The following is a 57671-nucleotide window of genomic DNA, read 5'->3' as shown; positions in this document are numbered from 1 at the left end:
ACGCCGCAGGATGAACAGGATTTGCCCAAGCAATGGCGCAACTTCGTCACCGAGCATCAACTGGACGGTGTCGTGTGTATCGCAGCCGCCCTGCGTCGTGGCGTGTTGAACGAAGAAGAAGCCGGGCGCTATCAGCGTCAAGCGGTGGCGGTGGGCGCGCCGTGGGAATTGTCTGGCCTGGGCCAGCTGCATGATGCGGTGCAGGACGCCGACCGACTGATCTGTTTCGGAGGCGCGTGAAATGGCTAAATCCTTGCTGATTATCAGCCGTCAGGCGCCCTGGTCCGGGCCGAGTGCGCGGGAAGCGCTGGACATCGTGCTGGCCGGCGGTGCCTTTGATCTGCCGATCGGCCTGCTGTTTCTCGATGACGGGGTGTTCCAGCTCGCCGCGAAACAGGACGCCAAGGCCCTCCAGCAGAAAGACCTGAGCGCCAACCTGCAAGCCTTGCCGATGTTCGGTGTCGACGAGCTGTTTGTCTGTGGCGACAGCGTTGCGGAACGGGGTCTGAACCCGGCCGGCTTGTCGCTGGAAGAAGCGCAGGTGCTGGCCGCCCACGAAATCACCGCACTTATTGACCGTTACGACCAGGTGATCACCCTCTGATGTCGACTTTGCATGTGTTGTCTCATTCCCCGTTCGGCGACGATCGCCTGACCAGTTGCTTGTGCTTGATGGGCACTGACGATGCGCTGCTGCTGACTGGCGACGCGGTTTATGCGTTGCAACCCGGCACCGCGCCGTTCAATTCGCTGAATGCCCGCCCTCTGAAACTGTTCGTACTGGCCGAAGACGCCCAGGCTCGTGCGCTGGAGATTCCTGACACGGCCAAGGCCATCGATTACCCGGCCTTCGTCGAGCTGTCGATTCACTACGACAAGGTCAACAGTTGGCTATGAAATCCCTGACGGTCGGCGCACGCGCCATCGAGTTGGACAAGGACGGCTTCCTGGTCGAACTGAGCGACTGGTCCTGCGAAGTGGCCAGCGCCCTCGCAGCCGCCGAAGACATCGAGTTGAGCCCCGAACACTGGGAAATCCTCGAACTGCTGCGCAGCTTCTACGCCGAATTCCAGCTGTCGCCGGCCACCCGTCCGCTGATCAGGTACACAGCAATGAAGCTGGGCCCGGACAAGGGCAACAGCCTGCACCTGAACCGACTGTTCAAAGGCACCCCTGCCAAACTCGCCGCGAAACTGGCGGGCCTGCCCAAACCGACGAATTGCTTATGACCGACTACCCAGCGCTGACCCTCGAAACACCCGCCGAACATCCGTTCGCCCAGTTCGTGCGCATTCTCGGCAAGGGCAAACGCGGCGCCCGCGACTTGACCCGTGAAGAAGCCCGCGAAGCCATGGGCATGGTACTCGACCATAAGGTCGAGGACACCCAGCTCGGCGCGTTCCTGATGCTGTTGCGGCACAAGGAAGAAAGCGCTGAGGAAATGGCGGGGTTTACCGAAGCGTTGCGTGAACGGTTGAATCCGCCGGCACTGGCCGTCGATCTGGACTGGCCGACGTATGCCGGCAAGAAACGCCATCTGCCTTGGTACCTGTTGGCCGCCAAGTGTCTGGCGCAGAACGGTGTGCGGATTTTCATGCATGGCGGCGGCGCACACACGGCCGGTCGGCTGTACAGCGAGCAACTGCTGGATGAGTTGAAGATTCCGTTGTGCCGTGACTGGCAGCAGGTCGGCCACGCACTGGATAACGGCGGTCTGGCCTTCATGCCGCTGGTGGATTGGGCACCGCAGCTGCAACGAATGATCGACCTGCGCAACACCTTGGGTCTGCGCTCGCCGATCCATTCCCTGACGCGGATTCTCAACCCGTTGAGTGCCCGCTGTGGCCTGCAAAGCATTTTCCACCCCGGTTACCAGGCGGTGCATCGCGATGCCAGCGGTTTACTCGGCGATACAGCGATCGTGGTGAAAGGCGACGGCGGCGAAATCGAGATCAACCCGGACGCCGACAGTCACTTGTACGGCACCTCTGGCGGCGAAAGCTGGGACGAGGAATGGCCGCAGTTGTCGGCACAACGCCACGTCAAACCGGCCACCCTCGATCCCGAGCATCTCAAAGCCGTGTGGCGTGGCGACGTGGTCGACAGCTATCCGCAAATGGCGCTGATCTCGACCATGGCCCTGGCCTTGCGCGGCCTGGGTCAAACCCGCGACCACGCCTTCGAAACTGCCCAACAGTATTGGGATGCGCGGGACAAATCGATTTAACCGATCATAAGCGCCCAACCTTTGCGCTTTTTTATCGAACCTATGCGAATAGACTCCTCTCCAACGCTTATTGGTTGAGGAGTCTTGAACATGGGTTTGTTAGTTGAAGGTCGCTGGCATGACCAGTGGTACGAAAGCGGCAAGGACGGTACGTTCCAGCGTGAACAAGCGCAGCGTCGCAACTGGCTGACCGCCGACGGCAAACCTGGCCCGAGCGGTGTCGGTGGCTTTGCGGCCGAGGCCGGTCGTTATCACCTCTACGTGTCCCTCGCCTGTCCATGGGCTCACCGCACGCTGATCCTGCGCAAACTCAAAGGCCTCGAAAGCCTCATCGACGTCTCGGTGGTCAGTTGGTTGATGCTGGAAAACGGCTGGACCTTCGACCAGAACCTCGGATCGACCGGGGACAAGCTCGATCATTTCAATTTCATGCATCAGCGCTACACCGCCGATACCGCCGACTACACCGGCCGCGTCACCGTGCCGGTGCTTTGGGACAAACAGCAGAATCGCATCGTCAACAATGAATCGGCGGAGATCATCCGCATGTTCAATGGCGCCTTCGATGATTTGACGGGTAATGACCTGGATTTCTACCCGGCGCCGTTGCGGGGCGAGATCGACGCGCTGAACGAACGGATTTATCCGGCGGTGAACAATGGCGTGTATCGCGCAGGGTTTGCTACGGCGCAGAAGGCTTATGAAGAGGCGTTCGATGATGTGTTTAACGAACTGGATCGCCTGGAACAGCTGTTGGGCACCAATCGCTACCTGACCGGCGAATACCTGACTGAAGCTGATATTCGGCTGTTCACCACGTTGATTCGCTTTGACGCGGTGTATCACGGGCACTTCAAGTGCAACCTGCGGCGGATTGCCGATTATCCGAATCTGTCGAACTGGCTACGAGAGATTTATCAGTGGCCGGGGATTGCCGAGACGGTGGATTTCGAGCACATCAAGAATCACTACTACGGCAGCCACAAGACCATCAATCCGACGGGGATCGTGCCTAAAGGGCCGGCGCAGGCATTCACAGCGCCGCATGATCGCGAGCGGTTGAGTGGGAAAGGGGTTTGGCGTAGGGCCTGACAGATGATCGTTCCCACGCTCCGCGTGGGAATGCCGCCAGGGACGCTCCGCGTTCCGCTTCGGATGTGACGCAGAGCGTCACGGGATGCATTCCCACGCAGAGCGTGGGAACGATCAGTTAGGGGTGTTCAGACTTGCGCCTGCGCGCCCTCGAACCACGCCAGTTTCTCGCGTAATTGCACCACTTCCCCAACGATCACCAGCGTCGGCGCATGCACTTCATGCTCCGCCACCAGACTTGGCAAATCGGCCAAGGTGCCAGTAAACACCCGCTGATTGACCGTGGTGCCCTGCTGGATCAACGCCGCTGGCGTATCCGCCGCGCGACCATGCTTGATCAACTGCTCGCAGATGATCGGCAAACCCACCAACCCCATGTAAAACACCAGGGTTTGCGCCGGCGCGACCAGGTCGGCCCAGGGCAAATCGGTGGAGCCGTCCTTCAGGTGCCCGGTGACAAAACGCACAGACTGCGCGTAATCACGGTGAGTCAGCGGAATCCCGGCATACGCCGCGCAACCGCTGGCCGCGGTGATACCCGGCACCACCTGGAACGGAATGCCATGGGCCGCCAGTTCTTCGATCTCTTCACCGCCGCGACCGAAGATGAACGGATCACCGCCCTTCAATCGCACGACCCGCTTGCCTTGCTTGGCCAAATCCACCAATTGCTGGTTGATCTGATCCTGAGGCACGGCGTGATCGGCACGACGCTTGCCGACGTAAACCCGCTCGGCATCGCGACGGCACAAATCCAGAATCGCCGGCGCCACCAGGCGGTCATACAGCACCACATCGGCTTGCTGCATCAGACGCAAGGCACGGAAGGTCAGCAGGTCGGGATCACCCGGGCCGGCGCCCACCAAATAGACTTCGCCCGTTGCATTCGGTGCTTCACCGGCAATTTTCGCCAGCATCAAGCGCTCGGCTTCGGCGCCCTGCCCGGCCAGTTGTCGGTCGGCAATCGGGCCCTGGAACACATCTTCCCAGAACGCCCGACGCTGCTGCACATCCGGGAACAGGTGTTTGACCTGGCTGCGAAAACGCGCGGCCAGGCCGGCCAATTGACCGTAGGTGGAAGGAATCCAGGTTTCCAGTTTGGCGCGGATCAACCGCGCCAGCACCGGCGCGTCGCCGCCGCTGGAGACCGCTACGATCAAAGGAGAACGGTCGACGATCGCCGGGAAGATCACGCTGCACAAGGCTGGCGCGTCCACCACATTGACCGGCACGCAACGCCGATGGGCATCGGCGGAGACTTGCGCGTTCAGCGGTTCGTCGTCGGTGGCGGCGATGATCAGCCCGCAACCGTCCAGGTCCGACTCAACGTAGCCTCGCACCAGACACTCGCCACCGCTGCCGGCAACCAGTTCGCGCAATTGCGGTTCGATTTCAGGTGCGACCACCCGCAGCAGCGCACCGGCTTCGGCCAGCAGGCGGGATTTGCGCAAGGCAATCTCCCCCCCGCCGACGACCAAGACACGACTGCCGCGAAGGTTATGGAACAGCGGCAGATAGTCCATTTAGCCGATGACCTCAAGGCCACCCATGTACGGTTTCAGCACGTCCGGCACACGGATCGAACCGTCGGCCTGCTGGTAGTTTTCCAGCACCGCCACCAGCGTACGACCGACCGCCAGGCCGGAACCGTTCAGGGTGTGAACCAGTTCAGGCTTGCCGGTTTCCGGGTTGCGGAAACGCGCTTGCATACGGCGGGCCTGGAAATCACCGCAGTTGGAGCACGACGAAATCTCGCGGTATTTGTCCTGGCTCGGGATCCACACTTCCAGGTCGTAAGTCTTGACCGCGCTGAAGCCCATGTCGCCGGTGCACAGCGCAATAGTGCGATAAGGCAGTTCGAGCAATTGCAGGACTTTTTCGGCGTTGGCCGTCAGGCCTTCCAGCGCTTCCATCGAGGTCGACGGCTCAACGATCTGGACCATTTCAACTTTGTCGAACTGGTGCTGACGGATCATCCCGCGCGTATCGCGACCCGACGCACCGGCTTCACTGCGAAAGCATGGCGTGTGGGCGACGAACTTGATCGGCAGCAGTTTCGAATCGACGATTTCACCAGCGACGATGTTGGTCAGCGACACTTCGGCGGTCGGAATCAGGTACAGATCGGCTTCGCCTTCGCGAGCAATCTTGAACAGGTCTTCTTCGAACTTCGGCAGCTGACCCGTGCCTTGCAACGCCGGCGCTTGAACCAGATAAGGCGTGTAGGCCTCTTCGTAACCGTGTTCGCTGGTGTGCAGGTTGATCATGAACTGCGCCAGGGCGCGGTGCATGCGAGCAATCGGGCCGCGCAACAGAGCGAAACGGGCGCCGGACAGCTTGGCGGCGGTTTCGAAGTCCAGCCAGCCAAATTTCTCGCCCAGGGCGACATGGTCCTGAACCGGGAAATCGAACGCGGTCGGGGTTCCCCAGCGGCGCACTTCGACGTTACCGTCTTCGTCATCACCGATCGGCACGGATTCATGCGGCAGGTTCGGGATGCCGAGCAGGATCGAATCCAGATCGGTCTGGATCGCGTCCAGCTCGACTTTACCGGCGCTCAATTCGTTCGCCATGCGCTCGACGTCGGCCATCAGCGGCGCGATGTCTTCGCCGCGCTGCTTGGCCTGGCCGATGGATTTGGAGCGCGCATTACGGTCAGCCTGCAGTGCTTCGGTGCGGGTCTGGACGGTCTTGCGCTGTTCTTCCAGCGCTTCGATGCGCGCAACATCCAGCGTGTAGCCACGGGATGCCAGGCGGTCCGCTACGTCCTGAAGGTTGCTACGTAACAGTTTGGAATCGAGCATGTCGGTCTCTCGTTATCAAAGTTTGGTCAAGGACAGGCCAGCCCAGGTAGCGAGCAGTCCGCCGAATACGCTGATGGCAGCATAGACAAAAGCCAGCGGTATTTGCCCGGTTTCCAGCAGACGCACCGTATCCAGTGAAAAAGATGAAAAAGTCGTCAGCCCCCCGAGGAAGCCGACCATCAACCCGGCGCGCACCTCAAACGGCACCTCCGGGCGTATTAAAAACAGACCGTATAGAACGCCGATCAGCAAACAGCCGACGATATTAACGGCCAGCGTCGCGGTATAGAAGTGCCGCGGCCAATTAGCGTTGATCCAGTTACCCGTGGCAAAGCGCAAAAGCGTTCCGGCGATACCACCCACAGAAACGGCAACGATCAATGGAATCACTATTTTCTCCGCTGCCGGGGGCTTAGACGGTCAAGTTGCGCGAGGTGATTGAGCTTCTCGCCGATCTTCAGCTCCAGGCCACGCGGCACCGGCTGATAGAACGGTTGTGGCTCGAGTTCTTCCGGGAAATAGTCTTCGCCAGCGGCGTAAGCGTCCGGCTCATCGTGGGCGTAACGGTATTCGTCGCCATAACCCAGTTGCTTCATCAGCTTGGTCGGCGCGTTGCGCAGGTGCAGCGGCACTTCCAGCGAACCGTGTTCGGTGGCGCTGCGCATGGCAGCTTTGAAACCCATGTACACCGCGTTGCTTTTCGGCGCGCAAGCCAGATAGGTGATGGCCTGGGCGACCGCCAACTCGCCTTCGGGACTGCCGAGGCGCTCCTGCACTTCCCACGCCGCCAGACACAGGCTCAGGGCGCGGGGATCGGCGTTGCCGATGTCTTCGCTGGCCATGCGCACCACGCGCCGGGCCAGGTACAGCGGATCGCAACCGCCGTCGATCATTCGGGCGAACCAGTACAGTGCACCGTCGGGATTGGAGCCGCGCACGGATTTATGCAGCGCGGAAATCTGGTCGTAAAACGCTTCGCCGCCCTTGTCGAAACGTCGACGGGTATCACCGAGCAGGCTTTGCAGCAGGTCGACGCCGATCTCGCTGTTGTCTTCAGCCAGGTCCGAGGCGTTTTCCAGCAGGTTGAGCAGACGCCGGCCATCGCCATCGGCGGCCGACAGCAGCATCTGGAAGCCTTCATCGCTGAGGGTCAGTTGCCGCTTGCCCAGGCCACGCTCTTCAGTCAGCGCGCGATGCACCAGTTTGCGCAGGGCCGCTTCGTCGAGGCTTTTGAGCACGTAGACGCGGGCTCGGGAGAGCAGCGCGTTGTTGAGTTCGAAGGAGGGATTTTCAGTGGTTGCGCCAATGAAAATCAGCGTACCGTCTTCAACGTACGGCAGGAACGCGTCCTGCTGAGACTTGTTGAAGCGATGCACTTCGTCGACGAACAGGATGGTCCGCCGGCCGTACTGCCCGGCCTGCTGCTTGGCGATTTCCACCGCCTGACGGATTTCCTTCACGCCGGCCAGTACCGCCGAAACCGTTTCGAAGTGCGCATCCGAGACTTCCGCCAGCAGCCGCGCCAGCGTGGTCTTGCCCACACCCGGCGGGCCCCAGAAAATCATCGAGTGCAAGGCACCCTGCTCCAGCGCTTCGCGCAAAGGCTTGCCGCGAGCGAGCAGGTGTTCCTGACCGACGTACTCGTCCAGATTGGCCGCACGCAAACGAGCGGCCAAGGGCTGAGCTATCGGGGCACTGCGAAACAGGTCCATCACTTAGCGTTGAAACCTCGGGTTAATACAACTCTCTTAAGCCTGCTGGAAACCTGTGGCGAGGGGATTTATCCCCGCTCGGCTGCACAGCAGTCGCGAAACCATTGCATGCGGTATTCCTGATACACCGCACTAGCAGGTTTTGGGGCCGCTTCGCGACCCAACGGGGATAAATCCCCTCGCCACAAAAGCTCGCTCCCACAGGTTTTGCGTCTTACTCTTGAATCACGTCCGCCCCTTTAGGGATGTCGAACTTGAACTTGGACGCCGGAATCGGCTCGTTGGCTTTCACGCCGGTGAACAGGATGTTGGTGCGCTGACCGACGCTGTCGATCATCTGCATGTCATTGACCAGGCCATTGCGGAACGACAGGCGCAGGCTGTCGAACAGGGTGTCCTTGGTTTTCGGCTTCAAGGTGAAGTCGATCACGCCACCGGCTTCCTTGGCGCTGATGTCGAAGCTCTGGCTGATCTTGGACACGTCACCGGACAGCAGCAACGCCGGGGTCTGGGTCAGGCGCTGATCGAGGTTCTTGATGGTGGCCTGCTCAAGGTCCGGATCCCACAACGTTACCTTCTTGCCGTCGGAGACCATCGTTTGTTCAGCCGGCGCATTGGTGTGCCAGTAAAACAAGCCAGGACGCTGCAAGGACATTTCACCCGCGGTTTCCTGCAATTGGGTGCCGCTGCCGTCGAGGGTCAACTGGGAGAAACGCGCGGTCAGGGTCTGGGATTTTTCCAGCAATTGGGTCAGACGCGCCACGTCCTTGTCATCGGCGTGGGCCGAGAGCGTGGTCAAAGCCAAAACCGGCAGCAACAGCATGCGGATAAGACGCATGGGAGTCCTCATAACATTCGTGGGGGTGCGATGGCGCGTCATTACGCCACCGCGTTTCAATCAATTCAGTCGCGTACCGGGCCCGGAGCCAGGACTTCACGCGAACCGTTGGTGTTCATGGACGTCACGACCCCGGCCATCTCCATGGCTTCGATCATGCGCGCGGCGCGGTTGTAGCCGATTTTCAGCTTGCGTTGAACCGCAGAGATGGACGCTCGACGGCTTTCCAGTACGAACTGCACCGCTTCGTCGTAGAGCGCGTCGGATTCACTGTCGTCGTCGCCACTGCTGCCGCCTTCAAAGCCACTTCCCGGCTCTTCGACACCGGCGAGAATCTCGTCGTTGTATTCCGGTGCGCCGCGCAGTTTCCAGGCCTCAACCACCCGGTGAACCTCGTCATCGGAGACAAAAGCACCGTGAACACGGATCGGCAGGCTGGTGCCCGGCGGCATGTAGAGCATGTCACCGTGGCCCAACAGTTGTTCGGCGCCGCCCTGGTCGATGATGGTGCGCGAATCGATCTTGCTCGACACCTGGAACGCCATACGGGTCGGAATGTTGGCCTTGATCAGACCGGTGATCACGTCAACCGACGGACGCTGGGTCGCGAGGATCAAGTGGATACCGGCGGCACGGGCCTTCTGGGCGATACGGGCGATCAGTTCTTCAACCTTCTTACCGACGATCATCATCATGTCGGCGAATTCGTCCACCACCACGACAATAGTCGGCAGCTTGGTCAGCAGCGGTGCTTCGTCGTGAATGCTTTCGCGCTTGTACAACGGATCGGTCAATGGCGTACCGGCGTCCTGGGCTTCCTTGACCTTGGCGTTGAAGCCCGACAGGTTACGCACGCCCATCTTCGCCATCAGCTTGTAGCGACGTTCCATCTCGGCCACGCTCCAGCGCAGGGCGTTGGCGGCGTCCTTCATGTCGGTCACGACCGGGCACAACAGGTGCGGAATGCCTTCGTAGATCGACAGCTCAAGCATTTTCGGGTCGATCATGATCAGCTTGGCGTCTTCCGGGCCGGACTTGAACAGGATCGACAGGATCATCGCGTTCACGCCCACCGATTTACCGGAACCGGTCGTACCGGCTACCAGCAAGTGAGGCATTTTCGCCAGGTCGGTGATGACCGGCTTGCCGCCGATGTCGTGGCCCAGAGCCAAAGTAACCGGCGACTTGAAGTTGTCGTACTCGGGGGTCGACAGCACTTCGGAGAAGCGCACGATCTGGCGGTCTTCGTTAGGAATCTCGATACCGACGGTGGTCTTGCCCGGAATCACTTCCACCACGCGCACGCTGGTCACGGCCAGGGAACGTGCCAGGTCTTTCGCCAGGTTGGAGATGCGGCTGACCTTGACGCCGGCCGCTGGCTGGATTTCATAACGGGTAATCACCGGGCCTGGGTGAATCGAATCCACCGACACTTCGACGCCGAATTCCTTGAGCTTGATTTCCAGCAAATGGCCGACCGCCGCCAGGGATTCAGGCGAGTAATTGAGTTGTTTCTTTTCTGCCGGGTCGAGAATCGAGATCGGCGGCAAGGTGCCTTCGACGGCGCTGTCGACGAACAACGGCGCCTGTTTCTCTTTTTCCACCCGTTTGCTGGGCGCCGCTGGCTTGGGCGGCGCAGGGGCAATCACCGGCGGCACCTGCTTCTCGCGGTCCGACATGTGTTTGCTCAGGGCCTGCTCACGTTCGATCAGGCGTTCCTTGACCTTGGCTTGCTCCCGCTTGTCCGTGACGGTCGGCGCGACCACGTTATGCACGCGATCATCGACTTCACGCAACTGCGCAACCAGTTGTTTACGCTCGACACGGGCCGCCCACCAGCGATTGGCTGCGCCCTGGAACAATTCGAACAGGTCGAGGGTGATTTTGCCGGTGAGGTCCATCACTTTGAACCACGAGAGGTCGGTGAACACCGTCAGGCCAAACAGGAACAGCGCGATGAACACCAGCGTACTGCCCTGGATGTTCAGGGCATTCCTGGCCAGATCACCGAGGCTTTCGCCCAAAGCGCCGCCAGCGCCGGCCGGCAGACCGGTCGCGGCGTGGAAATGGATATGGGCCAGGGCCGCGCCCGACAGCACCAGAAACACCAGGCCGATCAGGCGCCAGGAAAACAGCCAGCCGCTCCACTCCCACTGCTCGTGGCGTTGACGGAAGATTTGATAGGCCTTGATCGCCAGCAACAACGGGAAGATATAGGCGAAGTAACCCAACACCATGAACAGGATATCGGCGCTGTAGGAGCCGACCGGCCCGCCGAAGTTCTGCACATCGTCGATCTTGCTGTTATGGCTCCAGCCCGGATCGTCCTTGCCGTAGGTCAACAAGGCCATCATCAGGAACAGGCACAAGCCCCCGATGGCGATCAATGCACCTTCCTTGAGCCGGTAGTGCAATTGCTGGCGCCAGAGCGGAACGACTGTTTTTGGTGCTGCGGTGGATTTCTTCAAAACGCTTCTTTTCCTGCGCCTATGGCGCGTCCATCTGTTGAATGACTATAAAAAACTGCCCAATCCAGGCAGGCAAAAAAGTTAACAGGCGCAACTGGGACTACTTTTAACACTACACCCCGGTTTTTATAAACACGGCGCGCAACGCTTATTTTATTACAAACGCTGTTACAGGCAGGCATTGTACGGGTTTGTTCGTTCGATGCCATGCTTGAAACCCAAGGTGTAGCATAGCCAACAGCACATGACGCGCGTTTCAATTTGAGCATGCATTCTCTTTTGTGACAAAGGCTTATGAGGTGTTTTTATGAGCGAAGCGAAGCATTCCCGCCTGATCATTCTGGGTTCCGGCCCCGCCGGTTACAGCGCTGCCGTTTATGCCGCCCGCGCCAACCTCAACCCCGTTGTGATTACCGGCATACAGGCAGGTGGCCAGCTCACCACCACCGTCGAAGTCGACAACTGGCCCGGTGATGTCGAAGGCCTCACCGGCCCGGTGCTGATGGAACGCATGCAACAACACGCAGAGCGTTTTCATACAGAGATCGTCTACGACCACATCCACACTGCCAAGTTGCAAGAGCGCCCGTTCGAACTCATCGGCGACAGCGGTACTTACACCTGTGATGCGCTGATTATCGCCACCGGCGCCTCGGCGCAATACCTGGGGCTGCCATCGGAAGAGACATTTGCCGGCAAAGGCGTGTCGGCCTGCGCGACGTGCGACGGTTTCTTCTACCGCAATCAGGTGGTCGCCGTCGTTGGCGGCGGCAACACGGCAGTTGAAGAAGCGCTGTACCTGTCAAACATCGCCAAGGAAGTTCACCTGATTCACCGCCGCGACAAGTTGCGCTCGGAGAAAATACTTCAGGACAAACTCTTCGAAAAAGCCGCCAAAGGCAATATCCGCCTGCACTGGAACCAGAATCTGGATGAAGTGCTGGGTGATGCCAGCGGTGTGACCGGCGCTCGCCTGCGGGACAGCCACACTGACGAAACCAGTGAATTGCCGCTGACCGGCGTGTTCATCGCTATTGGCCACAAGCCCAACACCGACCTGTTCGAAGGCCAGCTGAAAATGCGTAACGGCTACCTGCTGGTCAAGGGCGGCAGCGAAGGCGATGCTACCAGCACCGAAATCCCGGGCGTATTTGCCGCCGGGGACGTGGCCGATCACGTTTATCGCCAGGCCGTCACGTCTGCCGGGGCCGGTTGCATGGCCGCGCTGGACGCCGAGAAGTATCTCGACGACATTCCAGTCATTTGACGGCACACTTCACGGTGGGCCCACCCGCCCACCATCGCCCTCCCCTTCTGCAAGCCCGGATGCCATGCTGACTTGGTTACAACGCAACACCCTGACCTTCCCGCCCCTGGAAAAAGCCATGCGCGATCCCAACGGGCTGTTGGCTGCGGGCGGGGATCTGTCCGCCGATCGTCTGATTCAGGCCTATCGCCACGGCTGTTTTCCGTGGTTCTCGGAAGGCCAGCCGATTCTCTGGTGGTCGCCGGATCCGCGCACCGTACTGTTTCCCGACGAACTGCATGTCTCGCGCAGCCTGAACAAATTGCTGCGCCAGCAACGCTATCAAGTGACCTTTGATCAGGATTTTGCCGCGGTCATCCGCGCTTGCGCCGCGCCTCGGGATTACGCCGACGGCACCTGGATCACAGAAGCCATGCAGAACGCCTACCTCGAGCTGCACAGGCGTGGCTACGCCCATTCGGTGGAAGTCTGGGACCAAGGTGAACTGGTCGGCGGGCTCTACGGCCTGGCGATGGGTCAGCTGTTTTTCGGCGAGTCCATGTTCAGCCGCGCCGACAACGCCTCGAAATATGGCTTTGCCACGCTGGTCCGACATCTGAAAGACTCAGGCTTTGTGCTGATCGACTGCCAGATGCCGACCGACCATCTGCACAGCCTCGGCGCCCGAGCGATTCCCCGCCGCGAGTTTGCCGACTACCTTGCGCAGCATCTGGACCAACCCAGCCGCGCAACCTGGGTTTGCTGAGCGACTTTTGCGCGCGTGGCTTACACTTAATTCAAAGCTTATCCCGAGGGTTGATCATGACCGAGTTGGCGCGTTTGAAGTTTTATGCCACTCAGCCCCACTCTTGCAGTTATCTGCCCGAGGAGCAGGCCACGACCTTGTTCCTCGACCCTAGTCAGCCCATGGATGTGCATGTCTATGCAGACCTGTCTGAAATGGGTTTCCGTCGTAGCGGCGATCATCTTTACCGGCCTCATTGCCAGAATTGCAATGCGTGCGTACCGGCGCGTATCCCTGTGGCGCAATTTTCGCCCAACCGCCAGCAGAAACGCATCTTCAAACGCAACGTCGACCTGCAGGTGCGCCCTGCCAGGCCGCAATTCAGCGAAGAGTATTTCGACCTTTATCAGCGGTATATCGAACAGCGTCACGCCGATGGCGATATGTACCCGCCGAGTCGCGATCAGTTTGCGACGTTCCTGGTACGTGACCTGCCGTTTTCCCGATTCTACGAATTCCGCCTCGAAGGGCGACTGGTGGCGGTGGCCGTCACCGACTTGCTGCCGAACGGTCTGTCGGCCGTTTACACCTTCTACGAGCCCGCTGAAGAACGCCGCAGCCTGGGGCGCTATGCGATCCTCTGGCAAATCGCCGAGGCTCAGCGTCTGGGGCTGGAGGCCGTCTATCTGGGCTATTGGATCAAAAACTGCAAAAAGATGAGTTACAAGACTCAATATCGCCCTATCGAACTGCTGATTAATCAGCGCTGGGTCATCCTGAACTAGAGCAAGCCGTAAACCCCTTGGCTTAAACCCCATTTTTCGGGCACAATGCACGCCGCTTTTGCCTGGCGCAGTTGCACCGGGCCATTCATTGGACACCGAGGGCTTTACTGCATGTCGAAAGAAGACAGCTTCGAAATGGAAGGCACTGTCGTCGACACCCTGCCCAACACCATGTTTCGTGTGGAGTTGGAAAATGGGCACGTCGTAACCGCGCATATCTCCGGCAAGATGCGCAAGAATTACATCCGTATTCTTACCGGCGACAAAGTGCGCGTCGAGCTGACGCCCTATGACTTGAGCAAAGGGCGCATCACTTACCGCGCTCGCTAATCAAGTCAATACAAAACGCCCGGTTTATGCCGGGCGTTTTTGTTTGCGGATTTTGATGCCCCCTCCAATCCCACAGGGGTTTGAGGCACATCCAGCAGACAGCAAAAAGGCGCCTTTCGGCGCCTTTCGCTTTCTTGCGATAACTGTCAGGCCATTTCAGCTGTGGTCTCGAAGTCGAAGGTCAGCTCGCCGTCCTTGAGATCGATGTGAACCACACCACCATGGTCGGCCAGTTCGCCAAAGAGGATTTCTTCCGCCAGCGGACGCTTGATCTTGTCCTGAATCAAACGCGCCATTGGTCGAGCACCCATCGCCGAGTCGTAGCCGCCTGCTGCCAGCCAACTGCGCGCCGCATCCGTCACTTCCAGCTGCACGCGCTTGTCTTCCAGCTGCGCCTGAAGCTCGGTAAGGAACTTGTCCACCACGCTTTTGATGACCTCATGGCTGAGGCGACCAAACTGGATAATGGTGTCCAGACGGTTGCGGAACTCTGGCGTGAAGCTCTTCTTGATCACTTCCATCGCATCGGACGAGTGGTCCTGATGGGTGAAACCGATCGAAGCACGAGCTGCCGTTTCGGCACCGGCGTTGGTCGTCATGATGACGATCACGTTACGGAAGTCCGCCTTGCGCCCGTTGTTATCGGTCAGCGTACCGTGGTCCATGACCTGCAGCAGCAGGTTGAAGACTTCCGGATGCGCCTTCTCGATCTCATCGAGCAACAGCACGCAGTGAGGCTGCTTGGTGATGGCTTCGGTCAGCAGGCCGCCCTGATCGAACCCGACATAGCCTGGAGGCGCACCGATCAGACGCGAAACGGTGTGGCGCTCCATGTACTCGGACATGTCGAAACGAACCAGTTCGATGCCCAACGCCTTGGCCAGCTGACGCGCCGCTTCGGTTTTACCGACACCGGTAGGCCCTGCGAACAGGAACGAACCGACTGGCTTGTCAGGCGACTTGAGGCCGGCACGGGACAGCTTGATCGCGGTCGACAGCGAGTCGATTGCGGCATCCTGACCAAATACTGTCAGCTTCAGGTCACGCTCAAGGTTACGCAGCAGCTCTTTGTCGGAGCTGGTGACGTGCTTAGGCGGAATCCGCGCAATTTTCGCGACGATGTCCTCGACTTGAGGTACTTCGATGCGTTTCACGCGTTTCTCGATCGGTTGCAGACGCTGATAGGCGCCCGCCTCGTCGATGACGTCGATGGCCTTGTCCGGCATGTGCCGGTCATTGATGTAACGCGAGGCCAGTTCAGCAGCGGCGCGCAGGGCTTCATCGCTGTATTCGATGTTGTGGTGCGCTTCGAAACGACCTTTCAGGCCGCGCAGGATGCCAATGGTGTCTTCCACCGAAGGTTCCGACACGTCGACCTTCTGGAAGCGCCGGGCCAAAGCACGGTCCTTCTCGAAAATCCCGCGGAATTCCTGGAACGTGGTCGAACCGATGCAACGGATATCACCCGACGACAGCAGCGGCTTGAGCAGGTTCGAGGCATCCATGACCCCACCGGACGCGGCACCCGCACCAATGATGGTGTGGATTTCGTCGATGAACAGGATCGCCTGCGGACGTTTTTTCAGCTCATTGAGCAACGCCTTGAAGCGTTTCTCGAAATCGCCGCGGTATTTGGTCCCGGCCAGCAAGGCCCCCAGATCGAGGGAATACACCACGCTGTTGGCCAGCAGGTCTGGTACCTGGTTGTCGACAATGCGCTTGGCCAGGCCTTCGGCAATCGCGGTTTTACCCACGCCCGCCTCGCCCACCAGCAACGGATTGTTTTTGCGACGACGCGCCAGGATCTGCGCGACGCGCTCGACCTCCAGCTCACGGCCTACCAATGGATCGATTCGACCCTGGCGCGCGAGTTCGTTGAGGTTGCTGGCATAAGCATCCAGAGGATTGCCTGAAGAAGAAGACTCACCGCCCTCGTCGTCCTGCATATCTTGCTCACCTTCAGAGTGATCGCCATGCCCCGGCACTTTGGAAATGCCGTGTGCGATGTAGTTGACGACATCGATGCGCGCAACGCTCTGCTGTTTCAGCAGGAACACTGCCTGACTCTCTTGCTCACTGAAGATCGCGACCAGTACGTTGGCGCCAGTCACTTCGCGTTTGCCCGAGCTCTGTACGTGAAAGACAGCACGTTGCAGAACACGCTGGAAGCCCAGGGTTGGCTGGGTCTCACGATCCTCGTCATGAACGGGGATCAATGGCGTGGTGGAGTCGATGAACTCCTGCAGGTCGTGCTTGAGTTTGTCGAGGTTTGCGCCGCAGGCACGCAAAACGGTGGCGGCAGCCTCATTGTCCAATAGGGCCAGCAGGAGGTGCTCGACGGTCATGAATTCATGACGCTTCGAACGGGCCTCCTTGAAGGCAAGATTGAGGGTGACTTCGAGCTCGCGGTTTAACATAGCTTCACCTCATACCCAAGTGGTCGGCGATTAACCGTCCTTCTCGATTTCACAGAGTAGCGGATGCTGGCTTTCCCTGGCGTACTGGTTGACCTGCATGGCCTTAGTCTCGGCGATGTCACGGGTAAACACTCCACATACTGCCCGTCCTTCTGTGTGGACGGCCAGCATGACCTTGGTCGCCAGCTCGCGATTCAGGTTAAAAAACACCTCGAGCACTTCGACGACGAAATCCATCGGTGTGTAGTCATCATTGAACAAAACCACCTTGTACATCGGCGGCGCCTGTAAAGCAGGCTTTGCCTCCTGAACAGCAATGCCTGCGGAATCGTCGTCGTGTGAATCAGGGTGATCCTGATTGAATGTTAGTCGAATCTGGCTGATTGCATGCATGGAAAGAAAGGTTCGTCAGTTGTGCAAATACAGTGGTGGGGGCGGCTATGGACGATTTCAACTCCGACTGCCCGGTCACCTTGACTATCGGGAAAACGGTGTTACAACCAATAGAGCCCACAGTGGGTAAAAAAGGTCCGCGGAGTCAATCTTATTTCCAGGAAATGACTGCGGATGAACTGGATGATACTCCAGTGATGGAGTCTGTTGCAGAGGGATATGGGTATGTCAGTCGGCAAGGTGAAATGGTTCAACAATGCCAAGGGGTTCGGTTTCATTAACACCGATGCCAGAGAAGGTCGTGACGAAGACGGTCATCTTATTGATTTCTTTGCGCACTACTCGGCCATTGAGATGAACGGGTACAAAACTCTCAAGGCTGGGCAAGCTGTAAATTTCGAGATTGTTCAGGGCCCCAAAGGGCTGCATGCCGTGAAGATTATGTCCGTCACGACCGAGAACGAGCAGGCCGCCCCTGCCATCCAGCAAGAAACTGTATCGAGTTAATACAACCCGTCATCCAGTCATAAAAAAAACCGCCAGAAGGCGGTTTTTTTTATACCTATTCGCTTACATATGCGAAATCAGCGCATCACCAAACGCGGACGAAGACAGCAGTTTCGCGCCTTCCATCAAACGGTGGAAGTCATAGGTCACGGTCTTGGCGGAAATCGCGCCGTTGGTGCCCTTGATGATCAGATCAGCTGCTTCGGTCCAGCCCATGTGACGCAGCATCATCTCTGCGGACAGGATCAGGGAACCCGGGTTGACCTGGTCCTTGCCAGCGTACTTCGGCGCAGTACCGTGGGTCGCTTCGAACATCGCAATGGTGTCAGACAGGTTGGCACCCGGTGCGATACCGATACCGCCCACTTCCGCCGCCAGGGCATCGGAGAGGTAGTCGCCGTTCAGGTTCAGGGTCGCAATCACATCGTATTCGGCCGGGCGCAGCAGGATCTGCTGGAGCATGGCGTCGGCGATGGCATCTTTGACGATAACGTTCTTGCCGGTTTTCGGGTTTTTGAACTGCATCCACGGACCGCCGTCGAGCAGGGTCGCGCCGAATTCTTCAGCTGCCACTTCGTAGGCCCATTCCTTGAAGGCACCTTCGGTGAACTTCATGATGTTGCCTTTGTGCACGATGGTCAGCGAGTCGCGGTCGTTGTCGACCACATACTGCAGCGCTTTTCGCGCCAGACGCTTGGTGCCTTGCAGGGAAACCGGCTTGATGCCGATACCGCAGTTTTCGTCGAAACGGATCTTGGTGACGCCCATTTCATCTTTAAGGAACTTGATGACTTTGGTCGCTTCCGGCGAACCGGCTTTCCACTCGATACCCGCGTAGATGTCTTCCGAGTTCTCACGGAAGATCGTCATGTCGACGTCGCCTGGCTTCTTGACCGGGCTAGGCACGCCTTCGAACCAGCGCACAGGGCGCAGGCAGACATACAGGTCGAGTTGTTGACGCAGGGCCACGTTCAGGGAACGGATGCCGCCACCGACCGGGGTGGTCAGAGGGCCCTTGATGGAAACCACGTAATCTTTAACTGCGTCCAGGGTTTCCTGGGGTAGCCAGGTGTCCTGATCGTAAACCTGAGTCGCTTTCTCCCCGGCATAGACTTCCATCCAGGAAATTTTGCGCTCGCCGCCGTAAGCCTTCTTAACAGCAGCATCGACAACCTTGATCATGACCGGGCTGATATCAACGCCAATACCGTCACCTTCGATGAAGGGGATGATCGGGTTGTTAGGAACATTGAGAGAATGGTCCGCGTTGACGGTGATTTTGTCGCCGACTGCTGGAACCTGAATCTTCTTGTATCCCATGCTGAACTCCATTGTTTGGATTGAACATCTGGCTTCGTTCGAGCGTACCCCAGTTAAATCGGCACGCAAACCCTCTGTTCCAACCATCTGCCGCAAAGCTGCACAGTTCGCGGCGTACAAGCCTGAAAGCAAAGGGAAAAGCGCCAAACTCAAGCACGGTGCAAGACTCTACGCCCCACTCGCCCCTGCGACCTTTAGACCAATGGACGACAATCGTTGCATATGAACCATCGGCAGATTGCCAGCTTCCTATGTATAATGCCGCCCGCTGACCACAGAGTCACGACGGCCGATCTCTCTACTACGAGACTTTGAGCCCGAAAAAGCAGGGCTGTTACCGCAGTCCACCCGCTTGACGCTCGACTGATGCACCCAACATCACCGCGAAGAAATCTCGACATTCGGCTCATGGATGACTTTGAACGAACGCGCTTACCCGGCGCCCCTCGAGTTTTTCTGCGCACGCTTTAGCAAAGAAGAGAGAGTTAATCCGAATATGCCCACCCGCTCGAAGATCATCTATACCTTCACCGACGAAGCTCCCGCCCTCGCCACCTATTCACTGTTGCCTATCGTAGAGGCCTTCACCGCCTCCGCTGATATCGCCGTGGAAACCCGCGATATCTCTCTTGCAGGGCGCATCCTGGCCAGCTTCCCCGAGCAACTGGGTGACAAAGCCGTAGCCGACCACCTCGCCGAACTGGGCGACCTGGCCGTTACGCCTGAAGCCAACATCATCAAGTTGCCGAACATCAGCGCCTCGGTTCCGCAACTGCAAGCCGCGATCAAGGAACTGCAAGCCCAGGGCTTCGCACTGCCTGACTACCCGGAAACCGTGACCAGCGACGCCGACAAGCTCGCCAAGTCGCGTTACGACAAGATCAAGGGCAGCGCCGTAAACCCGGTTCTGCGCGAAGGCAACTCCGATCGTCGTGCACCGCTGTCGGTCAAGAATTACGCTCGCAAGCACCCGCACAAAATGGGCGCCTGGGCTGCGGACTCCAAGTCCCACGTCGCGCACATGAGCACCGGCGATTTCTACGGCAGCGAGAAAGCTGCCCTGATCGACGCCGCTGACGCCGTCAAAATCGAACTGATCGCTCAAGACGGCACCACCACCGTCCTGAAAGAAAAAACCACCGTGCAAGCCGGTGAGATCCTCGATTGCGCGGTACTGAGCAAAAACGCGCTGCGCAGTTTCATCGCCGCCGAGATCGAAGACGCCAAAGCCAAAGGCGTGCTGCTGTCGGTTCACCTCAAAGCCACCATGATGAAGGTCTCCGACCCGATCATGTTTGGCCAGATCGTTGCCGAGTTCTATAAAGACGCACTGGCCAAGCACGCTGACGTGCTGGCGCAGATCGGCTTCAACCTGAACAACGGCATCGGCGACCTGTACGCTCGCATCAAAGCCCTGCCGGCCGAGCAACAAGCGCAGATCGAAGCGGACATTCAGGCGGTCTACGCCGCTCGTCCGTCGTTGGCCATGGTCAACTCCGACAAAGGCATCACCAACCTGCACGTGCCGAGCGACGTGATCGTCGACGCCTCGATGCCGGCGATGATCCGTGACTCCGGCAAAATGTGGGGCACTGACGGTCAACTGCACGACACCAAGGCTGTGATTCCGGATCGCTGCTACGCCACCATCTACCAGGCGGTGATCGAAGACTGCAAGCTGCACGGCGCTTTCGATCCGACCACCATGGGCAGCGTGCCAAACGTTGGCCTGATGGCGAAAAAAGCCGAAGAGTACGGCTCGCACGACAAGACTTTCCAGATCAAGGCCAACGGCGTGGTTCGGGTTTCCGATGGCGCTGGCCGCACCCTGCTGGAGCAGTCGGTTGAAGCCGGCGACATCTTCCGCATGTGCCAGACCAAAGACGCGCCGATCCAGGACTGGGTCAAACTGGCCGTCAACCGTGCTCGCGCAAGCGCCACTCCAGCGATCTTCTGGCTGGACCCGATGCGCGCCCACGACGGCGTAGTGATCGAGAAAGTTCAGGCTTACCTGAAGGATCACGACACTTCCGGCCTGGACATTCGCATCATGTCGCCAGTCGACGCGATGGCCTTCACCCTGGGCCGTACCCGCGAAGGCAAGGACACCATCTCGGTGACCGGCAACGTACTACGCGACTACCTGACTGACCTGTTCCCGATCATGGAACTGGGCACCAGCGCCAAGATGCTGTCGATCGTTCCGCTGATGAACGGCGGTGGCCTGTTCGAAACCGGCGCCGGCGGTTCGGCACCGAAGCACGTTCAGCAGCTTTTGGAAGAAAACTTCCTGCGCTGGGATTCCCTGGGTGAGTTCCTGGCCCTGGCCGCCTCCCTTGAGCACCTGGGTGTTACCTACAACAACCCTAAAGCGCTGGTGTTGGCCAAGACCCTGGATCAGGCCACCGGCCAGTTCCTGGACAACAACAAGTCGCCATCGCGCAAAGTCGGCAACATCGACAACCGCGGCAGCCACTTCTACCTGGCGCTGTACTGGGCTCAAGCCCTGGCTGCCCAGACCGAAGACACTGCACTGCAAGCGCAGTTCGGCGAACTGGCCAAGACCCTGAGCGAGAACGAAGCAACCATCGTTGCCGAGCTCAACGCCGTTCAGGGCAAGCCAGTGGACATCGGCGGTTACTACCACGCCAATGCCGAGCTGATCAGCAAGGCCATGCGCCCGAGCAACACCTTCAACGCCGCGATCGCTGCGCTGGTTTAAGGTTGTAAGGGAACACCACAAACCCCGGCCTCGTGCCGGGGTTTGTGTTTTTGAAGACAACGCAAAACCTGTGGGAGCTGGCCTGTCAGCGATAGCGATTTATCATCCAACATTGATGGTGACTGACTCACCGCAATCGCTGGCGGGCCAGCTCCCACAGTAATAGTGTTGCAACTATTGAAATTTGAGGAATCCTCATGGAGTGGAACCCCCACATCACCGTCGCGACCATCGTCGAAGACAACGGCCGCTTCCTGATGGTCGAAGAATCCAAAGGCGGACGAACGGTGCTCAACCAGCCCGCCGGCCATCTGGACCCGGACGAAACCCTGATCGAAGCCGCCGTGCGTGAAACCCTCGAAGAAACCGGCTGGGACGTCGAGCCGACTGGCGTGGTGGGTATTTACCTCTACACCGCTCCGAGCAACGGCGTGACCTATCAGCGGGTCTGCTTCACCGCAAAACCGCTCAAACATCACCCCGACTATCAGCTGGATGACGGCATCGTCGGCGCAATGTGGCTGACGCGTGACGAACTCATGGCACAGCGCGCAAACTGGCGCAGTGAGCTGATCATCCGCTGTATTGATGATTATCTGGACGGCAAACTCTTCGGCCTCGAACTGATCCGCCCTTCTCTTTAGCCTTGCGGGCTTCGGCCTGTTAGAATCGCGTCCTTTTTAAAGACACTCATTGAATCCCTATGCGTGATCCAGCCCCTTCTGACACACAAAAGAAGCGCGTCATTGTCGGCATGTCCGGCGGCGTGGACTCTTCCGTTTCCGCTCTCCTGCTGATCGAGCAGGGTTATGAGGTGGAAGGCCTGTTCATGAAGAACTGGGAAGAAGACGATGGAACGGAATACTGTACCGCCATGGATGACCTGGCGGACGCTCAGGCCGTGTGCGACAAGATTGGCATCAAGCTGCACACCGCCAACTTCGCCGCCGAGTACTGGGACAACGTGTTCGAGCACTTCCTGGCCGAATACAAGGCCGGTCGCACGCCGAACCCGGACATCCTGTGCAACCGCGAGATCAAGTTCAAGGCATTCCTGGACTACGCCATGATGCTCGGTGCCGACCTGATCGCCACCGGTCACTACGTGCGACGCCGCGACATCGATGGCCGTACCGAGCTGCTCAAGGGTCTGGACCCGAACAAGGATCAGAGCTACTTCCTGCACGCCGTCGGCGGTGAACAGATCGCCAAGACCCTGTTCCCGGTCGGCGAGCTGGAAAAACCCGAAGTGCGCGCGATTGCCGAGAAACACGAACTCGCCACCGCGAAGAAAAAGGACTCCACCGGAATCTGCTTTATCGGTGAGCGCCGCTTCAGCGACTTCCTCAAGCAATACCTGCCGGCCCAACCAGGCGAGATCAAGACCACCGAAGGTGAAGTTATCGGCCGTCATCACGGCTTGATGTATCACACCATCGGCCAGCGTCAGGGCCTGGGCATTGGTGGCTTGAAAGACGCCAGTGACGAGCCGTGGTACGTGCTGATCAAGGACCTGGAACACAACGAGCTGATCGTTGGCCAGGGCAATGACCATCCGTATCTGTTCTCCCGCGCCCTGCTCGCTTCAGACATCTATTGGGTCAACCCGATCGACTTGAGCGAACCGCGCCGGCTGACAGCTAAAGTCCGCTATCGCCAAAGCGACCAGCCCTGCACGCTGGAAAAAACCGCCAACGGCTACCGCGCGACCTTCGATGACCCGCAACGCGCGGTCACCCCAGGCCAGTCCGTGGTGTTCTACGACGGTGAAATCTGCCTCGGCGGCGGCGTGATCGAAGTCGCGGAGCCGTGGACCAGCAAAGGCACTCCTCAAGGCGAGCAGCAATGAGCCCGACTCAGGAGCAACTGACGGCACTGGGCGGCGTGTTCCTCGCCGCCGTGCTGGTCGACAAGATCGCCAAGACCGGCCAGACCGCCGAAGCCGGCCTGACGTGCATGCTCGGTAGCCTGCTGATTCGCGACCCCAAGGACACCCTGGAAGTGTACGGCGGCGACGACATCAATCTGCGTGAAGGTTACCGCGCATTGATCGGCGCCCTGGAACGCGACCCAAGCACCCTTCAGCGCGAGCCGCTGCGTTATGCGCTGGCAATGCTCGGCCTGGAGCGTCAACTGGCCAAGCGCAACGACATGCTCGACGTGATCGGCAAGCGTTTGCCGCAGATTCAATCCCAGGTCGAGCACTTCGGCCCGGCGCACGAAAACGTCATTGCAGCGTGCGGCGCCCTGTATCAGGACACCCTGAGCACCTTGCGCCAACGCATTCAGGTCCACGGCGACATGCGCAACCTGCAGCAACCGAGCAACGCTTCGAAAATCCGCGCCCTGTTGCTGGCCGGGATTCGATCGGCGCGCCTGTGGCGGCAGTTGGGCGGTCATCGCTGGCAGCTGGTGATCAGCCGTCGCAAGTTGCTCAAAGAGCTTTACCCGCTGATGCGCAGCAGCTGAACCGCGCCCGCAAGACCCTTGGTAATTTGTAACGCGTAAGACGCTGGTCAGTTGGCAACGGACCGGCGGATTTTTTCATGTATGATACGCGCCCCATTTCGTTGCCCGACTGTCCGAGAACACCCCATGCAGCTTTCTTCGCTCACTGCGGTTTCCCCTGTTGACGGCCGCTACGCCGGCAAAACCCAGGCCCTGCGCCCAATTTTCAGCGAATACGGCCTGATCCGTGCTCGCGTTCTGGTTGAAGTGCGCTGGCTCCAGCGCCTGGCCGCTCACCCAGGCATCAGCGAAGTGCCGGCGTTCTCCGCCGAAGCCAACGCTGTGCTGAACACCCTGGCGGAAAACTTCGCTCTGGAGCACGCCGAGCGTGTCAAAGAGATCGAGCGCACCACCAACCACGACGTCAAAGCCATTGAGTACCTGCTCAAAGAGCAAGCGGCCAAGCTGCCTGAACTGGCTGCTGTCAGCGAATTCATCCACTTTGCCTGCACCAGCGAGGACATCAACAACCTGTCCCACGCCCTGATGCTGCGCGAAGGCCGTGATGACGTGATGCTGCCGCTGATGCGCCAGACCGCAGAAGCCATCCGCGAACTGGCGATCCGTTTCGCTGACGTACCAATGCTGTCGCGCACCCACGGTCAACCGGCTTCGCCGACCACCCTGGGCAAAGAGCTGGCGAACGTGGTTTACCGTCTGGAGCGTCAAATCGCTCAGGTCGCGGCCGTTCCACTGCTGGGCAAGATCAACGGCGCTGTCGGCAACTACAACGCTCACCTGTCGGCCTACCCTGAGATCGACTGGGAAGAGAACGCCCGTGCCTTCATCGAAGACGAGCTGCGCCTGGGCTTCAACCCGTACACCACGCAGATCGAACCGCACGACTACATTGCCGAACTGTTCGACGCGATCGCGCGCTTCAACACCATCCTGATCGACTTCGACCGCGACATCTGGGGCTACATCTCCCTGGGTTATTTCAAACAGCGCACCATCGCTGGCGAAATCGGCTCGTCGACCATGCCGCACAAGGTCAACCCGATCGACTTCGAAAACTCCGAAGGCAACCTGGGTATCGCCAACGCACTGTTCCAGCACCTGGCGAGCAAGCTGCCGATCTCCCGCTGGCAGCGTGACCTGACCGACTCCACCGTATTGCGCAACCTCGGTGTCGGCTTCGCCCACAGCGTGATCGCGTACGAAGCCAGCCTCAAGGGCATCAGCAAACTCGAGCTCAACGCTCAGAAGATTGCTGCCGACCTGGACGCGTGCTGGGAAGTATTGGCCGAGCCAATCCAGACCGTGATGCGTCGCTACAACATCGAAAACCCGTACGAAAAACTGAAAGAGTTGACCCGTGGCAAGGGCATCAGCCCTGAAGCACTGCAAACTTTCATCGACGGTCTGGACATGCCAGCCGCCGCCAAGGCCGAGCTGAAATTGCTCACCCCGGCGAACTACATCGGTAACGCTGTAGAGCAAGCCAAACGCATCTGATCGACCGCTTTACCCTTTTGAGACGCCCGGCAGCGCCGGGCGTTTTTATTCCCGTCTGAAAAGTGCTTTTTTTCAATAGGTTACACATGAATCCTGATATTCCTCTTCAACTTCTGGGTGGCATCACGGCGCGCGAATTCCTGCGTGACTACTGGCAGAAAAAACCGCTGCTGATCCGCCAGGCGATCCCTGACTTCGAAAGCCCGATCGACCCGGACGAACTGGCCGGCCTGGCGCTGGAAGAAGAAGTTGAATCGCGCCTGGTGATCGAACACGGCGAGCGTCCTTGGGAAATGCGTCGCGGCCCGTTCGCCGAAGACGAATTCAGCAAGTTGCCGGAAACCGAGTGGACCCTGCTGGTTCAAGCGGTCGACCAATTCGTGCCAGAAGTCAGCGAGTTGCTGGAAAACTTTCGCTTCCTGCCGAGCTGGCGCGTCGACGACGTGATGATCAGCTTCGCCGCCCCGGGTGGCAGCGTCGGTCCGCATTTCGATAACTACGATGTGTTCCTGCTGCAAGGTCACGGCAAGCGCAACTGGAAGATCGGCCAGATGTGCGACTCCGAGTGCAAGCTGCTGCCACACGCGGACCTGCGCATCCTCGCCGACTTCGAAGCCACCGATGAGTGGGTTCTGGAGCCGGGCGACATGCTCTACCTGCCGCCGCGTCTGGCCCATTGCGGCGTAGCGGTGGATGACTGCATGACCTACTCGGTCGGCTTCCGCGCCCCGAGCGCCTCTGAAGTGCTGACTCACTTCACCGACTTCCTCAGCCAGTTCCTGACCGATGAAGAGCGCTACACCGATGCCGACGCCCTGCCGGCGGTCGATCCACACCAGATTCAGCACGACGCCCTTGATCGCCTGAAAGCTTTGCTGGCCGAGCACATGAGCGACGAGCGCCTGCTGCTGACCTGGTTCGGCCAGTACATGACCGAGCCGCGCTACCCGGAACTGATCGTCGGCCCGGAAGAAGTCGAAGAAGAAGACTTTCTCGCCAGCCTGGAACAAGGCGCTGTGCTGATCCGCAACCCGAGCGCGCGCATGGCCTGGTCCGAAGTCGATGACGACCTGCTGCTGTTCGCCAGCGGCCAGAGCCGTTACCTGCCGGGCAAACTGCGCGAGCTGCTGAAGTTGATCTGCGCTGCCGACGCCCTGCACACCGATAACCTCGGCGACTGGCTGAGCGACGAAGACGGCCGCGGCCTGCTGTGCGAGCTGGTCAAGCAAGGCAGCTTGGGGTTTGCTGATGAATAAAATCCACGTTCGTGTCGCAGACTGGCAGAAGGACATCGCCGAGATCCGGCGCATTCGTGAGACGGTGTTCATCGCCGAGCAATCCGTTCCGCCTGAGCTGGAATGGGACGCTGATGACGCAACGGCGGTGCATTTCCTGGCCTTCGAAGGCGACTTTCCGATTGGCACCGCCCGCCTGCTGCCCGACGGCCACGTCGGCCGGGTGTCGGTGCTGAAAGACTGGCGCGGCTTGAAAGTCGGCGATGCGCTGATGCAAGCGGTGATCGGTGAAGCCGAGAAGCGCGGGCTGAAGCAGCAGATGCTGAGCGCGCAGGTACAAGCCACGGCGTTCTATGAGCGCCTGGGCTTCAGCCTGGTCAGTGAGGAATTCCTGGAAGCAGGCATTCCGCATGTGGACATGGTGCGTCACTCCGTTTGAGACCCTGTGGTGAGGGGATTTATCCCCGTTCGGCTGCGAAGCAGCCGTCAAACCATTGCATGCGGAAAACCTGATACACCGTGGTTATTTTGGGGCCGCTTCGCGACCCAACGGGGATAAATCCCCTCGCCACAGAGAACACCACAAAACGCCCCGTCATTCTCGGATGCCGGGGCGTTTTGCTGTCTACGATTCAACTTGCCCCACGCCGGGCCGACAAACTGGCAATATCAACACTTCAAGATGTCGGAGATAACGGAAATGGCCCTACGCACCCTGCTCACCACGCTGCTGCTGACCTGCAGTTTTTCGGTCATGGCCGCCACCGAGATCGTGCCTTTGAACTACCACACCAGTGCCGACATGCTGCCGATGGCCCAGGATTTCATCGGCAAGGAAGGCCAGGTCAGTGCCTATGGCAACCAACTGATCGTCAATGCCGATCAGCGCAAGATCGACGAACTTAAAGCCCTGATTGCGCAACTCGACACCCAACCCAAGCGCCTGCTGATCACTGTCGACACCAACGAAAACAACTTCCAGGGCGATCAGGGTTACTCGGTAAATGGCGCCAAACCGAGCCAGACTCGCATCATCAATCGCAGTACCGACAGCCGTGACGGCGGGATTCAGCAGATCCAGGCCAGCGAAGGGGCGCCGGCACTGATCCAGGTCGGCCAGAGCGTTCCGCTCACCAGCACACAGACCGATTCCTACGGCGATCTGCGAAGCCAGACCGAATACCGCAACGTCACCCAGGGTTTCTACGTCACCGCCAGCGTTACCGGCGACATCGTTCACCTCGCAATCAGCACCAATCGTGACCGTATGAGCCAGGAACGTCCCGATGTAGTGAATGTGCAAAGTACCGACACAACTGTCACGGGACGACTGGGTGAATGGATCACCCTGGCCGGCGTAAACCGCCAGACTCAGGCCGACAAACAGGGTCAGACCCGCAGCTACTCGACTCAGGGCCGAGATGACATGACCCTGCGGGTGAAAGTCGATACTTTGGACTAAACCACCGAAAACTGACTGATTAGTCGTATTAGACCAAAGATGTAGTGCCATAAAAAAAGCACTACAAAACGTTTGACGATACAAAAAAGCAAAGGCATGATGGCCTCGCTCCCGCTAATCAGGGGCCCTGGCAAGGGCCTTCGAAGCGCCGTTCGCACCTACCCCGCGAGCCGCTTCGTGTCTGTACCGCCCACAAGGTGTGTTTGACGAGGTTGCCGACTGGAACGAAGTTGTCCCGAGGGACGGAAGCGTAATTAGGTAACCCGGCTCCACACTGAAGTTCGTACCAAGGCCCACGACGCCCGAATGCGCTCGACAGTTCGCCCTTACCTGCTCACTTCCCCTCGAGCCCATCGTTCATCCCGTCGCCACCCCCGCCGAATCCGACTTGACCACCTAAGCTTCTGGTCAGCGAGCAGCCCCTTACGCCCCAATGCGTATTTGGCAAGAGCAGGAATTTTCCACCCAGACCTATGCGACGAGGTTTATCTCCATGGCACTGACACGCGAACAGCAAATTGCAGCCCTCGAAAAAGATTGGGCTGAAAACCCACGCTGGAAAGGCGTGACACGCGCTTACTCCGCTGCTGACGTCGTCCGCCTGCGTGGCTCGGTTCAACCTGAGCACACCTTTGCAAAATTGGGCGCCGAGAAGCTTTGGAACCTGGTAACCCAGGGCGCCAAACCGTCCTTCCGTCCTGAGAAAGATTTCGTCAACTGCATGGGCGCCCTGACCGGCGGCCAGGCTGTACAACAAGTTAAAGCCGGTATCCAGGCGATCTACCTGTCGGGCTGGCAAGTCGCTGCGGACAACAACTCCGCCGAATCGATGTACCCGGATCAGTCGCTGTACCCGGTGGATTCGGTTCCAACCGTGGTCAAGCGCATCAACAACTCGTTCCGTCGTGCTGACCAGATCCAGTGGAAAGCCGGTAAAGGCCCGGGCGACGAAGGCTACATCGACTACTTCGCTCCAATCGTGGCGGACGCTGAAGCCGGTTTCGGCGGCGTACTGAACGCTTACGAGCTGATGAAGAGCATGATCGAAGCAGGCGCCGCCGGCGTTCACTTCGAAGACCAACTGGCTTCCGTGAAAAAATGCGGCCACATGGGCGGCAAGGTACTGGTTCCTACCCAGGAAGCTGTACAGAAGCTGACCGCTGCCCGTCTGGCGGCTGACGTTGCCGGTACTCCGACCATCATTCTGGCCCGTACCGACGCTAACGCGGCTGACCTGCTGACTTCCGATTGCGACCCATACGACCAGCCGTTCGTGACTGGCGAACGTACTCAGGAAGGCTTCTACAAAGTGCGCGCCGGTCTCGACCAGGCCATCGCTCGCGGCCTGGCTTACGCTCCGTACGCCGACCTGATCTGGTGCGAAACCGCCAAGCCGGATCTGGACGAGGCTCGTCGCTTCGCTGAAGCGATCAAAAAGGAATACCCGGACCAACTGCTGTCGTACAACTGCTCGCCTTCCTTCAACTGGAAGAAAAACCTGGACGACGCGACCATCGCCAAGTTCCAGCGCGAATTGTCTGCCATGGGTTACAAGCACCAGTTCATCACCCTGGCCGGCATTCACAACATGTGGCACAGCATGTTCAACCTGGCGCACGACTACGCCCGTAACGACATGACTGCCTACGTGAAGCTGCAAGAGCAAGAGTTCGCTGACGCTGCCAAGGGTTACACCTTCGTGGCTCACCAGCAGGAAGTGGGCACCGGCTACTTCGACGACATGACCACTGTGATTCAAGGTGGCACGTCTTCGGTAACCGCGCTGACCGGTTCGACTGAAGAAGAACAGTTCCACTGATCCGATTTGCCTGAGCAAACGGCCGTTGCGGACCGAATAGAAAGCTAACTGCAACGCCGCACATCTGACGCCCCGACTGGTTCGGGGCGTTTTTTTGCGCGTGATTTAACCAACAACGCAAAACCTTGTGGGAGCGGGCTTGCTCGCGAAAGCGGTCCAACATTCAGCATCTACGACGACCCAGGGTGACACCTCCTCGGCAACCGTGCTTTGTTTCCTGTGCGCCAGCTCGAAAGTTCAGACGATGAAGTTCACCAGGCGGTTGGGCACCACAATCATCCTGCCCGCCCCTTTCAAGTGGTTGCGCAACTCTGCGTCGGATGACGCCCGGTACCGAATGGCGTCATGCTCGGCATCAGCCTCGATCATAATGTGCCCGCGCAACTTGCCATTTATCTGCACCATCATTTTTACTTCGTCCTGTTCCAAGGCTTCGCTGTCCGGCATGGGCCACGAACTGTCGTAAATATCGCCTTCGAACCCACCCCCCGTCCAAAGGACCTGAGTGATGTGCGGCGTCACAGGGTGCAGAACCTGCAACAGGATCGCCATGCCTTCGCGGGCCACTTGTGGGCCGGCACCCCTGCCCCCCTCCAGCACCTTGAGCATCTTCATCGCACCCGAAACGACCGTGTTGTATTGCAGCCGTTCGTAATCGTTGTTGATCTGCTGCAGCAAACGATGCATCTCAAAGCGCACGCGTTTCGATTCAGCAATGTCTCCAACCCGATCATCTGCACAGCGCCGAGCCTGATCGTCGTGGAAGAAGCTCCAGAGCCGGCGCAGAAAGCGATAGGCACCTTCAACGCCGCTATCGCTCCAGATCGTGCTCTGATCAGGAGGACCTGCAAAGATTGTGAAAAGTCGGGCGGTGTCAGCGCCGAACTTGTTAATGATGTCTTTCGGCTCGACGACGTTATTCTTCGACTTGGACATTTTTTCCACGCCACCGATGATGACGGGTAAACCGTCCTCAAGCGCCGTAGCCCTCAGAGGACGGCTTTTTTCGTCATACTCGACCACAACTTGCGCGGGGTAAAACCACTGCAGGCTACCGTCATCGGCTTTTCGGTAATAGCTTTCACGCAATAGCATGCCTTGGGTAAACAGGTTCTTGAACGGCTCGCTGAAATCCACCAGCCCTTCGTCACGCATTGCTCGTGTCCAGAACCTCGCATAGAGCAAATGCAACACCGCATGCTCGATACCACCGATGTATTGATCGATTGGCAACCAGTAACGACTGCCGGGACCCACCATCGAGGTATCGCTATCAGGATCGCAATAACGCATGAAATACCAGCTCGAATCGACGAAGGTATCCATGGTGTCTGTTTCCCTCTGCGCTGCCGCTCCGCAGCGTGGGCAATCCACATCGCGAAACGACTTATGCGCCAGCAACGGGTTGCCGCTGCCATCCGGCACGCAATCAGTAGGCAATACGACCGGCAAGTCCGAATAAGGCACCGGCACGTCACCACATTGCTCACACTGGATGACAGGAATCGGCGTCCCCCAGTAACGCTGCCGTGAGATCCCCCAGTCGCGCAGGCGCCAAGTGGTAGTCTTCTCACCCATTCGGCTTTCAACCAGCGCAGCGGTAATCGCCTGGGTCGCCTCTGTAACAGTGAGGCCATCGTAGACACCAGAGTTGATGAGATGCCCCTCTCGACAAGTGTAATTGTCGGACCAGAACGTCGGGTCGAATACGTGATCGCTCCGGGCAATGACTTGGCGGACGGCCAAGCCATATTGATTGGCAAATTCGAAGTCGCGCTCATCGTGCGCAGGCACCCCCATCAGGGCTCCGTCACCATACTCGCCAAGCACATAATTGGTTATCCACAGCTCGACAGGCTCACCGGTTAACGGATGCTCCACATGCAAGCCACAGGGGACGCCAAACTTGCTCTGGCTGCTGGATGGGCCGGAATTCGCCGTTTGTCGACAGGTGTGCACCTGCGGCTCCAGCCCAGGGTTGAGCTCCAGGGCATGTTTGGCCAGTGCATGTTCAGGGGATACGGCACAGAAGGTTACCCCCATGAGCGTATCGATACGGGTGGTAAATACCCAGAGCTTGCCTTCGTCGATCACTTGTCCGGCAGCGTCCTGGATTCGGTGGGCAAAAGCCAAACGTACCCCTGCGACCTTCCCTATCCAGTTCCGCTGCATGGCGCGGACCCTGTCCGGCCAACCATCCAGAGTGTCGATTGCCGAGAGCAATTCCTCGGCATACTGGGTTATACGCAGGTAGTAACCTGGAATCTGCCGCCTCTCGACGAGAGCCCCCGAACGCCAACCTCGACCGTCGATTACCTGTTCATTGGCCAGCACCGTTTGATCGACAGGGTCCCAATTGACTATCTGGGTCTTCTTGTAGGCCACACCCTTTTCCAGCAATTTGAGGAAAAACCACTGACTCCACTTGTAGTATTCAGGGTCGCAAGTGGCAATCTCCCGGGACCAGTCGAAGGCAAGCCCCAAAGGCAGCATTTGCGACTTCATGTCCGCGATATTCAATAGTGTCCACTGCGCTGGCGAAACACCCGACTTCATAGCTGCGTTCTCCGCGGGCAAGCCAAAGGCATCCCACCCCATAGGCATCAGGACATTGAATCCTTTCATGCGCATATGGCGAGCCAGCATGTCGTTGATCGTATAGTTGCGAACATGCCCCATGTGCAACTTTCCCGATGGATAGGGAAGCATCGAGCAGGCATAGAATTTAGGCCGGCAAGCATCTTCAACCGCCCTGAATACATCATTTTCAAGCCATTGGGCCTGAGCCGTACTTTCAACAGAGGCCGCGTCATACTGTGCTCGCATAGAAGTTCCTTAACTGTGCTGGAGCTGAGCGACAAGACTCGATCAACCCACAATTCCCTTGTTAGTTCCTGTCCCGCGATGTGACGCGGGGCAATGCAATTGTCCTGTGGCCGACCCAAAAACAGATGCCTCCAAATACGATGCCCAGCCCCCCATAGAGGCTCCAGCTCAACTGAAAACCAACACCAGCGATCAGCAAGGCTCCCAGCCCCACGGACACCATCCTCGCCCCCGCCAGCACGACCGGAACAAGAGAAAAGAGCGTAGGTTGCGTTTGCAATGGCGTTTTTTGCGAGATAAGCGCGGTGACGTAGGTAACGCTGAGAATCTCACCCAGCGTCCAGAAGAAAACAAACAACAGAATCAGTACCGTATGTTCGAACAAGGCATAGGCGCCAAAACCGACACTGTAGAAAATAGCGGCAAAAGCCAAATTGGTGAGCGGCTCGAAACGCGACGTCAACGCAATCAGTGACTGCGTCAACAGGATCACCAGCAGCGCATTGACGATTCCTACCGCACCGAACAGGCTGGCAGCCTTCCCCGCCGTTACCACATCAAGCCACAAAGGCAGATGGTACTGACGCTGCGCATCCAGCACCGCCAACGCAAAGAACATGACACCCGCGACAATTACGATATGCGGTATACCAGCCATTATGCCAATTGAAGTTTCCCTTGTTGCAGGCGTGCTGCCGTGGCTTTCCGGCAGTGACAGACAGGCACTTGAAAACAGGCACAACACACTGGTGACCAGCGCAAAAAGCATTAGATAGACGCTATCGAGAGCCAGTAAATATCCGCCAATGACAAACAGCAGAGCCCCTCCCAGATTGCTGGCCAGATGCAAATAGCCAAAAGAGGCGACGCGGTTACTATCGTTAGCCGTCAAGGACGTCAAGATACTGAACACAGGTGTGACCAGCCCCGCGCAGAACATGAACAGCAAAACCATGGCAATGGATGCGACCGGCGCGCTGAACAAAATCCCGCACAGCAAGCATACAAATGAACAAAAAGAAGAGCAGACCAGCAGAGTCCTGAACGTATAGCGTCCGACCAACACTCCTCCCAACAAGTTACCCACCAGGAAAAACGCCGACATCAGTGTAATCACCAACGCCACCCCGGAACTATCGAGCCGGTAATGACGCTGGAAAAACAAAGCGGCAAAGGGACCCAAGGCATTCGCCATGACGAACAGCAAACGGAGCAGCACGATATTGCGCATCCCAGTGCCCAAGCCGGTCATTATCAGCAATGGCTTCACTACTGAACTGCTTCCGTCACATCACTCCTGCCGCCCTCATTGAGGTGTAATACCCACGCTTGAATACCCCTTCGGAAACGCCGATCGCCATATCCGGACTGTCCAATGGAATAACCCGAATCGGCAAACCCGATCCCGCGTGTTCCGTCACAAACATGCTGTCGAACAGACGAATATTGGAACTGAGCTTTTCCTGCAAAACGGCCAGTTCACTGGTCTTGTGAATATCCAGGGAAGCCATGGCCGCGCCTACAGTGGCGGGGTTTACATATTGCGAGTAGGACATCGGTCCGCCAAAACGGCGAAAAACCTCCTGATAATTGGCCTTTTCCGACATAAATATACCGCCACCATTGGCGCCAAAAGCCTTGGCCAATGAATAAACCAATAGGGTTCGTGGATTAAGCTCAGGCATGAAAGTACGAATATAGCCCTCACCCCGCTCGCCATAGGCACTTAATGAATGAGAGTCATCGAAGTAGAGAAACATCCCATACTTGTCCTGCAACGCCAACAACCGCTCAATAGGCGCACTCCCTCCCATGCTGTAAGCACCGTCAGCAACATACGCGACCAAAGGATGGCGCTTGCACATATCTTCAATAAAGTCGACATCATTATGATTACAAGTGACAACCTGCGTTTCATCACCACAGATGGCCTTGACCTGATTCAGTGCAAAGTGCGCATGCTTATCAAAAATCAAAACGGGACGTTGGCCATCTGTAAACATACCGGCTGCCAGCAGGGGCAGAGACGCGACGATGCCCGCACTGCAGGAAGTCGCTGTGAATGCTCGACAATTAAAATGTGCCGATAAGGCGTCTTCAAGCTCATCGAGTTCTTTCAACCTTATTCTGATACGTGAGGTAGGCAAATTCACGGTACCGCAACTCAACACATAATCTGCGGCACGTCGCGCCAGACGTTGATCGACCTCGAGACCCAAATATGAACAAGAGCACATATTCATGAACAAATGACCATTCTGGTCCTGCATACGCCCCTGCGGAGCGTGCTTGATACTCAAATCGGTCAGCCCCGAATTTTGCGCAAGCGCCCAGGATGGATTACCAATCTCTACGGACCTGGCCGTATTTATATACTTGTTTTTTTGCTCAGTCATACACGACCTCTCTCTATAGACATAAGAGTTAGACCCATACTGATTTCAATGCCACCTATCCAGCCACCGAATTTACCTAACGGCAGCCTACGATCAATCTCATAAAATCAATCTTCACCCACGCTTAGGAAAGTTCGCACATTGGTAGATGAATGATCCGTAGGAACTTTCTGAAAAATTACTTCACGCCAGCAAAAAGTGAAACACCTTCTATATTCAAGTATTACGTCACATTCATACTTTGCGCACGCGACCAGCAAACTCTCACCACGGAGTATTAACTCATCATGAATGGAAGACTCAAAGGGAAGCGAGCGCTTATAACAGGCGCATCGGCTGGTATTGGAAGAGCTATTGCCGAAGCTTTCATTGTCCAGGGCGCCGATGTTTTCATTACCGCCCGCACTGATGAAGCTGGGGCTCGTGCAGTCATTGCATTAGCTGAACACTTTGGCCAGCAGGCCGGTTTCACCCTTATGGATGCTGCAAGCACTAGCACTGATGCACTTTTCGAAGAAGCGCAAGCAGCCATTGGCCCCGTGGATATACTCGTCAATAACCCGGCATTCATAACCCGTACTCCATTTCTGGAGCTGAGCGAAGACGAATACGAACAAACCCTTGCGGTCAACCTCCGCTTTCCATTCTTCATGACTCAACGCTTTGCAAGAGACTGCATCGCTCGCAAACAGGGCGGCAGCATCATTAACATCTCATCGGTCAGTGCCTTCAAGGCGGTCAGCCGAATGTCAGCTTATCAGGCGAGCAAAGCGGCGCTGTCCATGCTTACACGAAGCTGCGCGGTAGAACTGGCACCCTATGGCATCAGAGTCAACACGATTTCACCTGGGCTGACCGCGACCAGTGGTAACGCCAATCAGTGGCGGGATTCCCCAGAGGTATGGCAGAACAGAAAAAAGGAGATTCCCATGCAGCGCGCTGGCATGCCTGCAGATATGGCAGGCGCTGCCATCCTGCTCGCATCTGATGAGTCATCCTGGATGACCGGTGCCGATCTGGTAATCGACGGGGGTCACAGCTGCATTTAGAGAACCCGGAAAGTCGCGGCAGTCTTACGCATTGCGTGCCTATTGGCCTTTTCCATGAACGCCACCTACCCCGGCTCCCACGGGGAATGCGACAAGCGCAAAACTGTGCGAAAAACCTTGATCCAGAGCATTTTCTCGACCAGGAAAAGAAGGTAAAACGACCCCGCCCACTACTTGCAGTAACGTGCATATAAGGCAACTTTCCGACGCTCACCGGGTTAAACAGTTTAAAAACCACCACAAATAATATTGATTATCATTTAGCGAGCGCTATGTTCGTTACATTTCCTACAAAACAATATTGATGAAATGCCGGCTAATGCCCGAACGGCATGGGCTACAGGGCTTTGGAGGTGCGCTATGTCCTTATTCCTGTAAATAATTTCGCTATAGGAATTTTACTTGCACGGTGTTGTGCCATAAAATCAGCGGGATTGATTGCTGCGACATATCGTCACTGCTTTGTTTCTTTTCAAGCTCAGAGACCTTTGCTCTCTGTTAAGGATTACCAGCATGCCCGAAGCGACAGGACTCATGGCCCACAACTGGGGCTTTGCCATTTTCCTTCTGGGCGTCGTCGGCCTTTGTGCCTTCATGCTCGGCGTCTCCAGCCTCCTCGGGTCAAAAGCCTGGGGCCGCAGCAAAAACGAACCGTTCGAATCCGGCATGCTGCCTACAGGTGGCGCCCGTTTGCGGCTCTCAGCAAAATTCTATCTGGTCGCGATGCTCTTCGTGATCTTCGATATCGAAGCCCTTTTTCTCTTTGCCTGGTCTGTGTCCGTCCGCGAAAGCGGCTGGACCGGATTCGTCGAAGCTCTCGTTTTCATAGCAATTCTGTTGGCAGGTCTTGTCTACCTATTTCGAGTGGGCGCCCTTGACTGGGCTCCGGCAGCTCGTCTGAAGCGGCAAGCGAAGCTGAAACAATGAGGCTTTGGCAATGCAATACAATCTCACCAGGATCGACCCCGATGCTCCTAACGAGCAGTATCCGATTGGCGAACGGGAAACCGTTTCCGATCCGTTAGAAGATCAAGTCCACAAAAACATCTTCATGGGCAAGCTCGAAGACGTGCTTAACGGCACGATCAACTGGGGGCGCAAGAACTCCCTGTGGCCGTACAACTTCGGTCTTTCGTGCTGCTACGTGGAAATGACCACCGCCTTCACGGCGCCCCACGACATCGCGCGCTTTGGCGCCGAGGTTATCCGGGCATCGCCGCGTCAGGCGGATTTCATGGTTATCGCCGGTACCTGCTTCATCAAGATGGCGCCGATCATTCAGCGTCTCTACGAGCAAATGCTCGAACCTAAATGGGTTATCTCCATGGGTTCGTGCGCCAACTCCGGTGGCATGTACGACATCTACTCCGTCGTTCAAGGGGTGGACAAGTTCCTGCCCGTGGACGTCTACGTGCCTGGCTGCCCGCCCCGCCCTGAAGCTTTTCTGCAAGGCTTGATGCTGTTGCAGGAGTCGATTGGACAGGAGCGTCGTCCGCTTTCCTGGGTCGTCGGCGATCAAGGCGTGTACCGCGCCGAGATGCCTTCGCAAAAGGAACAGCGCCGCGAACAGCGAATCGCAGTCACCAACCTGCGCAGCCCCGACGAAGTCTGATCCAGACCTGCTTCTTTTATAGAACGAGAACCTGGCTTCATTCTTTACGTTGACCGAAAGCGATAAATAACCATGACTACAGGCAGTGCTCTGTACATCCCGCCTTATAAGGCAGACGACCAGGATGTGGTCGTTGAACTGAACAACCGTTTTGGCCCCGAGGCGTTCACCGCCCAGCCTACCCGCACCGGCATGCCGGTGCTTTGGGTTGCCCGTGCCAAACTCGTCGAAGTCCTGACCTTCCTGCGTAACCTGCCCAAGCCGTACGTCATGCTCTATGACCTGCACGGCGTGGACGAGCGTCTGCGCACCAAGCGTCAAGGGCTGCCAAGCGGCGCCGACTTCACTGTGTTCTATCACTTGATGTCGATCGAACGTAATAGTGACGTAATGATCAAGGTCGCCTTGTCCGAGAGCGACCTCAGCGTGCCGACCGTGACCGGCATCTGGCCGAACGCCAACTGGTACGAGCGTGAAGTGTGGGACATGTACGGCATCAACTTTGCCGGTCACCCGCACCTGACCCGCATCATGATGCCGCCGACCTGGGAAGGTCACCCGCTGCGCAAGGACTTCCCGGCCCGTGCCACCGAGTTCGACCCGTTCAGCCTGACCCTGGCCAAGCAACAGCTTGAGGAAGAAGCCGCGCGCTTCAAGCCTGAAGACTGGGGCATGAAGCGTTCCGGTGCGAACGAGGACTACATGTTCCTCAACCTCGGTCCTAACCACCCTTCCGCGCACGGTGCGTTCCGCATCATTCTGCAACTGGACGGTGAAGAGATCGTCGACTGCGTTCCGGACGTCGGTTACCACCACCGTGGTGCCGAGAAGATGGCCGAGCGTCAGTCCTGGCACAGTTTCATTCCGTACACCGACCGTATCGACTACCTCGGCGGCGTGATGAACAACCTGCCGTACGTGCTCTCGGTCGAGAAGCTGGCCGGCATCAAGGTGCCTGAGAAGGTCGACGTCATCCGCATCATGATGGCCGAGTTCTTCCGGATCACCAGCCACCTGCTGTTCCTAGGGACTTACATCCAGGACGTCGGCGCCATGACCCCGGTGTTCTTCACGTTCACCGACCGTCAGAAGGCGTACACGGTGATCGAAGCCATTACCGGCTTCCGTCTGCACCCGGCCTGGTACCGCATCGGTGGCGTCGCTCACGACCTGCCGCGCGGCTGGGAAAAACTGGTGAAAGACTTCATCGACTGGATGCCAAAGCGTCTGGACGAGTACCAGAAAGCCGCACTGGACAACAGCATCCTGCGTGGCCGGACCATCGGCGTCGCCGCCTACAACACCAAAGAAGCCCTGGAATGGGGCGTCACCGGTTCCGGCCTGCGTTCGACCGGTTGCGACTTCGACCTGCGTAAAGCGCGCCCGTACTCCGGTTACGAGAACTTCGAATTCGAAGTGCCGCTGGCGGCCAATGGCGATGCCTACGACCGTTGCATCGTGCGCGTCGAAGAAATGCGCCAGAGCCTGAAGATCATCGAGCAGTGCATGCGCAACATGCCGGAAGGCCCGTACAAGGCGGATCACCCGCTGACCACGCCGCCACCGAAAGAGCGCACCCTGCAGCACATCGAGACCCTGATCACGCACTTCCTGCAAGTTTCGTGGGGCCCGGTCATGCCGGCCAACGAATCCTTCCAGATGATCGAAGCGACCAAGGGCATCAACAGTTATTACCTGACGAGCGATGGCGGCACCATGAGCTACCGCACCCGGATTCGCACCCCAAGCTTCCCGCACCTGCAGCAGATCCCTTCGGTGATCAAAGGCAGCATGGTCGCGGACTTGATCGCGTACCTGGGTAGTATCGATTTCGTTATGGCCGACGTGGACCGCTAAGCATGAACAGCACGCTTATCCAGACTGACCGTTTCGCCTTGAGCGAAACCGAGCGCTCGGCCATCGAGCACGAGCTGCATCACTACGAAGACCCGCGCGCGGCGTCGATCGAAGCCCTGAAGATCGTCCAGAAGGAACGTGGCTGGGTGCCTGATGGCGCGCTTTACGCCATCGGCGAGATCCTCGGCATCCCGGCCAGCGACGTTGAAGGGGTGGCGACGTTCTATAGCCAGATCTTCCGTCAGCCGGTCGGCCGTCACATCATTCGCGTTTGCGACAGCATGGTCTGCTACATCGGTGGTCACGAATCCGTGGTCAGCGAAATCCAGAGCAAGCTGGGCATCGGCCTGGGTCAGACCACCGCCGACGGTCGTTTCACCCTGCTGCCGGTCTGCTGCCTCGGCAACTGCGACAAGGCGCCGGCGTTGATGATCGACGACGACACTTTCGGTGATGTGCAGCCTGCCGGCGTTGCCAAATTGCTCGAGGGCTACGTATGACCCTGACTTCCTTCGGTCCTGCCAACCGCATCAAGCGGTCGGCCGAGACTCACCCGCTCACCTGGCGTCTGCGTGACGACGGTGAAGCTGTCTGGCTCGACGAGTACCAGGCCAAGAACGGTTACGCGGCTGCGCGCAAAGCCTTCGCCGACATGGCTCAGGACGACATCGTCCAGACCGTGAAGGACTCCGGCCTTAAAGGTCGCGGCGGTGCAGGCTTCCCCACTGGCGTTAAGTGGGGCCTGATGCCCAAAGACGAATCCATCAACATCCGCTACCTGCTGTGCAACGCGGACGAGATGGAACCGAACACCTGGAAAGACCGCATGCTGATGGAGCAACTGCCCCATCTGCTGATCGAAGGCATGCTGATCAGTGCTCGCGCGCTGAAAACCTACCGTGGCTACATCTTCCTGCGTGGCGAATACACCACCGCCGCCAAGCACCTGAACCGTGCCGTGGAAGAAGCCAAGGCAGCGGGCCTGCTGGGTAAAAACATTCTGGGCAGCGGCTTCGATTTCGAGCTGTTCGTCCACACCGGCGCCGGGCGTTACATCTGCGGTGAAGAAACCGCACTGATCAACTCCCTCGAAGGCCGCCGCGCCAACCCGCGCTCCAAGCCGCCCTTCCCTGCCGCCGTTGGCGTGTGGGGCAAGCCGACTTGCGTGAACAACGTTGAAACCCTGTGCAACGTGCCGGCGATCATTGCCGACGGCGTGGACTGGTACAAATCGTTGGCGCGCGAAGGCAGTGAAGACATGGGCACCAAGCTCATGGGCTTCTCCGGCAAGGTCAAGAACCCGGGCCTGTGGGAACTGCCATTCGGCGTTACCGGTCGCGAGTTGTTCGAAGACTACGCCGGCGGCATGCGCGACGGTTACAAGCTCAAGTGCTGGCAGCCTGGCGGCGCCGGTACCGGTTTCCTGTTGCCGGAACACCTGGACGCACAAATGTACGCCGGCGGCATCGCCAAAGTGGGCACCCGTATGGGTACCGGCCTGGCCATGGCGGTGGACGACAGCGTCAACATGGTTTCTCTGCTGCGCAACATGGAAGAGTTCTTCTCCCGCGAATCCTGCGGCTTCTGCACCCCGTGCCGTGACGGTTTGCCGTGGAGCGTCAAGCTTCTGCGCGCGATCGAGAACGGTGAAGGGCAAGCCGGCGATATCGAGACCCTGCTGGGTCTGGTCGGTTTCCTCGGCCCAGGCAAGACCTTCTGTGCTCACGCACCGGGCGCCGTGGAGCCATTGGGCAGCGCAATCAAATACTTCCGCCATGAGTTCGAAGCCGGCATCGCGCCTACCAGCGCCGTCGTCCCGCCTCTGGCAAGGCCGATCGTAGTCGGCGCGTAAACGCTTAAAGAAGCGAAGGGTCCGTACCCTTCGCTTTGTCGTGTGATGACGCCTTGAACGGCTGTGTTGATTCACGCGAATAACAAGATTCCATTAGCCACGCCCGCTGACACCGGGCCAACGAAGAACTTTGAACCATGGCCACTATCCACGTAGACGGCAAAGAGCTCGAAGTCGATGGGGCAGACAACCTGTTACAGGCATGTCTGTCGCTAGGCCTCGATATCCCTTATTTCTGCTGGCACCCAGCCCTTGGCAGCGTTGGCGCTTGCCGCCAGTGCGCGGTCAAGCAGTACACCGACGAAAACGACAAGCGTGGTCGGATCGTCATGTCGTGCATGACGCCAGCCACCGACGGCAGCTGGATCTCCATCGACGACGAAGAAGCGAAAGTGTTTCGCGCCAGCGTCGTTGAATGGCTGATGACCAACCACCCTCACGACTGCCCGGTCTGTGAAGAAGGCGGTCACTGCCACCTGCAAGACATGACGGTGATGACCGGCCACAACGAGCGCCGTTATCGCTTCACCAAGCGTACCCACCAGAACCAGGATCTCGGCCCGTTCATCGGTCACGAAATGAACCGCTGCATCGCTTGCTACCGCTGCGTGCGCTTCTACAAGGACTACGCCGGCGGCACCGACCTCGGTGTATTCGGCGCCCACGACAACGTGTACTTCGGTCGCGTTGAAGACGGCACCCTGGAAAGCGAGTTCTCCGGCAACCTCACCGAGGTCTGCCCGACCGGTGTGTTCACCGACAAGACTCACTCCGAGCGCTACAACCGCAAGTGGGACATGCAGTTCTCGCCGAGCATCTGCCATGGCTGCTCCAGCGGTTGCAACATCTCCCCGGGCGAGCGTTACGGTGAACTGCGTCGTATCGAAAACCGTTTCAACGGTTCGGTAAACCAGTACTTCCTGTGCGACCGTGGCCGTTTCGGCTATGGCTACGTCAACCGCAAGGATCGCCCGCGTCAGGCACTGCTGGCCAACGGCGCCAAGCTGACCCTCGACGAAGCGCTGGATAAAGCCGCCGACCTGCTGCGCGGTCGCAACATCGTCGGTATCGGTTCGCCCCGTGCCAGCCTCGAAAGCAACTACGCGTTGCGCGAACTGGTCGGCGCCGAGCACTTCTATTCCGGTATCGAAGCCGGCGAGCTGGAACGCATTCGTCTGGTCATGCAGGTGCTCAAAGACAGCCCGCTGCCGATCCCGAACATGCGCGACATCGAAGACCACGATGCGATCTTCGTTCTCGGCGAAGACCTGACCCAGACTGCTGCGCGCATGGCCCTGTCCCTGCGTCAATCGGTCAAAGGCAAAGCCGAAGACATGGCCGACGCCATGCGCGTTCAGCCGTGGCTCGACGCTGCGGTGAAGAACATCGGTCAGAACGCGCTGAACCCGCTGTTCATCGCCAGCCTGGCTGAAACCAAGCTCGACGACATCGCCGAAGAATGCGTACACGCTGCACCAGACGACCTGGCCCGCATCGGTTTCGCCGTGGCTCACGCTCTCGACGCCAGCGCGCCTGCCGTTGAAGGCCTGGACGCTGAAGCTCTTGAGCTGGCCAAGCGCATTGCCGACGCCCTGCTCGCCGCCAAGCGCCCACTGATCATTGCTGGTACCTCGTTGGGTTCCAAGGCGCTGATCGAAGCGGCGGCAAACATCGCCAAAGCCCTGAAGCTGCGCGAGAAGAACGGTTCCATCAGCCTGATCGTGCCAGAGGCCAACAGCCTCGGCCTGGCCATGCTCGGTGGCGACTCGCTCGATGCCGCGCTGCAAGCCGTGATCGACGGCAAAGCTGACGCCATCGTCGTGCTGGAAAACGATCTGTACACCCGTACCGACAAAGCCAAGGTCGATGCGGCCCTGAATGCCGCGAAAGTGCTGATCGTGGCGGACCATCAGAAGACCGCCACCAGCGATCGTGCGCACCTGGTTCTGCCAGCCGCCAGCTTCGCTGAAGGCGACGGTACGCTGGTCAGCCAGGAAGGTCGCGCCCAGCGCTTCTTCCAGGTCTTCGACCCGACTTACCTCGACGCAAGCATCATGGTTCACGAAGGCTGGCGCTGGCTGCATGCCCTGCGCGCGACCCTGTTGAACCAGCCGATCGACTGGACCCAACTGGACCACGTCACCGCTGCCTGTGCCGCAAGCACTCCGCAACTGGCCGGTATCGTCAGCGCCGCACCGTCCGCCGCGTTCCGCATCAAAGGCCTGAAACTGGCTCGCGAACCGCTGCGTTACTCCGGTCGTACCGCCATGCGCGCCGACATCAGCGTGCACGAACCGCGTACTTCCCAGGATAACGACACCGCATTCTCGTTCTCCATGGAAGGTTACTCGGGCTCGGTCGAACCGCGTCAGCAAGTGCCATTCGCCTGGTCTCCGGGCTGGAACTCGCCGCAAGCCTGGAACAAGTTCCAGGACGAAGTCGGTGGTCACATCCGCGCTGGCGACCCAGGCACCCGCCTGATCGAAAGCACCGGTGACTCGCTGAACTGGTTCGCCAGTGTTCCGCGCGCGTTCAACCCGGCGCCGGGTACCTGGCAGGTCGTGCCGTTCTTCCACCTGTTCGGCAGCGAAGAGAACTCTTCCAAAGCCGCACCGGTTCAGGAACGCATCCCCGCCGCTTACGTGTCGCTGGCCAAATCCGAAGCCGACCGTCTGGGTGTCAATGACGGCGCCCTGCTGAGCTTGAGCGTGGCTGGCCAGACCCTGCGTCTGCCGCTGCGCATCAACGAAGAGCTGGGTGCCGGTCTGGTCGCATTGCCGGCCGGTTTCGCCGGCATTCCGCCAGCGATCTTTGGCAAATCCGTTGACGGTCTGCAGGAGGCAGCTCAATGACCTGGTTCACGCCTGAAGTGATTGACGTGATCATCGCGGTCCTCAAGGCCATCGTGATTCTGCTCGCCGTCGTGGTGTGCGGCGCGCTGCTGAGCTGGGTCGAGCGTCGCCTGCTCGCCCTCTGGCAGGACCGTTACGGTCCGAACCGCGTCGGCCCGTTCGGCGCGTTCCAGATTGCGGCCGACATGATCAAGATGTTCTTCAAGGAAGACTGGACCCCGCCGTTCGCCGACAAAGTGATCTTCACCTTGGCACCGGTCGTGGCCATGAGCGCCTTGCTGATTGCCTTCGCGATCATCCCGATCACCCCGACCTGGGGTGTGGCGGACATCAACATCGGCATCCTGTTCTTCTTCGCCATGGCCGGTCTGTCGGTCTACGCGGTGCTGTTCGCCGGCTGGTCGAGTAACAACAAGTTCGCCCTGTTGGGCAGCTTGCGGGCCTCGGCACAAACCGTGTCGTACGAAGTGTTCATGGGCCTGTCGCTGATGGGCATCGTGATCCAGGTTGGCTCGTTCAACATGCGCGACATCGTTGAATACCAGGCGCAGAACCTGTGGTTCGTCATTCCGCAGATCTTCGGTTTCCTGACCTTCTTCATTGCCGGCGTCGCCGTGACTCACCGTCACCCGTTCGACCAGCCGGAAGCGGAGCAGGAACTGGCCGACGGTTACCACATTGAATACGCCGGCATGAAATGGGGCATGTTCTTCGTCGGTGAGTACATCGGCATCGTGTTGATTTCGGCGCTGCTGGTGACCCTGTTCTTCGGTGGCTGGCACGGTCCGTTCGGGATTCTGCCGCAGATCCCGTTCATCTGGTTCGCACTGAAAACCGCGTTCTTCATCATGTTCTTCATCCTGCTGCGCGCTTCGATTCCGCGCCCACGGTATGACCAAGTGATGGATTTCAGCTGGAAGTTCTGCCTGCCGCTGACCCTCGTCAACATGCTGGTGACCGCTGCGATCGTGTTGCTCAACACGCCCGCCGTCGCGGCTCAGTGAGGATAGAGAATCATGAAGTACATATTTGACATCGTGCATGGCTTCTTCACCCAGCTTCGCAGCCTGGTGATGATCTTCGGCCACGCCTTCCGCAAGCGCGACACGCTGCAATACCCGGAAGAGGCGGTGTACCTGCCGCCGCGCTTCCGTGGCCGTATCGTGCTGACCCGCGACCCTGATGGCGAAGAGCGTTGCGTAGCCTGCAACCTGTGCGCCGTGGCATGCCCGGTCGGTTGCATCTCGCTGCAGAAAGCTGAAACCGAAGACGGTCGCTGGTACCCGGACTTCTTCCGCATCAACTTCTCGCGCTGCATTTTCTGCGGCCTCTGCGAGGAAGCCTGCCCGACCACCGCGATCCAGCTGACACCGGATTTCGAGATGGCCGAGTTCAAACGTCAGGACCTGGTGTACGAGAAAGAAGATCTTTTGATCTCCGGCCCCGGCAAAAACCCTGATTACAACTTCTATCGTGTTGCAGGTATGGCGATTGCCGGGAAGCCGAAAGGCGCCGCGCAGAATGAAGCCGAACCGATCAACGTGAAGAGCTTGCTGCCTTAAGGAAGAAAGATGGAATTCGCTTTCTATTTCGCATCGGGTATCGCGGTTGTGTCCACGCTTCGCGTGATCACCAACACCAACCCTGTGCACGCCCTGCTCTACCTGATCATTTCGCTGATCGCCGTGGCGATGACGTTCTTCGCCCTCGGTGCACCATTTGCCGGTGTGCTGGAAGTGATCGCCTACGCTGGCGCCATCATGGTGCTGTTCGTGTTCGTGGTGATGATGCTGAACCTGGGCCCGGCCTCGGTTCAGCAAGAGCGCGTCTGGCTCAAGCCCGGAATCTGGCTCGGTCCGGTCGCGCTCGGCACCCTGCTGCTGGTTGAACTGCTGTACGTGCTGTTCAGCCACGACAGCGGCCAGGCCATCGGCCACACCACCGTAGACGCCAAGGCCGTGGGCATCAGCCTGTTCGGTCCTTATCTGCTGGTGGTCGAACTCGCCTCGATGCTGCTGCTCGCCGCAGCGGTCACGGCGTTCCACTTGGGCCGCAACGAAGCCAAGGAGCAATGACGATGCCTGCTATCCCTATGGAGCATGGTCTGGCGGTCGCCGGCATCCTGTTCTGCCTCGGTCTGGTCGGCCTGATGGTCCGGCGCAACATTCTTTTCGTGCTGATGAGCCTGGAGGTCATGATGAATGCCTCCGCACTGGCCTTCATCGTTGCCGGTAGCCGCTGGGCGCAGCCGGATGGACAGATCATGTTCATCCTGGTGATCAGCCTGGCAGCCGCCGAGGCCAGTATTGGCCTGGCGATTCTGTTGCAGCTGTATCGCCGCTTCCACACTCTCGATATCGACGCTGCCAGCGAGATGCGCGGATGAATCTTCTCTATCTGACTTTCGTATTCCCTCTCATAGGTTTCCTGCTGCTGGCGTTCTCACGCGGGCGCCTCTCGGAAAACCTGTCGGCGCTGATCGGCGTCGGTTCCATCGGCTTGTCGGCCATCGTCACGGCTTATGTGATCTGGCAATTCAACGTCGCGCCACCTGAAGGCGGTCATTACACCATGGTGTTGTGGCAGTGGATGGCGGTGGAAGGCTTTACGCCTAACTTCGCGCTGTACCTGGATGGTCTGTCCCTGACCATGCTCGGTGTGGTGGTCGGCGTCGGCTTCCTGATCCACTTGTTCGCGTCCTGGTACATGCGCGGCGAAGCCGGTTACTCGCGCTTCTTCGCCTACACCAACCTGTTTATCGCCAGCATGCTGTTTCTGGTGCTGGGCGATAACCTGTTGTTCCTGTACTTCGGTTGGGAAGGCGTGGGCCTGTGCTCGTACCTGTTGATCGGTTTCTACTACAGCAACCGCAACAACGGTAACGCGGCACTCAAAGCCTTCATCGTCACCCGGATCGGCGACGTGTTCATGGCCATCGGCCTGTTCATCCTGTTCGCGCAACTGGGCACGCTGAACATCCAGGAACTGCTGGTGCTGGCGCCACAGAAATTCCAGGCCGGCGACTTCTGGATGGTCATGGCGACCCTGATGCTGCTGGGCGGCGCTGTCGGTAAATCGGCGCAACTGCCGCTGCAAACCTGGCTGGCGGACGCAATGGCCGGTCCTACTCCGGTTTCGGCACTGATCCACGCCGCAACCATGGTGACCGCCGGTGTCTACCTGATCGCCCGTACTCACGGCCTGTTTGCCCTGGCGCCGGATATCCTGCACCTGGTTGGCGTCGTCGGCGGTGTGACCCTGGTGCTCGCCGGTTTTGCCGCACTGGTCCAGACCGACATCAAACGCATCCTCGCCTACTCGACCATGAGCCAGATCGGCTACATGTTCCTGGCATTGGGCGTCGGTGCCTGGGATGGCGCGATCTTCCACCTGATGACCCACGCCTTCTTCAAGGCGCTGCTGTTCCTTGCGTCCGGCTCGGTGATCGTTGCCTGCCACCACGAGCAGAACATCTTCAAGATGGGCGGCCTGTGGAAGAAACTGCCACTGGCCTACGCCAGCTTCATCGTCGGCGGCGCGGCTCTGTCGGCCTTGCCACTGGTGACCGCGGGCTTCTACTCCAAGGACGAAATCCTCTGGGAAGCGTTCGCCAGCGGCAACCACGGTCTGCTGTACGCCGGTCTGGTCGGTGCGTTCATGACTTCGCTGTACACCTTCCGCCTGATCTTCATCGCGTTCCACGGTGAAGTGAAGACCGAAGCGCACGCCGGTCACGGCATCGCTCATTGGCTGCCACTGTCGGTGCTGATCGTATTGTCTACCGCCATTGGCGCGATGATCGTTCCACCGCTGCACGGCGTGCTGCCGGAAAGCGTCGGCCATGCCGGCGGCGAAGCCAAGCACAGTCTGGAAATCGCCTCGGGCGCCATCGCCCTGTCCGGTATCCTGCTGGCCGCGCTGCTGTTCCTCGGCAAGCGTCGTTTCGTCACTGCAATCGCCAACAGCGGCATCGGCCGCTTCCTTTCGGCCTGGTGGTTCGCTGCCTGGGGCTTCGACTGGATCTACGACAAACTGTTCGTCAAGCCATACCTTGCGCTCAGCCACGCACTGCGCAAAGACCCGCTCGACCAGACCATCGGTCTGATCCCGCGTATGGCCAAAGGCGGTCACACCGCCCTGAGCCGTACCGAAACCGGTCAACTGCGTTGGTACGCGGCATCGATGGCAGCCGGCTCCGTGCTGGTCATCGGCGCCATCGTGCTGGTAGCGGTCTGAATATGAACCTTGCGAACTTGCGAAAGGAATTGAGCCCGTCATGATTCTGCCTTGGCTAATCCTGATCCCCTTCATCGGCGGCCTGCTGTGCTGGATGGGTGAGCGCTTCGGCGCTACCCTCCCCCGCTGGATTGCGCTGTTGACCATGACCCTGGAACTCGCGCTCGGCCTCTGGCTGTGGGCCCACGGTAATTATTCATTTGCTCCGGCGCCTGGCGCCGATCCGACCTGGGCGCTTGAGTTCAAGCACATCTGGATCGAGCGCTTCGGCATCAGCGTGCACCTGGCCCTCGACGGCCTGTCGCTGTTGATGATCCTGCTGACCGGTCTGCTGGGTATCCTCTCGGTACTCTGCTCGTGGAAAGAGATCCAGCGTCACGTTGGCTTCTTCCACTTGAACCTGATGTGGATCCTGGGCGGTGTCGTCGGCGTGTTCCTCGCCCTCGACCTGTTCATGTTCTTCTTCTTCTGGGAAATGATGCTGGTGCCGATGTACTTCCTCATCGCGCTCTGGGGTCACAGTTCTTCGGACGGCAAGAAAACCCGGATCTACGCGGCGACCAAGTTCTTCATCTTCACTCAGGCGTCCGGCCTGATCATGTTGGTGGCGATCCTGGGTCTGGTCCTGGTCAACTTCAACGACACCGGCGTGATTACCTTCAACTACGCCGACCTGTTGAAAACCAAGATGTCGCTGACCACCGAGTACATCCTGATGCTCGGCTTCTTCATCGCCTTCGCGGTGAAGCTGCCAGTGGTGCCGTTCCACTCCTGGTTGCCTGACGCTCACGCCCAGGCGCCGACAGCGGGTTCGGTCGACCTGGCCGGTATCTTGCTGAAAACGGCTGCTTACGGTCTGCTGCGTTTCGCCCTGCCGCTGTTCCCGAATGCCTCGGCCGAGTTCGCGCCGATCGCCATGACCCTGGGTCTGGTGGGGATCTTCTACGGTGCGTTCCTGGCCTTCGCCCAAACCGACATCAAGCGTCTGATCGCCTACTCTTCCGTTTCCCACATGGGCTTCGTGTTGATCGGCATCTACTCCGGCAGCCAACTGGCGCTGCAGGGCGCGGTGATGCAGATGCTGGCTCACGGTCTGTCGGCCGCGGCACTCTTTATCCTCAGTGGTCAACTGTACGAGCGCACTCACACCCGTGACATGCGTGAGATGGGCGGCCTGTGGTCGAAGATCGCTTACCTGCCGGCCGTCAGCCTGTTCTTCGCTGCCGCGTCCCTGGGCTTGCCGGCGACCGGTAACTTTGTGGGTGAGTTCCTGATCCTGATCGGCACGTTCCCGAGCGCTCCACTGATCACTATCCTCGCGACGTCCGGCCTGGTGTTCGGTTCGGTCTACTCGCTGATCATGATCCACCGTGCCTACTTCGGCCCGTCCAAATCGGACGCGGTGCTGCATGGCATGGATGGTCGCGAACTGATCATGGTGGTCGGTCTGGCTGCGTTGCTGATTTTCATCGGCGTGTACCCGCAACCGTTCCTCGATACCTCTGCTGCGACGATGCATGGCGTGCAGCAATGGCTCGGCACCGCCTTCACTCAACTCGCTTCGGCCCGGTAAGAGCGCTATGGAATTCACGACTCAACACTTTATTGCGCTTGCGCCGTTGTTGATCACCAGCGCCACGATCATCGTGGTGATGCTGGCAATCGCCTGGCGCCGCAACCACTCGCAGACCTTCCTGATTTCCGTGGCGGGTCTGAACCTGGCGTTGCTGTCGATCCTGCCAGCCCTGAAAGTCGCGCCTCTGGCCGTGACTCCATTGCTGCAAATCGACACCTTCGCTTGCTTGTACATGGCGCTGATCCTGGTCGCCACCCTCGCTTGTGTGACCCTCGCCCACGCCTACCTCGGCGATGGCGGTTCGGGTTACCCGGGCAACCGTGAAGAACTTTACCTGCTGATCCTGATGGCCGCCGCCGGTGGCCTGGTACTGGTCAGCGCGCAGCACCTGGCCGGGTTGTTCATCGGTCTGGAACTGCTCTCGGTACCGGTCTACGGTCTGGTGGCTTATGCCTTCTTCAACAAGCGTTCGCTGGAAGCCGGTATCAAGTACATGGTGCTGTCGGCGGCCGGTTCCGCGTTCCTGTTGTTCGGTATGGCCCTGCTCTACGCCGACTCCGGCAGCCTGAGCTTCGTCGGCATCGGCCAGGCCCTCGCGGCCACCGGCCTGCCAAGCTCGCTGGCGCAACTGGGTCTGGGCATGATGCTGATCGGTCTGGCGTTCAAGCTGTCGCTGGTACCGTTCCACCTCTGGACCCCGGACGTTTACGAAGGTGCTCCGGCACCGGTGGCTGCGTTCCTGGCCACCGCTTCGAAAGTGGCTGTGTTTGCGGTGATGGTGCGGCTGTTCCAGATCTCGCCGGCCGCAAGCAGCGGTGTCCTGAGCGACGTGCTGACCATCATCGCCATCGCGTCGATCCTGTTCGGTAACCTGCTGGCACTGACCCAGAGCAACCTCAAGCGTCTGCTGGGTTACTCGTCCATCGCTCACTTCGGGTACCTGCTCATCGCCCTGGTGGCGAGCAAGGGTCTGGCCGTGGAAGCCATCGGCGTGTACCTGGTCACCTACGTGATCACCAGCCTCGGCGCGTTCGGCGTGATCACCCTGATGTCCTCGCCGTACAACGGCCGTGACGCGGATGCCCTGTACGAATACCGCGGCCTGTTCTGGCGCCGTCCGTACCTGACCGCCGTCCTGACCGTGATGATGCTGTCTCTGGCCGGTATCCCGCTGACCGCGGGCTTCATCGGCAAGTTCTACATCATCGCTACCGGCGTCGAGTCGCACCAATGGTGGCTGGTCGGTTCCCTGGTACTGGGCAGCGCCATTGGCGTTTTCTACTACCTGCGCGTCATGGTCACCCTGTACCTGATCGAGCCGAACCTGCGTCGCCACGATGCGCAACTGCACTGGGAACAACGTGCAGGCGGCGTGATGCTGCTGGCGATCGCCGCACTGGCGTTCTTCCTCGGTCTGTATCCGCAACCGTTGCTGGTGCTGGTTCAGCAGGCAGGGTTGGCGGGTTGATCGCTTGAGCGACACTCGGTAGAAAACAGAAACGGCACCTTCGGGTGCCGTTTTTGTTTTGGGCAAACTCGTCTTTCCAAATGACATCGATACCTCTCTGTCAGACAGCCAGCTAGATACCTACGAAAAGTAAAAGCCACATCTGCGAACCTGGATCTATCAGACCCACCCTGACCAATGTGGGAGCGAGCCTGCTCGCGATGGCGTCGGCATGTTCAACATCGTCATTGCCTGACATTGCGCTATCGCGAGCAGGCTCACTCCTACAGGTTGTGTGCCGTTCGCTAATTCTGTGGCCCCCCCCCCCGGATCACTGTGGGGTGCACCCGCATGGCTTGGCGTTCCACCCACATGACGAAATTGTAATTCCCCCATCACCTTGGCGTTATCCGCAGCTTGCAACGATGTCACCCGGCGACCATGCCGGCGGGCCTTCTCCGCCGAACAATAAAACCCACGCCGAAGCACGTTCCCGTTCTGCCGATGGCAATCCTGGCTCATAAAAAAGCCCGGCATCGAGACTCGATGTCGGGCTTGTTCAAGTGCGATGCGCTTACAAGTCTTTGGCGTTGTCGTCTTTCTTTTCATTGACGACGACGGGGTCGCGAGCTTGTTCCTTGGCGACGAACAGCTCTACGGAGCGGTCATTGACGGTCATCATTTTTTCGAAGGTCCGATCACCGCCGCCTTCGGCCAAGACCAGAGAGGACATCGCCAACGCTGCTGTAAAGGCACTGATTTGTACGAATTTCATGTTTGATTCCTCGTTTAAGTAGCTGACGGGATCAAGGTAACAATCCGAACCTTTCGTAACGGTGGCGCGCAAATTACATATCCGTTATGTAGACGCAGCGCTGAGTCAGAGATAAAACCTGTGGGAGTGAGCCTGCTCGCGATTGCAATGGATCAGGCACCAAAGAAAACGGCACCTTACGGTGCCGTTCGCATTTCAAAGTCCAGCGGTTTACTTACGCGCCGACTCCCACGATTTCAGCAGTTCGTTGTAGCTCACGGTTTCACCTTTAGGCTTCTCGTTCGCCAGTTTTGGCTTCGGTGCACCCGGTTGATCCAACCAGTACTGCGCGTCGCGCTCGGGGTTCATTTTCGGGGCGCAGGTGGCTTGCGCCTTCGAGCGTTCCAGACGGGTCATGATCGCGTCTTGATCCTTGGCCAGACCATCGAGCGCCTGTTGCGGGGTTTTATCGCCACTGGCGGCTTCGGCGATGTGGCTCCACCACAGTTGTGCCAGACGCGGATAGTCCGGCACGTTGGTCCCGGTCGGGGTCCATTGCACGCGGGCCGGGCTGCGATAGAACTCGACCAGACCACCGAGTTTCGGTGCCAGGTCGGTCATGGCTTGCGAGTTGATGTCCGACTCGCGGATCGGCGTCAGGCCGACGATGGTTTTCTTCAGGGATACGGTTTTCGAAGTCACGAACTGCGCATACAGCCAGGCCGCGAGTTTTTGCTTCTCAGGCGTGGACTTCATGAACGTCCAGGAACCCACGTCTTGATACCCCAGTTTCATGCCCTGCTCCCAGTATGGCCCGCGCGGCGATGGCGCCATGCGCCATTTCGGCGTGCCATCGGCATTCACCACTGGCAAACCCGGCTTGGTCATGTCGGCGGTGAACGCGGTGTACCAGAAGATCTGCTGGGCGATGTTGCCCTGGGACGGTACCGGACCGGATTCGGAGAAGGTCATGCCTGCCGCTTCCGGTGGCGCGTACTTCTTCAGCCAGTCGACGTATTTGGTGGTGGCAAACACCGCGGCCGGGCCGTTGGTATCGCCGCCACGGGTCACGCTGGAACCCACCGGATGGCAGTCTTCGACACGAATGCCCCACTCGTCCACCGGCAAACCGTTGGGCAAACCCTTGTCGCCGCCACCGGCCATTGAGAACCAGGCATCGGTGAAGCGCCAGCCCAGGGACGGATCTTTCTTGCCATAGTCCATGTGCCCGTAGATGCGCTTGCCGTCGATTTCCTTGACGTCTTCGCTGAAGAATTTGGCGATGTCTTCATAGGCCGACCAGTTCACTGGCACGCCCAATTCGTAGCCGTATTTTTCCTTGAACTTGGCTTTCAGCTCCGGCCGCTCGAACCAGTCGGCGCGGAACCAGTAGAGGTTGGCGAACTGCTGATCAGGCAATTGGTAGATCTTGCCGTCGGGCGCTGTCGTGAAGGAAATGCCGATGAAGTCCTTGATGTCCAGGGTTGGCGAGGTATACGCCTTGCCTTCGTTGGCCATCAGGTCGGTGATCGATTCGGTCTTGCCGTAGCGAAAGTGCGTACCGATCAGGTCCGAGTCGTTGACCCAGCCGTCATAGATGCTCTTGTCCGACTGCATCACGGTCTGCAGCTTTTCCACCACGTCGCCTTCTTGCAGCAGGTCGTGGGTCACCTTGATCCCGGTGATCTCGGTAAAGGCCTTGGCCAGCACCTTGGACTCGTATTCGTGAGTGGTCAGGGTTTCGGAGACGACTTTGATGTCCATCCCGCGAAACGGCTCCGCCGCCTTGATAAACCACTTCAGTTCGGCGAGCTGTTGCTCTGCCGTCAGGGTGGACGGTTTGAACTCACTGCCAATCCACTTTTTCGCAGCGTCTTCGTAGGCATCGGCCCAGGCTGCAGCACTCAGCCCGCTGAGTGCCAGCATGGCTGCCAATGAAACGCTATGTCGCAGCTTATTGTTTTTGTCGAACATAGAGACCTCCTTTTAGGGTTTCGGAGCAACTTTGCCGAGCGATTCGACTAGCCCCAACGCATCACAGCCAACAGCCACACCAGGGACAACGCGAACGCAACCCAGATGCTCCAGTCGGTGACGCCGATTACCAGCAAATGCAGGTAGGCGCTGCCGAGAAGACCGATAAACAACCGATCGCCACGGGTGGTGGCAATCGGCAACAAACCACGGCGAAGAATGCTCGGCGAACGCAGTTCCCAGGTCGTCATGCCCACCAGGATCAAGGCAATAACGCTGAAGAATGCCGCCGTAGGGCCGGTCCAACTCATCCATTCCATCATCAGCTCCTCAGACCCGGCCCAGGGCAAAGCCCTTGGCCACGTGGTTGCGAACAAACCAGATCACCAGCATGCCTGGCAGGATAGTCAACACCCCCGCTGCCGCCAGCACGCCCCAGTCGATGCCGGACGCGGAGACTGTGCGTGTCATCACCGCCGCAATCGGTTTGGCGTTGACCGACGTCAGCGTCCGCGCCAGCAGCAGTTCGACCCAGGAAAACATGAAGCAGAAAAACGCCGTCACACCGATCCCGGAACCAATCAGCGGAACGAAAATCTTCACGAAGAACTTGGGAAAACTGTAGCCGTCGATGTAGGCGGTTTCGTCGATCTCCTTCGGCACGCCGGACATGAAGCCCTCAAGAATCCACACCGCCAATGGCACGTTAAACAGGCAGTGAGCCAGTGCCACCGCGATGTGGGTGTCGAACAAACCGATCGAAGAGTACAGCTGGAAGAACGGCAGCAAAAACACCGCCGGCGGCGCCATGCGATTGGTCAGGAGCCAGAAAAACAAGTGCTTGTCACCGAGGAACCGATAGCGCGAGAACGCATACGCGGCCGGCAATGCCACGCTCAGCGAAATCACCGTGTTCAGGCTCACGTAGTACAGCGAGTTGAGGTAACCGGTGTACCAGCTCGGGTCGGTGAAGATCACCTTGTAGTTGGCGAAGGTGAAATCCTGGGGAAACAGCGTCAGACCGCCGAGGATTTCGTTGTTGCTCTTGAAGGACATGTTCAGCAGCCAGTAGATCGGCACCAGCAGGAACAGGATGTAGATCAGCAGTGGAATCAGCTTTCTCTTGCTCATGGCGGGCCTCACCGATTGGCGTCAGAGTGAGTCATGGCGGTGTAGAACAGCCACGACACCAACAGGATGATCAGGAAGTACACCAGCGAGAAAGCCGCCGCCGGGCCGAGGTCGAATTGCCCTACGGCCATTTGGGTCAAGGTCTGACTCAAGAAGGTCGTGGCATTGCCCGGACCACCACCGGTCAGCACGAACGGCTCGGTGTAGATCATGAAACTGTCCATGAACCGCAGCATCACCGCGATCAGCAATACGCTCTTGAGCTTGGGCAACTGGATGTGTCGGAACACCGCCCAGGCCGAGGCCCGATCAATCCGTGCCGCCTGGTAATACACGTCCGGAATCGCCCGCAGACCCGAGAAACACAACAGCGCCACCAACGACGTCCAGTGCCAGACGTCCATCACCAGCACCGTGACCCAGGCGTCCATGGTGTTGGCCGCATAGTTGTAACTGATGCCCATGGCATTGAGGCTCGACCCCAGCAAACCGATGTCCGCCCGACCGAAGATCTGCCAGATCGTCCCCACCACGTTCCACGGAATCAGCAACGGTATCGCCAGGATGATCAGCACCAGCGATGACCAGCGGCCCTTGATCGGCATGGTCAGGGCGATGGCGATGCCCAGCGGGATTTCGATCAGCAGCACACAGCCGGAGTAAATGAACTGACGCAGCAATGAGTCATGCAGGCGCGGATCGAGCAGCACTTGCTTGTACCAGTCGGCGCCGACGAAGTAGCGGCTGGACTGGTCGAAAATGTCCTGCACCGAGTAGTTGACCACCGTCATCATCGGGACCACCGCACTGAACGCCACCAGCAAAAACACCGGCAACACCAGCCACCAGGCCTTGTTGTTCTGCACCTTGTTCATGGCTACGTCTCCAAGAGATATTCGTCGGCATACACCATCAACCATTGAGCCGGGAAGCTGATGTAGGCGGTTCCCTCAGGCACTGGCTTGTCTTCGGCCAGGCGCACTTTCAAAGGCGCGCCGTCGAGGTTCAGGGTCATGATCTTGTAGGTGCCAAGGTCTTCGACGTGTACGACCTGTGCCTGCATCGCCTCATCAAACGGCTCATCCCACACGTGCACGAACTCTGGACGGATGCCGACCTTCAGGGTTTTCCACTCGGACTCGGCAACGCGTTTCTGTTGAGCATCGGAAAGCGGCAAATGAGTCGAGGCAAAACCGACACCGCCTGGCTGCGGCTGAACCTCGATCAGGTTCATTCCCGGACTGCCGATGAAATAGCCGACAAAGGTGTGGCTCGGCCGCTCGAACAGTTCTCGCGGCGTACCGAATTGCACAATCTGCCCGCCATACATCACCGCGATCTTGTCGGCGAAGGTCGAGGCCTCGAGCTGATCGTGGGTGACGTAGACCATGGTGATGTTGAATTGCTCGTGGATCTGCTTGAGCTTGCGTCGCAATTTCCACTTCAGGTGCGGGTCGATCACAGTCAGCGGTTCATCGAAGAGGATCGCCGACACGTCATCGCGCACCAGTCCACGGCCCATGGAGACTTTTTGTTTTTCATCGGCGGTGAGGTTGCGCGCCTTCTTGCTCAGCAGCACCTGGAGGTCAAGGACTTCGGCGATTTCCTGCACCTTGCTGTGAATTTTCGCCTCGGCCATGCCCTGATTACGCAGCGGGAAGGCCAGGTTATCGAACACCGTCATGGTGTCGTAGACCACCGGAAACTGGAAAACCTGGGCGATGTTGCGCTTCTCCGGGGTCAGCTCGTTGACCACTTTGCTGTCGAACAGCACCTGACCCTGGGACGGGCTGAGCAATCCGGAAATGATGTTGAGCAAGGTCGACTTGCCGCAGCCCGAAGGCCCGAGCAAGGCATAGGCACCGCCCTGCTCCCAGACGTGGTCCATCTCGCGAATCGCGTAATCCTCGGGGCCAGTCGGCGTGCGGGTGTAACTGTGGGCGAGGTGCTGCAAACGGATTTCGGCCATCAGGCAACCCTCGCGATACGGCGACCGGGCGCCTGGACCAGCCGCCCCTGTG

The 57671-nt window shown here is 58.7% G+C and carries 54 protein-coding genes (2 of these 54 only partly in view); 34 read left to right on the top strand and 20 right to left on the bottom strand.

Going from position 1 to position 57671, the window contains the following annotated elements; translation table 11 throughout:
* The 6 genes from tusD to IB252_RS24735 form a co-directional block, all read left to right on the top strand.
* On the top strand, window positions 1-240 hold the 3' portion of the coding sequence (tusD, locus tag IB252_RS24760) for a sulfurtransferase complex subunit TusD (protein WP_076031479.1). It extends 153 nt beyond the left edge of the window; the window shows 240 of its 393 coding nt (coding positions 154-393); the start codon falls outside the window, past its left edge; the stop codon is at window positions 238-240.
* Between the two features lies 1 nt (window position 241).
* The gene (tusC, locus tag IB252_RS24755) at window positions 242-604 is read left to right on the top strand and encodes a sulfurtransferase complex subunit TusC (protein ID WP_111448948.1); all 363 of its coding nucleotides are present in this window, start codon (window positions 242-244) and stop codon (window positions 602-604) included.
* Complete coding sequence (gene tusB, locus IB252_RS24750; RefSeq protein ID WP_192410554.1) at window positions 604-897, top strand: sulfurtransferase complex subunit TusB; 294 nt, start codon at window positions 604-606, stop codon at window positions 895-897. Before tusC ends, tusB begins: the two co-directional genes overlap by 1 nt.
* Window positions 894-1229 carry a TusE/DsrC/DsvC family sulfur relay protein gene (locus IB252_RS24745; protein WP_192410553.1) on the top strand — a complete coding sequence of 112 codons (336 nt, stop codon included), beginning with the start codon at window positions 894-896 and terminating at the stop codon, window positions 1227-1229. The genes tusB and IB252_RS24745 overlap by 4 nt, the downstream gene beginning before the upstream one ends.
* Window positions 1226-2227 carry a glycosyl transferase family protein gene (locus IB252_RS24740; protein ID WP_192410552.1) on the top strand — a complete coding sequence of 334 codons (1002 nt, stop codon included), beginning with the start codon at window positions 1226-1228 and terminating at the stop codon, window positions 2225-2227. The genes IB252_RS24745 and IB252_RS24740 overlap by 4 nt, the downstream gene beginning before the upstream one ends.
* Before the next feature lie 90 nt (window positions 2228-2317).
* Window positions 2318-3319: a glutathione S-transferase family protein gene (locus tag IB252_RS24735; RefSeq protein ID WP_192410551.1), complete on the top strand. Its 1002-nt coding sequence runs from the start codon at window positions 2318-2320 to the stop codon at window positions 3317-3319.
* Between the two features lie 128 nt (window positions 3320-3447).
* On the opposite strand, the gene cysG is transcribed toward IB252_RS24735, so the two are convergent.
* The 7 genes from cysG to IB252_RS24700 all read right to left on the bottom strand — a co-directional run bounded on the left by cysG (window position 3448) and on the right by IB252_RS24700 (window position 11410).
* Window positions 3448-4842, bottom strand: a complete 1395-nt coding sequence (gene cysG, locus IB252_RS24730) for a siroheme synthase CysG (RefSeq protein ID WP_192410550.1) — start codon at window positions 4840-4842, stop codon at window positions 3448-3450.
* Entirely contained in the window at window positions 4843-6123 is a 1281-nt protein-coding gene (gene serS / locus IB252_RS24725) for a serine--tRNA ligase (RefSeq protein ID WP_008154844.1), read from the bottom strand.
* A gap of 15 nt (window positions 6124-6138) precedes the next feature.
* The gene (gene crcB, locus IB252_RS24720; RefSeq protein ID WP_192410549.1) at window positions 6139-6513 is read right to left on the bottom strand and encodes a fluoride efflux transporter CrcB; all 375 of its coding nucleotides are present in this window, start codon (window positions 6511-6513) and stop codon (window positions 6139-6141) included.
* Window positions 6513-7835: a replication-associated recombination protein A gene (locus IB252_RS24715; RefSeq protein ID WP_111448954.1), complete on the bottom strand. Its 1323-nt coding sequence runs from the start codon at window positions 7833-7835 to the stop codon at window positions 6513-6515. The genes crcB and IB252_RS24715 overlap by 1 nt, the downstream gene beginning before the upstream one ends.
* A 214-nt stretch (window positions 7836-8049) precedes the next feature.
* A complete protein-coding gene (gene lolA / locus IB252_RS24710) occupies window positions 8050-8673 on the bottom strand; it encodes an outer membrane lipoprotein chaperone LolA (RefSeq protein WP_008154853.1) in 624 nt (207 codons plus the stop codon).
* Between the two features lie 65 nt (window positions 8674-8738).
* A complete protein-coding gene (locus tag IB252_RS24705) occupies window positions 8739-11141 on the bottom strand; it encodes a DNA translocase FtsK (protein WP_111448955.1) in 2403 nt (800 codons plus the stop codon).
* Window positions 11138-11410, bottom strand: coding sequence for a hypothetical protein (locus tag IB252_RS24700; protein WP_132834031.1), 273 nt, complete (start codon window positions 11408-11410; stop codon window positions 11138-11140). Before IB252_RS24700 ends, IB252_RS24705 begins: the two co-directional genes overlap by 4 nt.
* A gap of 38 nt (window positions 11411-11448) precedes the next feature.
* Between IB252_RS24700 and trxB the strand changes: the two genes are divergently transcribed.
* From trxB to infA, 4 genes are all read left to right on the top strand, one after another.
* Window positions 11449-12408 carry a thioredoxin-disulfide reductase gene (gene trxB / locus IB252_RS24695; RefSeq protein WP_192410548.1) on the top strand — a complete coding sequence of 320 codons (960 nt, stop codon included), beginning with the start codon at window positions 11449-11451 and terminating at the stop codon, window positions 12406-12408.
* Between the two features lie 64 nt (window positions 12409-12472).
* Window positions 12473-13153: a leucyl/phenylalanyl-tRNA--protein transferase gene (gene aat / locus IB252_RS24690; protein WP_076027908.1), complete on the top strand. Its 681-nt coding sequence runs from the start codon at window positions 12473-12475 to the stop codon at window positions 13151-13153.
* Between the two features lie 56 nt (window positions 13154-13209).
* A complete protein-coding gene (locus tag IB252_RS24685; protein ID WP_111448957.1) occupies window positions 13210-13917 on the top strand; it encodes an arginyltransferase in 708 nt (235 codons plus the stop codon).
* A gap of 111 nt (window positions 13918-14028) precedes the next feature.
* Window positions 14029-14247: a translation initiation factor IF-1 gene (gene infA, locus IB252_RS24680; RefSeq protein ID WP_002553999.1), complete on the top strand. Its 219-nt coding sequence runs from the start codon at window positions 14029-14031 to the stop codon at window positions 14245-14247.
* 146 nt (window positions 14248-14393) lie between these two features.
* Here infA and clpA read toward each other — a convergent pair whose 3' ends face one another.
* Together clpA and clpS are read right to left on the bottom strand one after the other, a co-directional pair.
* Window positions 14394-16664, bottom strand: a complete 2271-nt coding sequence (gene clpA, locus IB252_RS24675) for an ATP-dependent Clp protease ATP-binding subunit ClpA (RefSeq protein ID WP_008146900.1) — start codon at window positions 16662-16664, stop codon at window positions 14394-14396.
* A 30-nt stretch (window positions 16665-16694) separates the two neighbouring features.
* Entirely contained in the window at window positions 16695-17057 is a 363-nt protein-coding gene (clpS, locus tag IB252_RS24670) for an ATP-dependent Clp protease adapter ClpS (protein WP_027925124.1), read from the bottom strand.
* A 225-nt stretch (window positions 17058-17282) separates the two neighbouring features.
* On the opposite strand from clpS, the gene IB252_RS24665 reads away from it, so the two are divergent.
* Window positions 17283-17564, top strand: coding sequence for a cold shock domain-containing protein (locus tag IB252_RS24665; RefSeq protein WP_111449128.1), 282 nt, complete (start codon window positions 17283-17285; stop codon window positions 17562-17564).
* Between the two features lie 63 nt (window positions 17565-17627).
* Here the strand turns inward: IB252_RS24665 and icd are convergent, their stop codons facing one another.
* Entirely contained in the window at window positions 17628-18884 is a 1257-nt protein-coding gene (icd, locus tag IB252_RS24660; protein WP_010458895.1) for an NADP-dependent isocitrate dehydrogenase, read from the bottom strand.
* 496 nt (window positions 18885-19380) lie between these two features.
* Between icd and IB252_RS24655 the strand changes: the two genes are divergently transcribed.
* The 9 genes from IB252_RS24655 (at window position 19381) to aceA (ending at window position 30088) form a co-directional block, all read left to right on the top strand.
* Entirely contained in the window at window positions 19381-21606 is a 2226-nt protein-coding gene (locus tag IB252_RS24655; protein ID WP_192410547.1) for an NADP-dependent isocitrate dehydrogenase, read from the top strand.
* Between the two features lie 197 nt (window positions 21607-21803).
* Window positions 21804-22250, top strand: a complete 447-nt coding sequence (locus IB252_RS24650) for an NUDIX hydrolase (protein WP_192410546.1) — start codon at window positions 21804-21806, stop codon at window positions 22248-22250.
* A 59-nt stretch (window positions 22251-22309) separates the two neighbouring features.
* Window positions 22310-23455, top strand: coding sequence for a tRNA 2-thiouridine(34) synthase MnmA (mnmA, locus tag IB252_RS24645; protein ID WP_111448961.1), 1146 nt, complete (start codon window positions 22310-22312; stop codon window positions 23453-23455).
* Complete coding sequence (gene hflD / locus IB252_RS24640) at window positions 23452-24075, top strand: high frequency lysogenization protein HflD (protein ID WP_033057057.1); 624 nt, start codon at window positions 23452-23454, stop codon at window positions 24073-24075. Before mnmA ends, hflD begins: the two co-directional genes overlap by 4 nt.
* Before the next feature lie 126 nt (window positions 24076-24201).
* Window positions 24202-25572 carry an adenylosuccinate lyase gene (gene purB / locus IB252_RS24635; protein WP_192410545.1) on the top strand — a complete coding sequence of 457 codons (1371 nt, stop codon included), beginning with the start codon at window positions 24202-24204 and terminating at the stop codon, window positions 25570-25572.
* Window positions 25573-25658: 86 nt separating this feature from the next.
* Window positions 25659-26828: a cupin domain-containing protein gene (locus IB252_RS24630; RefSeq protein ID WP_111448962.1), complete on the top strand. Its 1170-nt coding sequence runs from the start codon at window positions 25659-25661 to the stop codon at window positions 26826-26828.
* Complete coding sequence (locus IB252_RS24625) at window positions 26821-27246, top strand: GNAT family N-acetyltransferase (protein ID WP_111448963.1); 426 nt, start codon at window positions 26821-26823, stop codon at window positions 27244-27246. Before IB252_RS24630 ends, IB252_RS24625 begins: the two co-directional genes overlap by 8 nt.
* Window positions 27247-27507: 261 nt before the next feature.
* Window positions 27508-28269, top strand: a complete 762-nt coding sequence (locus tag IB252_RS24620; RefSeq protein WP_192410544.1) for a secretin N-terminal domain-containing protein — start codon at window positions 27508-27510, stop codon at window positions 28267-28269.
* A 493-nt stretch (window positions 28270-28762) separates the two neighbouring features.
* A complete protein-coding gene (gene aceA / locus IB252_RS24615; RefSeq protein ID WP_053121621.1) occupies window positions 28763-30088 on the top strand; it encodes an isocitrate lyase in 1326 nt (441 codons plus the stop codon).
* 237 nt (window positions 30089-30325) lie between these two features.
* Here aceA and leuS read toward each other — a convergent pair whose 3' ends face one another.
* The 3 genes from leuS to IB252_RS24600 form a co-directional block, all read right to left on the bottom strand.
* Window positions 30326-32914 (bottom strand): leucine--tRNA ligase, encoded by a 2589-nt coding sequence (leuS, locus tag IB252_RS24610; protein WP_192410543.1) that lies wholly within the window; start codon window positions 32912-32914, stop codon window positions 30326-30328.
* A gap of 61 nt (window positions 32915-32975) precedes the next feature.
* Complete coding sequence (locus IB252_RS24605) at window positions 32976-34184, bottom strand: MFS transporter (RefSeq protein WP_318652737.1); 1209 nt, start codon at window positions 34182-34184, stop codon at window positions 32976-32978.
* Between the two features lie 16 nt (window positions 34185-34200).
* The gene (locus IB252_RS24600; RefSeq protein WP_225607568.1) at window positions 34201-35310 is read right to left on the bottom strand and encodes an aminotransferase class I/II-fold pyridoxal phosphate-dependent enzyme; all 1110 of its coding nucleotides are present in this window, start codon (window positions 35308-35310) and stop codon (window positions 34201-34203) included.
* A gap of 287 nt (window positions 35311-35597) precedes the next feature.
* Between IB252_RS24600 and IB252_RS24595 the strand changes: the two genes are divergently transcribed.
* From IB252_RS24595 to nuoN, 14 genes are all read left to right on the top strand, one after another.
* Window positions 35598-36359, top strand: a complete 762-nt coding sequence (locus tag IB252_RS24595; RefSeq protein WP_192410542.1) for an SDR family NAD(P)-dependent oxidoreductase — start codon at window positions 35598-35600, stop codon at window positions 36357-36359.
* A 513-nt stretch (window positions 36360-36872) separates the two neighbouring features.
* A complete protein-coding gene (locus IB252_RS24590) occupies window positions 36873-37286 on the top strand; it encodes an NADH-quinone oxidoreductase subunit A (RefSeq protein WP_008146033.1) in 414 nt (137 codons plus the stop codon).
* A 10-nt stretch (window positions 37287-37296) separates the two neighbouring features.
* Window positions 37297-37971, top strand: a complete 675-nt coding sequence (locus IB252_RS24585) for a NuoB/complex I 20 kDa subunit family protein (protein WP_008146035.1) — start codon at window positions 37297-37299, stop codon at window positions 37969-37971.
* A 72-nt stretch (window positions 37972-38043) separates the two neighbouring features.
* Window positions 38044-39828, top strand: coding sequence for an NADH-quinone oxidoreductase subunit C/D (gene nuoC, locus IB252_RS24580; RefSeq protein ID WP_074878214.1), 1785 nt, complete (start codon window positions 38044-38046; stop codon window positions 39826-39828).
* Between the two features lie 2 nt (window positions 39829-39830).
* On the top strand, window positions 39831-40328 hold the full coding sequence (gene nuoE / locus IB252_RS24575) for an NADH-quinone oxidoreductase subunit NuoE (protein WP_007970445.1): 498 nt from the start codon (window positions 39831-39833) through the stop codon (window positions 40326-40328).
* Complete coding sequence (gene nuoF / locus IB252_RS24570) at window positions 40325-41680, top strand: NADH-quinone oxidoreductase subunit NuoF (RefSeq protein ID WP_008146041.1); 1356 nt, start codon at window positions 40325-40327, stop codon at window positions 41678-41680. The genes nuoE and nuoF overlap by 4 nt, the downstream gene beginning before the upstream one ends.
* 137 nt (window positions 41681-41817) lie before the next feature.
* Window positions 41818-44532 carry an NADH-quinone oxidoreductase subunit NuoG gene (gene nuoG / locus IB252_RS24565; protein ID WP_192410541.1) on the top strand — a complete coding sequence of 905 codons (2715 nt, stop codon included), beginning with the start codon at window positions 41818-41820 and terminating at the stop codon, window positions 44530-44532.
* Window positions 44529-45536: an NADH-quinone oxidoreductase subunit NuoH gene (gene nuoH, locus IB252_RS24560; RefSeq protein ID WP_008146046.1), complete on the top strand. Its 1008-nt coding sequence runs from the start codon at window positions 44529-44531 to the stop codon at window positions 45534-45536. Before nuoG ends, nuoH begins: the two co-directional genes overlap by 4 nt.
* A gap of 12 nt (window positions 45537-45548) precedes the next feature.
* A complete protein-coding gene (nuoI, locus tag IB252_RS24555) occupies window positions 45549-46094 on the top strand; it encodes an NADH-quinone oxidoreductase subunit NuoI (protein ID WP_219847839.1) in 546 nt (181 codons plus the stop codon).
* Window positions 46095-46103: 9 nt separating this feature from the next.
* Window positions 46104-46607 carry an NADH-quinone oxidoreductase subunit J gene (gene nuoJ, locus IB252_RS24550; RefSeq protein WP_008146049.1) on the top strand — a complete coding sequence of 168 codons (504 nt, stop codon included), beginning with the start codon at window positions 46104-46106 and terminating at the stop codon, window positions 46605-46607.
* 2 nt (window positions 46608-46609) lie between these two features.
* Window positions 46610-46918 carry an NADH-quinone oxidoreductase subunit NuoK gene (nuoK, locus tag IB252_RS24545; RefSeq protein ID WP_007946416.1) on the top strand — a complete coding sequence of 103 codons (309 nt, stop codon included), beginning with the start codon at window positions 46610-46612 and terminating at the stop codon, window positions 46916-46918.
* The gene (gene nuoL, locus IB252_RS24540; RefSeq protein WP_192410540.1) at window positions 46915-48768 is read left to right on the top strand and encodes an NADH-quinone oxidoreductase subunit L; all 1854 of its coding nucleotides are present in this window, start codon (window positions 46915-46917) and stop codon (window positions 48766-48768) included. The genes nuoK and nuoL overlap by 4 nt, the downstream gene beginning before the upstream one ends.
* A 40-nt stretch (window positions 48769-48808) precedes the next feature.
* Window positions 48809-50341 carry an NADH-quinone oxidoreductase subunit M gene (gene nuoM / locus IB252_RS24535; protein WP_111448969.1) on the top strand — a complete coding sequence of 511 codons (1533 nt, stop codon included), beginning with the start codon at window positions 48809-48811 and terminating at the stop codon, window positions 50339-50341.
* A gap of 7 nt (window positions 50342-50348) precedes the next feature.
* Window positions 50349-51812, top strand: a complete 1464-nt coding sequence (nuoN, locus tag IB252_RS24530) for an NADH-quinone oxidoreductase subunit NuoN (RefSeq protein ID WP_033057078.1) — start codon at window positions 50349-50351, stop codon at window positions 51810-51812.
* Between the two features lie 553 nt (window positions 51813-52365).
* On the opposite strand, the gene IB252_RS24525 is transcribed toward nuoN, so the two are convergent.
* The 7 genes from IB252_RS24525 to IB252_RS24495 all read right to left on the bottom strand — a co-directional run.
* The gene (locus IB252_RS24525) at window positions 52366-52566 is read right to left on the bottom strand and encodes a co-regulatory protein PtrA N-terminal domain-containing protein (RefSeq protein ID WP_192410539.1); all 201 of its coding nucleotides are present in this window, start codon (window positions 52564-52566) and stop codon (window positions 52366-52368) included.
* A 210-nt stretch (window positions 52567-52776) separates the two neighbouring features.
* The gene (locus tag IB252_RS24520) at window positions 52777-54519 is read right to left on the bottom strand and encodes an extracellular solute-binding protein (RefSeq protein ID WP_192410538.1); all 1743 of its coding nucleotides are present in this window, start codon (window positions 54517-54519) and stop codon (window positions 52777-52779) included.
* A 47-nt stretch (window positions 54520-54566) separates the two neighbouring features.
* Complete coding sequence (locus IB252_RS24515) at window positions 54567-54839, bottom strand: DUF2160 domain-containing protein (RefSeq protein ID WP_008146061.1); 273 nt, start codon at window positions 54837-54839, stop codon at window positions 54567-54569.
* Window positions 54840-54849: 10 nt separating this feature from the next.
* Window positions 54850-55650, bottom strand: a complete 801-nt coding sequence (locus tag IB252_RS24510) for a carbohydrate ABC transporter permease (RefSeq protein WP_111448972.1) — start codon at window positions 55648-55650, stop codon at window positions 54850-54852.
* An 8-nt stretch (window positions 55651-55658) separates the two neighbouring features.
* Window positions 55659-56525, bottom strand: coding sequence for a carbohydrate ABC transporter permease (locus tag IB252_RS24505; protein ID WP_111448973.1), 867 nt, complete (start codon window positions 56523-56525; stop codon window positions 55659-55661).
* 2 nt (window positions 56526-56527) lie between these two features.
* On the bottom strand, window positions 56528-57619 hold the full coding sequence (locus IB252_RS24500; RefSeq protein ID WP_192410537.1) for an ABC transporter ATP-binding protein: 1092 nt from the start codon (window positions 57617-57619) through the stop codon (window positions 56528-56530).
* Window positions 57619-57671, bottom strand: the final stretch of a protein-coding gene (locus IB252_RS24495) for an ABC transporter ATP-binding protein (protein ID WP_192410536.1). Its footprint extends 1042 nt past the window's final position; the window shows 53 of its 1095 coding nt (coding positions 1043-1095); the start codon falls outside the window, past its right edge; its stop codon occupies window positions 57619-57621. Before IB252_RS24495 ends, IB252_RS24500 begins: the two co-directional genes overlap by 1 nt.

Origin of the sequence: Pseudomonas sp. PDM10 (assembly GCF_014852295.1) — a bacterium.
GTDB lineage: Bacteria > Pseudomonadota > Gammaproteobacteria > Pseudomonadales > Pseudomonadaceae > Aquipseudomonas.
The sequence above is the reverse complement of the archived record's forward strand: the minus strand, read 5'-3'. Positions and strand labels throughout refer to the sequence as shown.

What these genes read in the sequence shown, in the direction of transcription:
- tusC (WP_111448948.1), top strand. Translation starts at nt 242, where the DNA reads ATGGCTAAATCCTTGCTGATTATCAGCCGTCAGGCGCCCTGGTCCGGG.
- tusB (WP_192410554.1), top strand. Translation starts at nt 604, where the DNA reads ATGTCGACTTTGCATGTGTTGTCTCATTCCCCGTTCGGCGACGATCGC.
- IB252_RS24745 (WP_192410553.1), top strand. Translation starts at nt 894, where the DNA reads ATGAAATCCCTGACGGTCGGCGCACGCGCCATCGAGTTGGACAAGGAC.
- IB252_RS24740 (WP_192410552.1), top strand. Translation starts at nt 1,226, where the DNA reads ATGACCGACTACCCAGCGCTGACCCTCGAAACACCCGCCGAACATCCG.
- IB252_RS24735 (WP_192410551.1), top strand. Translation starts at nt 2,318, where the DNA reads ATGGGTTTGTTAGTTGAAGGTCGCTGGCATGACCAGTGGTACGAAAGC.
- cysG (WP_192410550.1), bottom strand. Translation starts at nt 4,842, where the DNA reads ATGGACTATCTGCCGCTGTTCCATAACCTTCGCGGCAGTCGTGTCTTG.
- serS (WP_008154844.1), bottom strand. Translation starts at nt 6,123, where the DNA reads ATGCTCGATTCCAAACTGTTACGTAGCAACCTTCAGGACGTAGCGGAC.
- IB252_RS24715 (WP_111448954.1), bottom strand. Translation starts at nt 7,835, where the DNA reads ATGGACCTGTTTCGCAGTGCCCCGATAGCTCAGCCCTTGGCCGCTCGT.
- lolA (WP_008154853.1), bottom strand. Translation starts at nt 8,673, where the DNA reads ATGCGTCTTATCCGCATGCTGTTGCTGCCGGTTTTGGCTTTGACCACG.
- IB252_RS24700 (WP_132834031.1), bottom strand. Translation starts at nt 11,410, where the DNA reads ATGCTCAAATTGAAACGCGCGTCATGTGCTGTTGGCTATGCTACACCT.
- trxB (WP_192410548.1), top strand. Translation starts at nt 11,449, where the DNA reads ATGAGCGAAGCGAAGCATTCCCGCCTGATCATTCTGGGTTCCGGCCCC.
- aat (WP_076027908.1), top strand. Translation starts at nt 12,473, where the DNA reads ATGCTGACTTGGTTACAACGCAACACCCTGACCTTCCCGCCCCTGGAA.
- IB252_RS24685 (WP_111448957.1), top strand. Translation starts at nt 13,210, where the DNA reads ATGACCGAGTTGGCGCGTTTGAAGTTTTATGCCACTCAGCCCCACTCT.
- infA (WP_002553999.1), top strand. Translation starts at nt 14,029, where the DNA reads ATGTCGAAAGAAGACAGCTTCGAAATGGAAGGCACTGTCGTCGACACC.
- clpA (WP_008146900.1), bottom strand. Translation starts at nt 16,664, where the DNA reads ATGTTAAACCGCGAGCTCGAAGTCACCCTCAATCTTGCCTTCAAGGAG.
- clpS (WP_027925124.1), bottom strand. Translation starts at nt 17,057, where the DNA reads ATGCATGCAATCAGCCAGATTCGACTAACATTCAATCAGGATCACCCT.
- IB252_RS24665 (WP_111449128.1), top strand. Translation starts at nt 17,283, where the DNA reads ATGTCAGTCGGCAAGGTGAAATGGTTCAACAATGCCAAGGGGTTCGGT.
- icd (WP_010458895.1), bottom strand. Translation starts at nt 18,884, where the DNA reads ATGGGATACAAGAAGATTCAGGTTCCAGCAGTCGGCGACAAAATCACC.
- IB252_RS24655 (WP_192410547.1), top strand. Translation starts at nt 19,381, where the DNA reads ATGCCCACCCGCTCGAAGATCATCTATACCTTCACCGACGAAGCTCCC.
- IB252_RS24650 (WP_192410546.1), top strand. Translation starts at nt 21,804, where the DNA reads ATGGAGTGGAACCCCCACATCACCGTCGCGACCATCGTCGAAGACAAC.
- mnmA (WP_111448961.1), top strand. Translation starts at nt 22,310, where the DNA reads ATGCGTGATCCAGCCCCTTCTGACACACAAAAGAAGCGCGTCATTGTC.
- hflD (WP_033057057.1), top strand. Translation starts at nt 23,452, where the DNA reads ATGAGCCCGACTCAGGAGCAACTGACGGCACTGGGCGGCGTGTTCCTC.
- purB (WP_192410545.1), top strand. Translation starts at nt 24,202, where the DNA reads ATGCAGCTTTCTTCGCTCACTGCGGTTTCCCCTGTTGACGGCCGCTAC.
- IB252_RS24630 (WP_111448962.1), top strand. Translation starts at nt 25,659, where the DNA reads ATGAATCCTGATATTCCTCTTCAACTTCTGGGTGGCATCACGGCGCGC.
- IB252_RS24625 (WP_111448963.1), top strand. Translation starts at nt 26,821, where the DNA reads ATGAATAAAATCCACGTTCGTGTCGCAGACTGGCAGAAGGACATCGCC.
- IB252_RS24620 (WP_192410544.1), top strand. Translation starts at nt 27,508, where the DNA reads ATGGCCCTACGCACCCTGCTCACCACGCTGCTGCTGACCTGCAGTTTT.
- aceA (WP_053121621.1), top strand. Translation starts at nt 28,763, where the DNA reads ATGGCACTGACACGCGAACAGCAAATTGCAGCCCTCGAAAAAGATTGG.
- leuS (WP_192410543.1), bottom strand. Translation starts at nt 32,914, where the DNA reads ATGCGAGCACAGTATGACGCGGCCTCTGTTGAAAGTACGGCTCAGGCC.
- IB252_RS24600 (WP_225607568.1), bottom strand. Translation starts at nt 35,310, where the DNA reads ATGACTGAGCAAAAAAACAAGTATATAAATACGGCCAGGTCCGTAGAG.
- IB252_RS24595 (WP_192410542.1), top strand. Translation starts at nt 35,598, where the DNA reads ATGAATGGAAGACTCAAAGGGAAGCGAGCGCTTATAACAGGCGCATCG.
- IB252_RS24590 (WP_008146033.1), top strand. Translation starts at nt 36,873, where the DNA reads ATGCCCGAAGCGACAGGACTCATGGCCCACAACTGGGGCTTTGCCATT.
- IB252_RS24585 (WP_008146035.1), top strand. Translation starts at nt 37,297, where the DNA reads ATGCAATACAATCTCACCAGGATCGACCCCGATGCTCCTAACGAGCAG.
- nuoC (WP_074878214.1), top strand. Translation starts at nt 38,044, where the DNA reads ATGACTACAGGCAGTGCTCTGTACATCCCGCCTTATAAGGCAGACGAC.
- nuoE (WP_007970445.1), top strand. Translation starts at nt 39,831, where the DNA reads ATGAACAGCACGCTTATCCAGACTGACCGTTTCGCCTTGAGCGAAACC.
- nuoF (WP_008146041.1), top strand. Translation starts at nt 40,325, where the DNA reads ATGACCCTGACTTCCTTCGGTCCTGCCAACCGCATCAAGCGGTCGGCC.
- nuoG (WP_192410541.1), top strand. Translation starts at nt 41,818, where the DNA reads ATGGCCACTATCCACGTAGACGGCAAAGAGCTCGAAGTCGATGGGGCA.
- nuoH (WP_008146046.1), top strand. Translation starts at nt 44,529, where the DNA reads ATGACCTGGTTCACGCCTGAAGTGATTGACGTGATCATCGCGGTCCTC.
- nuoI (WP_219847839.1), top strand. Translation starts at nt 45,549, where the DNA reads ATGAAGTACATATTTGACATCGTGCATGGCTTCTTCACCCAGCTTCGC.
- nuoJ (WP_008146049.1), top strand. Translation starts at nt 46,104, where the DNA reads ATGGAATTCGCTTTCTATTTCGCATCGGGTATCGCGGTTGTGTCCACG.
- nuoK (WP_007946416.1), top strand. Translation starts at nt 46,610, where the DNA reads ATGCCTGCTATCCCTATGGAGCATGGTCTGGCGGTCGCCGGCATCCTG.
- nuoL (WP_192410540.1), top strand. Translation starts at nt 46,915, where the DNA reads ATGAATCTTCTCTATCTGACTTTCGTATTCCCTCTCATAGGTTTCCTG.
- nuoM (WP_111448969.1), top strand. Translation starts at nt 48,809, where the DNA reads ATGATTCTGCCTTGGCTAATCCTGATCCCCTTCATCGGCGGCCTGCTG.
- nuoN (WP_033057078.1), top strand. Translation starts at nt 50,349, where the DNA reads ATGGAATTCACGACTCAACACTTTATTGCGCTTGCGCCGTTGTTGATC.
- IB252_RS24525 (WP_192410539.1), bottom strand. Translation starts at nt 52,566, where the DNA reads ATGAAATTCGTACAAATCAGTGCCTTTACAGCAGCGTTGGCGATGTCC.
- IB252_RS24520 (WP_192410538.1), bottom strand. Translation starts at nt 54,519, where the DNA reads ATGTTCGACAAAAACAATAAGCTGCGACATAGCGTTTCATTGGCAGCC.
- IB252_RS24515 (WP_008146061.1), bottom strand. Translation starts at nt 54,839, where the DNA reads ATGGAATGGATGAGTTGGACCGGCCCTACGGCGGCATTCTTCAGCGTT.
- IB252_RS24510 (WP_111448972.1), bottom strand. Translation starts at nt 55,650, where the DNA reads ATGAGCAAGAGAAAGCTGATTCCACTGCTGATCTACATCCTGTTCCTG.
- IB252_RS24505 (WP_111448973.1), bottom strand. Translation starts at nt 56,525, where the DNA reads ATGAACAAGGTGCAGAACAACAAGGCCTGGTGGCTGGTGTTGCCGGTG.
- IB252_RS24500 (WP_192410537.1), bottom strand. Translation starts at nt 57,619, where the DNA reads ATGGCCGAAATCCGTTTGCAGCACCTCGCCCACAGTTACACCCGCACG.